Origin of the sequence: Pantoea sp. R13S299, from assembly GCF_048515925.1 — a bacterium.
In the GTDB taxonomy this organism is placed as follows: Bacteria; Pseudomonadota; Gammaproteobacteria; order Enterobacterales; family Enterobacteriaceae; genus Pantoea.
Genome location: NZ_JBLYEF010000006.1, coordinates 56901 through 114571, shown reverse-complemented (window position 1 = coordinate 114571; position 57671 = coordinate 56901). Strand labels below are relative to the sequence as shown.

Sequence of the window (57671 nt, the reverse complement as noted above, 5' to 3'; positions counted from 1 at the left end):
TGCCTTGCACCGCTCATCGTGCAGGCGTCATTAGGTTTCTCCAACGCCATTCTCGATATGGCGGCGTTGGGCTTTCTCGGTATGGGTGCGCAACCGCCAACGCCGGAGTGGGGCACCATGCTCTCCGACGTTCTGCAGTATGCGCAAAGTGCCTGGTGGGTCGTGACCTTCCCTGGATTGGTCATTCTGCTTACCGTGCTGGCATTTAACCTGATGGGCGATGGTTTGCGTGATGCCCTCGACCCGAAACTCAAGCAGTAAAGAGGCACCGAGATGGCGTTATTAAATGTAGACAAACTATCGGTGCATTTCGGCGACGATAAAGCACCGTTCCGTGCGGTTGACCGCATCAGTTATCAGGTTGAGCAGGGCCAGGTTGTCGGTATCGTGGGCGAGTCCGGCTCCGGTAAATCGGTGAGTTCACTGGCGATCATGGGGCTGATCGATTTCCCCGGCAAAGTGATGGCCGGGAAGCTGGAGTTCAACCAGCGCGACCTGCAACACATCTCCGAACGTGAGCGCCGCCAGCTGGTGGGCGCTGAAGTGGCGATGATTTTTCAGGATCCGATGACCAGCCTGAATCCCTGCTACACCGTGGGTTTCCAGATCATGGAAGCGATCAAGGTGCATCAGGGCGGCAATAAACGCACCCGACGTCAGCGGGCAATCGACCTGCTGAATCAGGTCGGTATTCCCGACCCTGCGTCACGGCTTGATGTCTATCCGCACCAGCTGTCGGGCGGTATGAGCCAGCGCGTGATGATTGCCATGGCAATCGCCTGCCGGCCAAAGCTGCTGATCGCCGATGAGCCGACCACGGCGCTCGATGTGACTATCCAGGCGCAGATCATCGAACTGCTGCTGGAGTTACAGCGACAGGAAAACATGGCGCTGATCCTGATTACGCACGATCTGGCGTTAGTGGCAGAAGCGGCGCACCACATTATCGTGATGTATGCCGGTCAGGTGGTGGAGAGCGGCAAAGCGACCGATATCTTTAAAGCGCCGCGCCATCCTTATACGCAGGCGCTGCTGCGCGCGCTGCCGGAGTTTGCGGCAGACAAAGCGCGTCTGGCCTCACTGCCGGGCGTGGTACCGGGCAAGTATGACCGCCCGGTTGGCTGTCTGCTTAATCCACGCTGCCCCTATGCGACCGATCTTTGTCGTCAGGAAGAACCTGAACTGCGCACCATTCCAGGACGCCAGTCCAAGTGTCACTATCCGCTGGACGATGCCGGGAGACCAACTTATGAGTCATGAAATCACGAAAGATCAGTTCCTGCTGCAGGCGATTGATCTGAAGAAGCACTACCCGGTAAAGAAAGGGCTGTTTGGTCAGGAGCGTCTGGTCAAAGCGCTGGATGGTGTCTCTTTTAATCTGGAGCGCGGCAAAACGCTGGCGGTCGTCGGCGAGTCAGGCTGTGGTAAATCCACGCTGGGCCGCCTGCTGACCATGATTGAAACCCCGACCGAAGGCCAGCTTTACTGGCACGGTCAGGATCTGCTGAAACACGATCCCCAGGCGCAGAAGCTGCGTCGTCAGAAAATCCAGATCGTGTTCCAGAACCCGTACGGCTCACTCAATCCGCGTAAGAAAGTAAGCCAGATTCTGGAAGAGCCACTGGTCATCAATACCCAGCTGAGCAAAGCAGAACGTCGCGAGAAAACGCTGGAGATGATGGCGAAAGTCGGTTTGAAAACCGAGCATTATGACCGTTATCCGCATATGTTCTCAGGCGGTCAGCGTCAGCGTATCGCCATCGCGCGCGGGCTGATGCTCGATCCGGACGTACTGATCGCCGATGAGCCGGTTTCGGCGCTCGATGTATCGGTGCGTGCTCAGGTACTGAACCTGATGATGGATCTGCAGCAGGATATGGGTCTCTCTTACGTCTTTATCTCGCACGATTTGTCGGTGGTGGAACACATTGCCGATGAGGTGATGGTGATGTATCTCGGCCGTTGCGTTGAGAAGGGCAGCAAAGAGGCGATTTTCGCCAACCCGCGTCATCCTTATACCCAGGCCCTGCTGTCGGCGACGCCGCGTCTTAATCCTGACGAGCGCCGTGAGCGCATTAAGCTGACCGGCGAGCTGCCAAGCCCGCTGAATCCGCCGCCGGGCTGCGCCTTTAATGCGCGCTGCCACCGACGTTTTAGCACCTGTGTGCAGTTGCAGCCGAAGCTGAAAAACTACGGCGGACAGGAGATTGCCTGTTTCGCGGTTGATCAGGATGAGAATCAGCCAGTCGGTATGGCAGAAAAAGTCAGCTGAGCCTGTTCACGATCTTAACTCCCCAGCCGAAGGCTCCTTTCTGGAGCCTTTTTTTATCTCAATTCATCGGCAAGCCGCACCGCTGGTGGCTTTACGGTCACTCCCTGTTTATTTCCTCTCTTTTTCCGTTACCACTTTTAACCTGTTTTTTTCTGGCGATATTTGCACCGGAAAAAGGTAAATGCCATCAATCCCTTACGGCAGAAATCAGCTTTTTTCTGCGCCTGCGGCAGCTGTATTTCTGTTAAATATCCCAGATGTATGAGTCAGCGTGGCCGTGCCAGTTGTTGTCAGAGCGGCATTTTCTTAAAAATTATTAAAACAGCGCTAACCAATTTAACTTAAACATCACTTATTAATTTTCAGGAGAGATGACTCTGGAGTGGCTTCCTTTCGCCCTGAGTCGATCTTTATGATTAAACAATTTTATTGAATCTGCTTTTTTTGTAATCAGGTTTTTCTGACTCAGTTTAAAGGGATGTGCTATATTCCAGGAAAATTCCCCCCTTGTTGCAGGCCACGGCCAATGAAGAATAATTACGATGATTTGCAGCGTTTTAAAGAGAAAACGCAAACGCTCGACATCGACTTTAAGGATATGTCTGGCCAGACGCAGGAAGCGGCGGAACACAGTAAATGGGCATTGATTCGCCAGCTGGCGAAAGAAGAACAACAGACACCATTCGGTAGCGGCCAGCGTATTGACCTGCCGCAACCTCAGCCGCTGCGCGGTGATGAGTTCACGGCTCCTCCGCCTGAAACACCGCCACGACCAGCCACACTCAGTGTGCAACCGGGGATGGCAGCCCGCACGTCGATTCTCGATAGCCTGTCAGGCAGCAACCTGCCAGCTGCCAGCACGACTGAACGCGGCCCTGCGTCACTTTTTCCGCCACCGCCGCCACGACAAAAAGTCGCTGAGCCTGTGGCTGTACTTCGTGCCGAGCCGATCCGGACCGCCACGGTGTCGGAACTTCAGCCTGTCATCACGCCTGCTGCACCCCATTCTGAGCCAGAACGGTTTGGCGCGCTGTTCCGCTCGCGCGATGTGACGCTGCCGAAAGAAACCTTACTCAAACCGTTACTGGAGAAGATTGCGCTATGCCGTTAGTTTGTGTGTGCTCGCCGAAGGGCGGCGTGGGAAAAACCACGCTGGCGGCGAATCTGGCCTGGAGTCTGGCGCGTTCCGGTAGCAAAGTTCTGGCGATTGATTTCGATGTGCAGAATGCCCTGCGTCTTCACTTTGGCGTGCCGCTTCATGATGGCCGTGGATTTGTGGCGCGCTCAGAAGAGCAGGCGGACTGGAGTCAGTCGATTCTCACCACCGGCGGCAATATCTTTGTCCTGCCTTATGGCGATGTCACCGAGCCACAGCGCGAACGGTTCGAAGAGAACCTGATGAAAGATCCCCACTTTATTAAGCGCGGTCTGGATACGGTGCTCAATTATCCCGGTCTGGTGATCGTGGCTGATTTTCCGCCTGGCCCAGGTCCTGCCCTTAAAGCTATGACAGCGCTGGCCGATATGCATTTAGTGGTGATGTTAGCGGATACCGCCTCTGTCTCGTTATTACCGCAGATTGAAGAGAACCGGATGACCGGTAAGCCGCTCAATAACAAGCAGGGTCACTACTTTATCCTGAACCAGTGTGACAATCGCCGGAATATCAATCGCGATGTCACCGCGTTTATGCAGCAGCGTCTGGGCGACAATTTACTGGGCGTGGTTCACCGTGATGAAAGCGTGGGTGAAGCGAATGCATCCCAGCAGTCTGTTTACGATTTCAGCCCTGCCTCAGCAGCGGCGTTTGATATTGAACTGATCGCGAAACGTGTCAGCAGCATTCTGAATATCACCGTGGGGAATGGCGAAGTTCAGGCTCCCATCCGCTCAAACCACTTTTAGTCGGCTTCCGCAGGCGACTGACTTACACAGCTCTTCTCAGGGTGAATCATGAGTAAAATCGGGTTTTACCTGCTGCTGCTGGTGCTTGCACCCGTCGCTGCGGTGATCATCATTACGCCAATGGACAGCCAGAAACAGTATATTTTTGGACTGATCAGTATCGGCATGATGTTTTTATTGGGTTTCAGCAAGAGCCGCAAAATAACGGTGGTGATGGTGATTCTCTCTGCGCTGATGTCCAGCCGCTATATCTGGTGGCGCACCACTGAGACGCTGCACTTTAATTCCGAAGTGGAGGCCCTCTTAGGGATTGGCTTATATCTGGCGGAGCTTTACGTCTGGCTGATCTTAATTCTCGGCTTCCTGCAAACCACCTGGCCATTAAAACGCACCATTGAACCGCTGCCGGACGATACCAGTCTGTGGCCGACGGTTGATATTTATGTGCCTTCCTATAATGAAAGTCTTGAGGTGGTGCGCGACACCGTGCTGGCGGCGCAGTGTATTGACTACCCGCGTGACAAACTTAAAGTCTACCTGCTGGATGATGGCAAGCGCAGCGAATTTGCCCGCTTTGCGGCGGATGTCGGGGTAGGGTACATCACCCGCGACGACAACAAACATGCCAAAGCCGGTAACCTCAACCATGCGATGAAAATCACCAAAGGTGAGCTGATTTGCATCTTTGACTGCGACCACGTGGCGACCCGCACCTTCCTGCAGGCGACGGTAGGGCCGTTCCTGAAAGATCCGAAGCTGGCGCTGTTACAGACGCCGCACTACTTCTATTCTCCCGATCCCTTTGAGCGCAACCTGCGCGCCGCGCGCCGCATTCCGAATGAAGGCTCGCTGTTTTATGGCCCGGTGCAGCAGGGTAACGACAACTGGAACGCCACCTTCTTCTGCGGCTCCTGTGCGGTGATCCGTCGTTCAGCACTGGAAGAGATTGGCGGCTTTGCCGTTGAGACCGTGACCGAAGATGCGCATACCGCTCTGAAAATGCAGCGCCTGGGCTGGGGCTCCGCCTTCCTGTCGATCCCGCTGGCTGCCGGTCTGGCGACCGAACGTCTGGGTCTGCATATCATTCAGCGTACCCGCTGGGCGCGCGGCATGACGCAGATTTTCCGCGTCGATAACCCGCTGTTTGGCCGTGGCCTGAAGTGGCAGCAGCGTCTTTGTTACCTCAACGCCATGCTGCACTTCCAGTTCGGTCTGCCGCGCGTCGCTTTCCTGACTGCGCCACTGGCTTACCTGCTGTTTAACCTGAATATTATTCACTCATCGGCGTCGCTGATTTTCGCCTACGTGCTGCCGCACCTGGTGATGTCGCTCTACGTAAACTCCCGCATGAATGGCCGTTTCCGTTACACCTTCTGGGGTGAAATTTATGAGACGGTGATGTGCTTCCATCTGGTAATCCCGACCATCCTGACCCTGCTGTCACCGAAACATGGCAAGTTCAACGTGACCGACAAAGGCGGCGTACTGGATCAGGGCTTCTTCGATTTCCACATCGTGCGTCCGCACGTGATTGTGGCGCTGCTGCTGACCATCGGCATTGTGGCGGGCGTGGTGCGTGCCGTGATGCATGACTACTTTGGCGTCGATCCCTACGTTATCGCGCTCAACGTCGGCTGGGGAATTTTCAGCCTGATCATTCTGATGGCGGCGATTGCCGTGGCGCGTGAAACCAAGCAGGTGCGTAAAACCATCCGCGTTGAAGTGCAAATTCCGGCGATTATTCACTACGCCAGTGGCATTTCATCGCGCACTCAGACCAGCAACCTGTCGATGGGCGGTGCGCAGCTCGATACACCGGATGGACGTCATGAGACGGATGAGATCGAAGAGATTGATCTGCTGCTGAAATCCGGCGCGATCACCATCCCGGTGAGCAAGATTTCCGGTGATGAGGAGAGCATCCGTCTGCGCTTTGAGGCGATGCCGCTGGCGCGCCGTCGCGAACTGGTGCGTGTGGTGCTCGCGCGTGCAGATGCCTGGATTCAGCCGGAGTATAAGCAGGATAACCCGCTGATTTCGCTAGGTACCATTATCCGTACCGTATTTGAGCTGTTCTGGCTGACCTGGAAGGGCCGCCACGATAAACGTAAAACAGTCGACCCGGTTGCCGCGGCGGCGAAAGAGGATGGCGCGGCATGAAGATCCTGACGCAAACTTTGCTGGCCAGTTCACTGACCGCAGCGTTATGGCTGACGCCCGCTGGCGCGGAAACGCCAGCTGCGATTGATAACAGCAGTGCCGCCCCGGTAAACAGTTCAGCGCCGACGCCACCTGATGCCGTTTCCACTTCGCAGCCTGCCAGCGCAGCGGCCAGTGCGCCAGTGAACAGTTCAGCGCCGACGCCAGCCGATGCCGCAGCTAGCGCGCCAGCGACAAATCAGACGCCGGCCAGCGATGCAGCGTCTGCTGCGCAGTCTGCGGCACCGATGGATAATAGTGTCACACCGACTACCGGTTCCGCTCAGGTGACGGCCCCGGCCAGCGGTGGCGAGTCTGCAACGCCGTCTGTGCCATCTGCGGCCCCGGCTACTCAGGCCGCAGAATCGGCTCCGGCCTCTGCGCCACAGAGTGCAGCACCGGATGCCACTCCGGCATCGACAACCCCTTCGTACGCCCCTGCGGGTGAAGCAACATCTGCACCTCAGGCGTCAGCGACCGGTGAGGCTTCTGCCCCGGCCGCCGCGCCAGTGACGAGCAGCGGAGCCGTGACCCAGGACAGCAGCGCGCTGTCCGCGGTGCCATTGCCGCAGGGACTGAGTAATGCCGATCCGGCGCTGGAAGCCGCCGCCAGTGCGGTGCCCTTCGCGCCAGGCCAGACGACCGCGCCGGTTGCACAACCACAGCCATCGATTGCGGCTGCCATCAATCAGCCGATCAGCAGCGTCGTTTCAGTGGCCCAGATGGGCCAGGCACGCGGCATCACGCTGACCGGCGGCCAGTTACAGTCGGGCATCACCTTTACCCTGCCCAGCGATGAAGTCATTACCAATGCGCGACTGAATCTGACGCTGCGCGTCTCCGCCGCACTGGCGGCACGCAATACTTCATTACAGCTGATGCTGAATGGTCAGCCGCTCGGCACGCTGCCGCTGGGTGCGACGGACAGCGACGTCAGTGACTATGAGCTGGATATTCCGGCGGCGATGGTGGTGTCCAGCAACAACCTGAGCTTTAAAATCAACGACGCGGACAAGTTGCTGTGCGAGAAAGAGAGCGCGCAGCAGTATCAGGTCACCATTCTGCCGAATACCGCGCTGCACCTTGAAGGGCAGCAGCTCAACATCGGCACCAGCCTGCGCAATTTCCCGCGTCCCTTCCTGGATCCTCAGCGGATGACGGCGTCCACCATCACCATGGGCTTTGCCAGTAACCTCTCTCCCGATTCGGTGAGCGCGGCGGCACTGGTCGCTTCCTGGCTCGGCATTCAGAGTGATTATCGCGGCATCCGTTTCCCGGTGGTACGCGGCGAACTGCCGGAAAACAACGGCATCCTGTTTGGTCATCCTGGCGATCGGATCGGCACCCTGACGTTCCCGGCCAGTAACGGCCCGATGCTGCAGGTGGTGGATAATCCCAATAACCCGGTTTACAAGTTGCTACTGGTGAGTGGCAACAATGACGACCAGCTGCGCCAGGCGGCGAATCGTCTGACGACGCAGCCCTTTACCACCGATGAGAGCCAGCTGCAGGTCCCCGCGCAAGCCATTGGCAACCGCAAGCCTTACGATGCGCCTCGCTGGATTAACACCGACCGCCCGGTTCGTCTGAGCGAACTGCTGCGTAAAGATCAGAGTCTTACCAGCAGCGGCATCTGGCATGATGCGCTGCGCGTGAACTTCCGCGCCGCGCCTGACCTGTTCCTGTGGGATGGCGACACGGTGCCGGTCAATCTGCACTATCGCTTCCCGTCCGAAAGCTGGATTGATGAGGACAACTCATTCCTTAACGTTATGCTAAACGGGACTTTCCTGCGCAACCTGACGGTGAACAAAGTCGGCCTGCTGGAGAGCGCGTGGCACCGTTTAGGCGGGGATGCGCGACAGGAGCAGTATCAGCTGAATCTCGAACCCTATCTGATCTATGGCGACAACCAGCTGGCGCTCTACTTCAATATCAAACCGCGGGCCGATGCGCCCTGCGGCGTGCTCCTGAACAACAACATCAAGAGCCGGATTGAAGAGGACTCGTGGATCGATCTGAGCCATACCCGCCACTTCAGCATGCTGCCAAACCTCTCTTACTTTGTCGGTGCCTCGTTCCCGTTCTCGCGGCTGGCTGACTTCGGCCAGACCACGCTGCTGCTGCCGGAAACGCCCAGCGATGCTGAGCTTTCAACGCTGCTGGATCTGGCTGCACGCGCCGGAACCGCGACCGGCGTGGCGCTGACGCAGAATCAGGTGCTGTTTGGCCTGCCCAATGGTGGGACCCATCTGGCGCGATTACAGCAGAGCGACCTGCTGGCGGTCAGCACTACAGGTAACAGCGCCTTTAATCAGGCGATGCTGGCGTCCTCACCGTATGACGCCACCAGCAGCACCTTTGGGGTGAAAGAGCCGGACACGCTGGAAAAATTACGCGGCTGGCTGACCGGCGACTGGAGCCTTCAGCAGCTGGACGCCGACCGTTACTTCTCCTCCAACGAAGCGTGGCGAGGCTTCCTCAGCTACCGCTCGCCGTGGAATCACGATCGCCTGGTGGTGATGACGGTGGCAACCAGCGACGATCAGCTGCTGCGCCTGCATAACGATTTGAGTTCGGCGCAGATTAACGCCGGCATTCGTGGCGATACCGCGATTATTACCGATGAAAACGGCATCCGCAGTTTCCGTGTCGGTGCGCAGTTCCCGAGCGGCGAAATGCCCTGGTACATGATGGTGATGTGGTATGCCAATCAGCACTCGGTGCTGCTGGCGGTGGCGGCGATGCTGTTCTCCGCGCTGGTGGGCAGTGCGGCCTGGGTGATGCTGAAGCGTCATGCATGGCGACGTCTGAACCCAAAGCAGGGCCGTGATTCCGGCAGGAAGTAAGGATAATAACAATGAAAAAAAATCTGTTGAGTGCCGGTATTCGTAAGGCATTGCTGCTGGGCAGCGCGCTGGCCCTGTCACAGCCGCTGCTGGCGGCGGAGAGCACCAATCCGGCGTTGCAGGCGCTGTTCGATCAGGCATCTTACTGGCATCAGAAAGCGCATGACGACCTGGCGAAAGCCTCACTGCAAAAGGTGCTGATGGTTGAACCCGGCAACACCCAGGCGCTCTACCTGCTGGCACTCTATTCACAGCAGGGTGGCGACACGGCCGCCGCGGCGCAGTATCGCGCCCGTCTGAGCCAGGTCTCCCCCAACGATCCGCACCTGAGCGAGCTGGATAACGCGCGCCAGATGCAGACCATTCCACAGGCGCAGCTTTCGCTGGCACGTCAGCAGGCGCGCAGCGGCAACATTCCGGCGGCGTTACAGACCTGGCGCAATACCTTCACCGGCAATGAGCCGCCACCGAGCGTCGCGGCAGAATATTATCTGACTATGGCGGGCGACCGTACGCTGCTGCCGCAGGCGGTTGAGGCGCTGCGGCAGTTTGCGGCGCAGCATCCGCAGGACACCGGCGCGCGGCTGGCGCTGGGTAAAGCGCTGACCTATCAGGAGCCGACTCGTCGCGAAGGCATTGAGGTGCTGAGTTCGCTGGCGAGTGGTAATCAGGATGCCGACCGCTCACTGCGTCAGGCGCTGCTGTGGCTCGGACCCCAGCCGTCAGATGCGGCGCTCTATCAGACCTGGCAGCAGCGTCATCCGCAGGATTCGGCGGTGATCGATTACTACCGTAAAAACGTCGGTGGCGCAGAAAAAGGGGCCGGATTCAGCGCGCTCAACAGCGGTGACGTCGGCGGTGCGCAGTCCAGCTTTGAAAAAGTGCTGGGCGCGAACCCACAGGATGCCGATGCGTTAGCGGGCATGGGCTATGTGGCCCAGCGAGCCGGACGTTATCAGGAAGCGGCAGATTATCTGCAGCGGTCTGCTCAGCTCGGCGGCGATCAGGGTTCATCGCGTCAGCAGCAGGCGGACGATGCGCGCTTTTATGCTCAACTGGCCAGTGCCCAGCAGGCGCTGAAAAGCGGCGACACGGCGCAGGCGCTGACCTTAAGCGAACCACTGGTGCAGGCTGACGGCGAAAAAGGGCTGGCCGCCAGGCTGTTCCGCGCCGACGTGCTGCGCCGCACCAATCAACCGCAGCAGGCGGAGCAGATCTACCGCACCATTCTGCAAAGTGATGCGGATAACCGCAGCGCTAAAGAAGGACTCTTCTATGTTCTGCGTCAGCAGAATCGGGGTGCCGAAGCCAATACGCTGCTGGGGGCGCTGCCGGACAGCGTACGTCAGAGTGTCACACCTCGCGCCAATGAAGCCGATGCGCTGCGTCAGCAGGCGAAGCGGCAGCTGGCAGCCGGTAACAACACCGCTGCTATCGCGACGCTGCAGCAGGGCATTCAGCGTTATCCCTCGGATGGCTGGCTGCGGCTCGATTTAGCCCGGCTCTATCGTCAGCAGGGTGACACGCTGCTGGCGGCCAACGTGATGCAACCAGTGATGCGCAATGGGGCGAGCACCAGCGAACTCTATGCCGGTGCGCTGAACGCCAGCGAAAGTGGCGGCTGGCAGCAGGCCAGCGCGTTGCTGGCGCGCATTCCTGCGAATGCGCAGACGGCGGCGATGCGTGAACTGGCGCAGCGGGTTAATTTCAATCTGCAGATGAGCACGGCCGATCAGTACCTGGCGCAGGGCGCGACGGCGGCGGCCGCCAATACCCTGAAAGCGCTCACGGTCACGCCGCCGGCCAATCCGGTTGATGCCGGAAACCTGGCGCAGAAGCTGGCGCAGGCGGGCGATCTCACCAGCGCCGTTTCAGTGGTGCGGACTAACGTGCAGCGTGGCGTGCAGGGCAATGCGGGCGATTATGCCGCGCAGATGGCGGTGCTGAATCAGGCGGGCCTCAGCACTGAAGCGCAGCGCTTCCTCAGCAACCCGGAACTGCAGGCGCGCAGTACCCCGACGCAGCTGGCGGGTATCCGCAACGGCTATCTGATTAACGAAGTGGATCGCCTGCGTCAGCAGCGTCAGTACGCGGTGGCGTATGACAAGCTGATAGGCGCGCTGCAGCAGGATCCACAGAACCGCGATCTGATGTTCGCTATGGCCCGTCTCTACCAGGACGGCAAGATGAACCGGGATGCGGGCGTGGTCTATGACTATCTGATGACCCAGGATACGCCGACGCAGGATGCGCGCGTCGGGGCCATCAACGTCGCGCTGGCGCAGAACAATGTGCAGCGTGCTAACGAGCTGAGTCGCGGCCTCAACACCACCACGCAGACGCCGGAGCGACTGCTGCTGCTGGCGCGGGTGGCGGAAGCCAACGGCGAGCATTCGCAGGCGATGGCTTATCTGCGTTCCGCGCGCGGGCAGCTGATTGGCCTGCAGGGCGCGCAGCCTGGCAGCGTGCCGACCGTGGGCGGCCTGGCGCTGGCGGATAATCCGTTTATCAACCGCAACACCTCGCCGGTGGGACGTTCACCGTCCAGCTACGGCACCGTGTTGCCGTGGCAGGCGGCACCGGCGGGCGTGGCCGCTGGCGTGACATCGCAGGGCGAACCGGCTGCGGGCAGCGAAACCGTTTTTCAGCAGTCACAGGTTCTGCACGACGTCGACACCATGATGGATTCGCTGCAGGAGAAAACCGGCACCTGGAGTCAGGGCATGGTGCAGGTGCGCGGGCGTGACGGCGAGTCGGGCCTGAGCAAACTGACCGAAGCCAAAGCGCCGCTGACCTTCTCTACCGTGCCGTTTGAAACGGCGCGCCTCGACTTTACCGCCACGCCGGTCTCACTCACGGCGGGCAGTGGCGCCGCCGATGCCTGGCGTCGTTTCGGCACCAATGCGCTGAGTCAGGGCAGAGTGGTGGCCGCAGGCGGTGCGACGGTGAATGACCTGCCGAACGCCACCACCGATTCGCAAACCGCCTCTGGCGTCGAGCTGAATCTGGCGCTGAAAGGCGACAGTTACAAAGTGGATATCGGCAGTACGCCGCTGGGCCAGGATCTGAGTACTCTGGTTGGTGACGTGCAGTGGTCACCGAAACTCACCGACTTCCTGACGCTGATCCTGACCGGTGAGCGTCGCGCGATTACCGACAGCCTGCTCTCTTACGTCGGCGCAGAAGATAAAACCAGCGGCAAACGCTGGGGACGCGTCACGAAGAATGGTGCGAACGCCCTGTTAAGCTATGACAATGGCGATGCGGGCTTCTACGCCGGTGCGGGCGCGTACAGTTATCTCGGCGAGAATGTTGCCAGCAACAACAACCTGCAGGCCACTGCCGGCGCCTATGTCCGTCCGTTCCACACTGACGATCGCGAGCTGAAAGTGGGCATGAGCGTGTCGTGGATGGATTTCTCGAAGAACCTCAGCTACTTCAGTTACGGACAGGGCGGCTACTTTAGCCCGCAGAACTACGCGTCGGTCTCTTTCCCGATAGAGTTCTCACGTAAGTTTGACGATCTCAAGGTGAATATTGGCGGGGCAGCCGGTTATCAGACCTACAGTCAGGATAAGAGCGCGTACTTCCCGTCGGATGCCAGCCTGCAGTCAGAGCTGGAATCTCTTGCCGCCAGCGGCAGCGTGAAAGACGCTTACTACTCCGGCGGCAGCAAAAACGGCATCGGCTACAACCTGCACGCCGGGGCGGACTACAAACTCAATAAAGATGTGACGATTGGCGGCCAGCTGGGTTATGACACCTTTGGTGACTACAACGAAAGCAGCGCGCAGCTCTATGTCCGTTACCTGTTCGGAGAGAAGTAATGAGTGAGCATTCGGGGGTATCGCATCCTTATCAGCCGGGCTGGTTTGACCTGGTCAGTGTGCTGATTGACGGGATGATCGCCAACGCCGGTCAGCATGATGCGGAAGCCTTTCTCTATAAGATGGGTGAATCGCTGGCGACCCGCTATCCTTTGCCAGAGTCGCGAACCGTGCAGGATCTGGAGCGCGAGGCCAACCTGCAGCTGGCGCGGTTTAACTGGGGCTTTGTGCAGCTTCAGCCGGAAGAGACGGCGCTGCTGATTGCGTATCACGCCTTACCGGCGGGCGACAATATCCACTCTCCGGCTGACTGGCAGGCCGCGTTTGGGGCGGTCATGGCCGGACTTTTTTCAGGCTGGTTACAGGGTCAGGGCGGCAGCAGACTGGTGCCGGTGACGCTTGAACTCAACGATGGCAGCACGCTGCACTATCGATATCAATAGGATCGGAAATGAAACGTAAGCCATTCTGGATGGGCTGGATCTGCTCTGTTTTACTGCTGGCCTGCAGCGCGCAGGCCAATGCCAGCGGCTGGGACACGTTTAAAAGCCGCTTTGTGACCGCGGAAGGGCGGATCACGGACACCGCCAATAACAATGTCAGTCACACCGAAGGTCAGGGTTATGGCATGTTGCTGGCGGTGGCCAACAACGATCGCGCCACCTTCGATCGGTTGTGGCAGTGGACGCGCACCCAGCTGCGTAATCCGCAGACCGATCTCTTCTACTGGCGCTATGTGCCAGGCACGGACAATCCGGTTGCCGACAAGAATAACGCCTCGGATGGCGATGTGTTACTGGCCTGGGCGTTGCAGCGCGCTGCACAGAAATGGCAGGTGGAGAGCTACCAGCAGGAGTCTGACCGTATTCAGCGCGCCATCATCAAGCTGGATGTCACGAGCTTCGGCGGCCATACCGTCCTGCTGCCGGGCGCGCAGGGCTTCAATAAAACCAGCTATGTGGTGCTTAACCCTTCCTATTTCCTGTTTCAGGCGTGGCGGGAGTTTGGCGAGCGCAGTCATCTGAAGGTCTGGGATAAGCTGATTAACGATGGCTTTGACTTGCTGGGTAAGCTGAGCTTTGGCAAAACCGGCCTGCCGCTGGACTGGGTCGCGCTGAATGCCGACGGTTCGGTTGCGCCAGCGGTGGGTTACTCAAACCGCTTTAGTTATGACGCGATTCGCGTGCCGCTGAACATCTGGTGGTATGACCCGCATAGTCTGGCGCTGGTGCCGTTTCAGCGCGTCTGGCAGGGTTACAGCCGCATGCTGACCCCCGCCTGGTTCGACGTGCTGGCGAATGCGCCTGCACCTTATCATCTTGAGGGTGGTCTGCTGGCGGTACGTGACCTGACGCTGAATGAGACCGGCTATCTGAGCGATAAGCTGGCTGCCGATCAGAACTACTTCTCTGCCAGTCTGCAGCTGCTGACCTGGCAGGCGTTTCAGGAGAAGCGCTGATAACAGACAGAACGGCGGCGCTGGCCGCTGTTCTGCTACCGACGGCGACACGATCAAAATGGGTCAGGCGCTAAGCCGCGCCTGACCCATACTTCTGCTTCCTGACGGTAATGCGTTATTCCGGATAGGGCACCCAGTCGCCGCCATTCAGCCTGATCCAGGGCTTGCCCTGATACATCATCACCACCGCACCGTCGTTTTCCGACACCACAGGCGTCTGCGGCAGCTTGTCAGTCAGCACCGACATATTCACATTTGGCGCATTAAATACCTGGCCATCCACCACGCGTGACACAATCTCTGAAACCGCCAGCAGGCTGGTCGGCGCATCAATATTGAGTGGCTGTCCCTGATGCGGGGCTTTCATGCCGACAAACTTAATCCCGACCGGTACATGCGTAATGCCCGGGCTGGGAATATCGCGCAGGCCTGACATCTGCATCTTATCGCCCTGCAGGGCGGCCCCATGCTCCGGCACCACCAGCACCATCACCCGACGGCCTGATTTCTCCAGCTGAGTGAGAAAGGCGTCGATCTGATCAAACAGCAGCTGAGCGCGCGGCTTCCACGGGGCGGTCTGGGTACTGCCCAGTTCGCGGGTGCCGTCGTGCAGCGGAATCAGATTATAGAAAGTGGCGCTGCGGGCATCACTGCTCTTGCTGCGATCGTCGAGCCAGCGCTGCATCAGCTGGGCATCGTTGAACACCGGTGTGCTGTCGAATGAGGTTACCTCCGGCGCAATACCCGTCTGCGACATCAGCGGTGCCTGAATATCCCCGCCCTCACGCAGTTCTTTAAGGTAATTACCAAACACGCCGGTGTGGTCCATCATCAGCTGCTCTTTAAAGCCCAGCTTCGCCAGATTATCGAACAGATAGCAGCGTGAATCGGTGGGTTTGTAGAGATCGCTGTGCGAGGTCTGACCGCAGCTGGCACGCAGCAGACGAATCCCCGCCGGTCCGCTGTAGCTGGTGGCAGAATTGTAGTTGGTCAGCATGATGTCGAAGTGCTGCCACAACGGATGATTACGCAGCTGAGACGCATCCATATCTGACCAGGCGAGTGAACAGATGTTGATCACCAGAATGTCGAACGGCTGCGAATCTGCAGGCAGGCTGTCTGGGAAGTGGGTGACGCGCTTGCGCTCACTCTCATAAAAACGGTTGAGCCAGGCGGTCAGGCTGGCGCTGGTGGGCGCGGCTGACTGATCGAGTCCGTCCGGCACGGCAGCGGCCTGGCTGGTGGTGGCGGCAGGCGTCTGATTCAGGACCACCTGCGGTGTGGCTCCGCGCGTCGGCAGCAGTGACATCGCCGGGCCCGCGATAGTAAGTACATTGAGCCAGATCATCATCAATGAAACCAGCACGGTGATGCGGATCCAGGGGGAAATAAACAGGTAAAGGACCAGCAGCACAAACAGGGCACCCAGCATCTGCCAGTTAATAAAGCGGTCTGCCAGATCGAGCAGGTAGGCACCAGAGAAGCCCGCCAGCTGATCGCCCTGGCTCATGATGCTGCTGAGTCCGGGCAGCCAGGTGTCATGCCAGAACAGCCCGACACCAATGGGGATTGAGACCCAGTGGCGCAGGCGATGCAGGCGTACCGTCGGCAGCGGGAACAGCAGCCAGGCGAGAAACACCAGGTTGCTCAGAGCGTGAAAGTTGAGATAGCCGTACCACAGCAGGGCGAACTTCACTAAAAAGTAGAAATTCCAGCCGCCCAGTCCGCGCCAGCAGGACCACAAACCGGAAGAGTGGGCCGCAGCGGGTTGATCATTTTTCATTAATTTTTGCATCCGTTTTTGGAGATTGACGCTGCCAGTGACCTTCAGACTTCAGCACGCGTGCAGGCAACAGGCGATTCAGCAGGCCGTTCCAGCGACGCGGCAGCCAGCGTTGCCAGAGAGGCTTTAAAATCAGCAGGATAAAAATAGCCAGCAGCGCAATCTGTACCCAATCCATCAGGTTCATCGGGATTCTTTCTCCGGCAGTAAAGAGATGGGCTGCGGTGCCGCGCGTTCAGGTGCGTCGATCGGCTTGCTGGTGGCATCGCGCAGGGATGCTGAAACTGGCGTCAGTTCCTGCAGGGCCATCGGGGTCATTTTTTTGATATTGCTGATTTCGGCCAGAATCTGGTTATCCTCAAACCAGATAATCCGGTTGGAAAACAGTTCGTCATGCGGCAGTGAAAAGATAAATTTCAGTGCCTTATCCAGATCGTTGTAGCGGCAGGAGGAGAGGAACAGAATCACCCGATCCTCCAGCACCGTCACCAGATCGCCAAAGCGGCGCGGTTTGCAGAGCGTGAGCACCTGATGAGGAGAGAGCTGCGGCACCGGACGCAGGGCGACCAGCAGACCTTTGTCATTTTCCGGCAGCAGGGTGTTACTGATTAACTGGCCGACCGACTGACAAAACGCATCCAGCCGCAGATAGCCCTTTTCATGCAGCGGCTGCAGAGAGGCGATCAACGCGTCCAGGCTGGCGGGGACGCGGCGACTGAACCGTTGCCCCTGAATCCCTTCGAGCATCGTGAGAAAGCGCGACATCGGCGCCGTGGTCGGGACGATAGTATTCACGCCGCAGGCCTGCAGCAGGCGCTCATCGCTGTAACGCAGGCTCACGCCCATCTCGCGCACCACAATTTTCAGCCCGTTTCCGCGGGCGCGGCGCAGACTGTGCACCATGTTTGCCAGCTCGCTGATCTGCTCACTGTGCGTCAGACTGAAAATCACGGTCGCCGCGTTGGCCTGCTGCGCCCGTAACCAGACCTGCTGATTATCGTCAAACAGCTGCCACTGGCGTGAAAGCGGCGGCGCGCCTTCAAGCACGCTTTTCTCGGCCAGATAATGCTGTTCGTCATTCAGGCTCAACGGCTCCTGTGTCTCTTTCAGGGCAAATAATTGCTCATCTTCACAGCCCAGACGCAGCGTGCGATCGGCAATCAATCGTTCACCGGCATACCACCAGCTTATTTGATACTGCCAGCTATCCTGCTGGAAGGTTAAATAAGCCAGCCCGTCCATCTGACGAAAATAACGCTGCAAATTATTATTCTGATTAAATTGGGTGATACCGGATGTAACAATTAGAAGCGTCATCTTTCTCTTATGCAGCAGCCGGCGCATGCGCTTTATCCAGCTGCTTAATTCCGCCTCATTTAATTTATCCCATTGCGCGCCACTGCTGTTAAAGATCACCAGTCCATTTTTACTGCCGAGCGTACGAGAAAAATCACGTTCCAGCTGTAGCAGACTTTTTTTATTTTCGGGCAGTGAAAACAGCGGAATGTGATCGGGGCCGCCTGCCGGGTCGGGTGTCAGCAGCTCGCGGGGCGACTGACCGGCGCTGATGAGCGTAACGGATTGCTGATGCGAAATAACCTGACGGATAAATGTGCGGGCATCCTGCTGACGTGCACAGGTGACCCAATAACAGCCGGGATTTTGCAGCGTAGTGACTTCAGGCTGAACCTGCAGCAGCCCCAGCGAAAAAGAATTTTTCATATTGATTTCATTATTGTTCCAGCCCAGGCTAGTTTATTATAGACAGGGCAGGTTGTAACCTGACTAATTAAAAATTACTGAATACAGGCCATTTCCCCTTTTTTGTGATCATGCTCATTCTGGAAATCACGTTCCAGAATCAATGCAAATGTTGCTGACCTGGATTTAACGCGGTTTTATTCGTGGCGAACACTCAATAATGAAAAACAAAGATGTTTATACGCCGGGCGTTGCTCACGGTGAACCTCAGGATGATATCAGTGCGCTGCGTGACGCCTTTTCTCTGCAGGCGTTCAGTTATGTTGATATTGCCCGCGAAGAGCGCCTGAAAGAGATTGTGGCTCGCTGGCCGCTGTTAGCGGAAACCGTCGCCTCGCTGCCCGGACAGTCTCACTGATGCCGCAGATTGCTCTTCAGGGCATCCGGGGTGGCGTCGGCACCACTTCTCTCTGCGCGGGCCTCGGCTGGGCGCTTGCCGCCCTGGGTGAACGGGTTCTGCTGATTGACGGTTCGCCGGTCAACCAGCTGGGTGCGCACTTCAATCTCCCCGTTCAGACTGAGCAGGGCTGGATGCAGGCGCTGTGCAGTGGCGGTGACTGGCAGCAGAGCGCGCAGCGCTATCCGCATGGGCCAGACCTGCTGCCCTATGGTCTGCTCGCGTCACCGGTCAGGGTTGAGGATGACACGCTCGCCACCCCATTGCTGAACGCGTTACCGGCGCTGAGCACACGTTACTCATGGATTATTTTCGATCTGCCCGCAGAAACTGCGCCGTGGCATGACGCGCTCTGGCCGCTGCTGGATGGTCTGCTTTGCGTCACCACACCAGACGCCAACTGCCATTTACGCCTGAGCCAGCAGCGTTTTCCCGCTGCGACCCGTTTTCTGATCAACCAGTTTAATGCCAACAGCCGCCTGCAGCAGGATTTGCATCAGCTCTGGATGGCTTCGCTGAATCCGCTGGTTCCCCTGCTGATTCACCGCGATGAGGCGCTGGCAGAAGCGCTGATGATGAAGCAGCCGGTAGGTGAATACCGGCCACACGCGCTGGTCAGCGAAGAGCTCACCACACTGGCCAACTGGCTGCTGCTGCATCTGAAAGGCGATCGCGCTTGAATCCGCTGCGCTGGCTGCTGACCGGCCCCGCCTGGCAGGCGTTGCAACGTCGCTACACGACCGCGCGTGGCAACGGTGCATCCCGTTTCGCCAGTGCGTTTAATCTCTTCTGGTGCGGGCTGATGGTGATGCTGTTCCGTGTGGAGATGCCCGGCTGGCAACGGATTATTGGTCAGCGCCGTCAGCTCTATCCGCATATTTCGCCCGAACGTCCGCAGCCGCTCGATTGTCTGCGCTATCTGATTCAGACGCTCTGGCTGCTGGTTATCCTGCCGCTGGATGACAGTGGCCATCGTGCAAACGGCTTCTCGGCGCTGATTCGCTGGCGACAGCAGGCCTACCGCTGGCTGGAAAGGCGCGCGAAACGGGCAGAGACGCAACGATTCGGCCCACGCGCTGAACGGCGGCTGAAGCGATTGCCGCCCCTGATGCGCTACGCCCTGTTTATCGGGATGGCCCTGTTCGCCTCGGTGCTGGCGCTGCTCTGCATCAGCCAGCCCTTTGACCTGATGACGCAGTTTATCTTTGTGCTGCTGCTCTGGGGCCTGGCGATGGTGGTGCGGCGCGTGCCGGGCCGCTTACCGACCATGATGCTGATTGTGCTTTCGCTGACCGTCTCCTGTCGCTATCTGTGGTGGCGCTACACCTCAACGCTGAACTGGGATGACCCGATGAGCCTGGTACTGGGTCTGCTGCTGATCGCCGCAGAAACCTACGCCTGGGTGGTCCTGGTGCTGGGCTATTTTCAGACGCTGTGGCCGCTTAACCGGCAGCCGGTTTCCATGCCTGCTGACCGTTCGCTGTGGCCATCGGTGGATCTGCTGGTGCCGACCTATAACGAGCCGCTGAGCGTGGTCAGACCGACGCTCTACGCTGCGCTCGGCGTCGACTGGCCGAAGGATCGCCTCAACATCTATCTGCTCGACGACGGCAACCGGCCGGAATTCCGCGAGTTTGCCGCCAGCATCGGCGTTAACTATGTGGTGCGTCCGTCTAACGAACATGCCAAGGCGGGCAACATCAACCACGCGCTGAAAAAGTATTGCCGCAGCGACTTTGTCTCAATCTTTGACTGCGACCATGTGCCGACGCGCTCTTTCCTGCAGATGACCATGGGCTGGTTTATCAAAGATCCCCGGCTGGCGATGCTGCAGACGCCGCATCACTTCTTTTCGCCCGATCCGTTTGAGCGAAATCTGGGGCGATTCCGTCGCACACCCAATGAGGGATCGCTGTTCTACGGGCTGGTTCAGGATGGCAACGATACCTGGGACGCCACCTTCTTCTGCGGCTCCTGCGCCATTCTGCGGCGCACTGCGCTGGAGGAGATTGGCGGCATTGCGGTCGAAACCGTGACAGAAGATGCTCATACCTCGCTGCGCCTGCATCGCCTCGGTTACACCTCTGCCTATATCCGCATTCCCCAGGCGGCCGGGCTGGCGACCGAGAGCCTGTCAGCGCATATCGGTCAGCGTATCCGCTGGGCGCGCGGCATGGTGCAGATTTTCCGTCTCGACAATCCCCTGTTCGGCAAAGGGCTGAGGTGGGTGCAGCGGCTCTGTTATGCCAACGCGATGCTGCACTTCCTCTCCGGTATTCCACGGCTGGTGTTCCTGCTGGCGCCGCTGGCGTTTCTGCTCTGCCATGCCTACATCATCTATGCCCCGGCGCTGGCGATCGCCGTCTATGTGCTGCCCCACATGCTGCATACCAGCCTGACCAACTCGCGCATTCAGGGACGCTGGCGACACTCGTTCTGGAGCGAAGTCTACGAGACCGTGCTGGCGTGGTATATCGCCCTGCCGACCACCGTCGCGCTGATCAATCCCCACAAGGGCAAGTTCAACGTGACTGCCAAAGGCGGACTGGTGGAGAAGCGGCATCTGGACTGGGTGATTACCCGGCCTTACATGATGCTGGTTCTGCTTAATCTGGCGGGCGTGGTGATGGCGTTCTGGCGGATGCAGTATGGCCCGGCTAATGAAGTGTTAACGGTGTGGGTCAGCCTGGTGTGGGTGATCTACAACATGGTGATTCTGGGCGGCGCGGTTGCGGTCTCGGTAGAGGCAAGGCAGATCCGTGAAGCGCACCGCGTGGAAATTGCGATGCCTGCGGCGATTTCGCGCGAAAACGGTCACATGCTGCCCTGTACGCTACGTGACTATTCGGACGGCGGTGTCGGTCTGGAACTGCGCGAGCCGGATGCACTGCAGGAGGATGAAAAAGTCTGGCTGCTGCTGCGTCGCGGACAGCAGGAGTTCAGTTTTCCCTGCACGGTGCAGCGCGTCTTTGGCCGCCGGGCGGGCGTGCGTCTCGAACAGCTGACCACGCGGCAGCACATTGATTTTATTCAGTGTACCTTCGCCCGCGCCGATACCTGGGCGTTGTGGCAGGACGGTTTCCCGGAGGATAAACCGGTGCAGAGTCTGGCCGATATCATGGTCCTCGGCTTTAAAGGTTATCTGCGCCTGGCGGAATATGGCCCGCCGCAGTTACGTCGGTTGTTTAACCTGCTTACCGCTGGGGTAAGCTGGCTGGCTTCGCTGTTGCCAAAAGGCATCACGCGCGCGCCCGCTTCAAAAAAATCTGCATTGAGTTGATGATATGACAACAACAGGAATAAACAGGTGGGTTGCTGCACTGCTGCTGGGCTCCGCAACGCTAAGCTGCGCCGTGGCGCAGGAGAGTGTGCCAGTCATGGCCGCCGGAGAAACGGCGGTGCAATCATTGCCCCAGGAACCCGGCGCGCCGCTGCGTAGCAGCAAGCTGAGCTTTGTGAAGCTGGCCCCGCCGCCAGGCAGCATGATGCTAAGCGGAACGCGCACCAGCGGGCAGATCGAGTTCGGCGTACGCAGTGATGAGGTGGTAACGCGTGCGCTGCTTAATCTCAGCTACCGGCCATCGCCTGCGCTGCTGCCCACGCTGTCGCAGCTGAAAGTCTATCTCAACGATGAGCTGGTGAGCCTGATTACCCTGACGCCGGAACAGATTGGCAAACAGAATCAGATGCAGCTGGCAATCGATCCCCGTTTTATCAGCGACTTTAACCGTGTGCGCTTTGAGCTGGTCGGTCACTACGCCAACATCTGTGAAAATCCGGCCAACAGCACCATCTGGCTCGATATCGGTAAAGAGAGCGGTCTGGATCTGACGCTGCAAAAACTGCCGCTGAAAAACGACCTGTCACACTTCCCTGAGCCGTTCTTTGATGCGCGCGACACGCGACCGCTAAGTCTGCCGATGGTGTTTGCTGCCCAGCCAGACATCAACCAGCAGCGCGCCGCCGCGATCCTCGCCTCCTGGTTCGGCAGCAAAGCCGCCTGGCGCGGACAGCGCTTCCCGGTGCTCTACAATCAGCTGCCGCAACAGCAGCATGCCGTGGTGTTTGCCACCAACGACGCGCGTCCGGATTTCCTGAAAGATCTGCCGCCGGTAACGAAGCCGACCGTGGAGATGGTGAGCCAGCCTGGCAGTCCCTATGAAAAAATGCTGCTGATTCTGGGACGCAACGACGACGATTTGCTGACGGCGGTGCAGGGGATTGCGCAGGGTGAGCTGCTGTTACGCGGCGACACCTCGACCATTGACCGCGTCACGCTGCTGGCACCGCGCCAGCCCTATGATGCGCCAAACTGGGTGCGCACCGATCGCCGCACCACCTTTGCTGAGCTGACGCAGTATGAAAACCAGTTACAGTCTGACGGCCTGCAGCCCAATCCGATTAGCCTGACGCTGAATCTGCCGCCCGATCTCTTCCTGGTAAGGGCGCGCGGTATCGATATGGATCTGAGCTATCGCTATACCTCGCCTGTCCAGCCGGACGGCTCGCGGCTGGCGGTGAATCTGAACAATCAGTTTATTCAGGACTACCCGCTGCTGCCAAAAAACACCGCCGGACAGCAACTGCTGCATATCCCGCTGATTCAGGGGATGCTGGACAAGAATCATGAGCTGTTGATCCCGGCGTTACGCCTGGGCGTGGTGAACCAGCTGCGCTTCGATTTTGACTATGCCAACATTTTCATTGGTGGCACCGCTGACGGACGTTGTGAAACCGTGACGCCGGTCGGCCATCATGTGGTGCTGGATGACAGTTCCAGCATCGACTTCTCTGGCTATCGCCACTACATCGAAATGCCGTCGCTGCAGACCTGGGCGAATGCAGGCTTCCCGTTCAGCCGCTATGCCGATCTGGCTCAGACGCTGGTGCTGGTGCAGCCAAAGCCGGATTCACAGCAGGTCAGCACGCTGCTGAATGCGCTGGGTAATATGGGCGCGCAGACCGGCTATCCGGCGCTGCGCATGCAGCTCACCGATGACTGGAGCACGGCGAAAAAGCAGGATGCGGATCTGCTGTTGATCGGCGACATCCCCAAAGATCTTCGGGATGACCGACGGATCTCCGCGCTGGTCGATGCGACTGCCAGCTGGCTGAAAACGCCGGTGCGGAAAGTGCCTCATTCTACGGAGCCGCTCAGCGAGGCTGAACGGGCAGCGGAAAGTACTACCGCTATCGGTTCCCGTGGCCCGCTGGCGACCGTGATTGGATTCCAGTCGCCGTTTTACGATCAGCGCAGTGTGGTGGCGCTGCTTGCCGACGGCAGCCCGCGCAGCTGGCAGCTACTCGATGAGGCGCTAGGCGACAGCGGCAAGCGCAGTGCGATCTCCGGCTCCACCGCGATTATCCGTGAGTCGGGCGTTAACAGCCTGCGCGTCGGAGAGACCTACTTTGTGGGCCATCTGCCGTGGTGGGAACGGCTCTGGGCCATGCTGGCGACGCATCCCTTCTGGCTTGCGATGTGCGCGGTGTTTGTTGTGGTGCTGTTTGCCGTACTGGTCTGGCGTCTGATGCGCCTGATTGCCAACCGCCGTCTGCTTGACGATGAAGATGAATAAGCGACCTCTGCTGCGGGCAGGTGTGCTGATCGGCGTACTGGGTGCGCTGCCGGTGCAGGCTGCGCCTGTCGCCGGGCCGCAGGTCTCGCCGGTTGACTGGCTGCTGACTCAGGTGCGCATTGGCGAATCCACCAATAAGTATGAGCTGGTGCAGCAGTCGCTCTACCGGCTGGAGAAGATGGACCCGGATAATCCCCAGGTGCTGGCGGCACGTCTGCGACTGGCGCTGCACCAGGGTGATATCACCGCAGCGCAGAAACTGCTGGATCAGCTCAACCAGCTTGCACCCGGCTCGGCGGCGGCGCGTGAGTCTGCCGCAGGCCTGCGCATGATGTCGCCAGAGGGGCGACAGCAACTGCAGCAGGCCCGTCTGCTTGCCACCTCAGGCCGTCTGGCGGAAGCGAAAAGCGCGTACGATGCGCTGTTTAACGGCGTGTTCCCCGATCCCAACATCGCCCTGGAGTACTGGCGGCTGCTGGCGCGCCTTCCTGGTCAGGAGGATGTCGTCTGGCAGCAGCTTCAGGCGCTGGAACAGCGCTATCCGGGCAACGTTGGCGTCGGGTTGCAGATTGCCCGCATGGCATTTGCCCGGCAGCAGCCAGCGCAGGCGATAGCCCAGCTGAAGCGGCTGGCGGAGAGCGGCGGCGGTCGTGATGCCGCAGCTGATCTCTGGCTGAAGCAGATTAACGATCAACCGATCAGCGACAGCAGCGTGGCGCAGATGAAAGCGTATCTCACCGTCTTCACCGAGGGCGATGCGCATCAGCAGGGCGTCGAGACGCTTTCGAAGCAGCAGACGACGCTGGCCGATCCTGCCTATCGCGAACGGATGCGGGCGCTGGCGCTGGTCGACGCAGGCAATGTGAATAACGCGATGGCGACCCTGAACCGGGCGCTAAAAGACAATCCCGATGATGCCGAATTAATGGGCGCGATGGGGCAGACTCAGGCCCGCGCGGGCCATCGTGATACCGCCATTCTCTGGCTGGAACGCGCCATCAAAGCGGGTCAGCAGAGTACGCTGATCGGTAAATGGCAGTCGCTGCTGCAGAGCAATCGCTACTGGATGGAAATTGAGCAGGGCGATAAAGCACTGGCGCAGCACGATGTTGAGGGCGCCGGACAACACTATCGCGCGGCGCAAACGTTAGACAGCAGCGACAGCTATGCCCTGATTGGCCTGGGGGATGTGGCGATGGCGCGCAAAGATACGGCGGGTGCTGAACAGTTCTGGCAGCGCGCGCGACGGCTGGATGGCACCAATATCACTGCAGTGCGTCGGCTGGCGGGGCTTTATCAGGCGGTGTCGCCTGCCCGCGAGCTGGAATTTATTAATACCTTACCCGCCGGGCAGCAGCGCGCTCTGGCTGACACGATCCGGGCGCTGCGCAGCGACAGCCTGCGCGCGGAAGCGGATGCCCTGGCGCAGCAGGCTCGCTGGCCGCAGGCGGCAGAGAAATATCGCCAGGCGCAGGCGCTGTCGCCGGATGATGTCTGGCTCAGTTACCGGCTGGCAGGCGCGCTGCGTAACAGTGGCGACGTGCAGCAGGCGCAGACGATGATGCGCGCAGTCGCACAGCAGCATCCGCAGGACGCCACTGCACTTTACGCCACTGCGCTCTGGTTCTCGGGCAACGATAACGACAGCGAGGCACTGGCCACGCTGCATCGCCTGCCCGACGCGCAGTGGAGCAGCGATATGCGCCAGCTGGCTGACCGCCTGAAGCAGAATCAGATCTTTGCCCAGGCCGATGCGCTGCGCGCCGCCGGGCAGGAGCCAGCAGCCATAACGCTGCTTGAGCAGCAGCCGGTTTCCAGCCGGCGCGACCTGACGCTGGCCGACTGGGCACTGGCTCGCGGTGACGCGCAGCCAGCGCTGACGGGCTATCAGCAGGTGCTGTCGCGCGAGCCGGAAAACGGCGATGCGGCGCTGGGACGAATCGAAGCGCTGGTTGCCCTGCAGCGCAACAGCGAAGCCCGACAGGCGCTTGAGCAACAGCCGCCGGTGCAGGCCAGTGTCAATGCGGACAGGCGTGCTGCGCTGGCGTGGCAGTCGGTGGGTGAAACCACGCGAGCTGCGGTGCTGTTTACCGGGCTGAAACAGCGCGCCGCCTCGCTGCCGCCTTCGCAGGATAAGGCGCTGGTGTTTCGCGATGCAGCCCGGCTGGAGCGAACGCAACAGCAGCCTGAACAGGCGCTGGCCGACTATCGGCAGGCGATGACGGCCAGCGGTATTGATAGCAGTGGCAACATCAGCCGTGCCACCCGCAACGATCCGCAGGATGACTGGCTGAAGCGCAGCCTGCGCAGTGATACAGCCGATCTCTATCGTCAGCAGCAGACCACGCTGACGGTGCAGCAGGACTATTCACGCAACAGCGGCACCGGTGGCATCTCTGATTTTACGGCGCATACCACCATGCTGCAGGCGGAACATCCGTTTGCTGATGGCCGCGGCTTTTTCCGTCTCGACCAGGTGGATGTCTCCGCAGGGACCTTTACCACCCGAAACGGCAACTTCGACGCGCTATTTGGCAGCTGCGATGATGCTAATTCCGGCGGCTGTAGTCGCCAGACGCATCAGCGTGACAGGGGCACGGCGCTGGCCGCTGGCTGGCATAACGCGACCTGGTCGACCGACCTCGGCACCACGCCGCTGGGATTCGAAGTCACTAACTGGACCGGCGGGATAAGCTGGAAAACCGATGTGAAGCAGCTTGGCGTCACGCTGACCGCCTCACGCAGGCCGATTGCCAGTTCGCTGCTCTCCTATGCCGGGACGCGCGATCCGGCAGTTAACGGTGGCAAAAGCTGGGGCGGCGTGGTGGCGACGGGCGGCAGCATCGGACTGAGTTACGATCAGGGCGGGGCGCATGGCGTCTGGGGCGACATCAGTGCGCATCAGATCACGGGTGAAAACGTCGCGGATAACAGCCGTGAGCGCCTGATGGGCGGCTATTATTATAAGCTGATCAACACCGACAATCGCCGTGCGACCATCGGGCTGAACAGCATGCTCTGGCACTATCAGAAGGATCTCAGTGATTACACCTTCGGCCAGGGCGGCTACTACAGTCCGCAGCAGTATCTCTCTTTTTCCGTGCCGGTCACCTGGCGGCAGCGGACGGAGAACTGGTCATTTGACCTGGGCGGCTCCGTCTCATGGTCGCATTCGAAAACCGATGCGCAGCAGCGTTATCCGGTCAATCCGGGCTTCGCGCTTGCCAGCAATCCCTCTTCCGCCAGCAGTTCCGGCGGTGGTACGGGCTACACGCTGCAGGCGGTGATTGAGCGACGGCTGACGTCGAACTGGTTTATCGGAGCCGGTGTCGATATTCAGCAGGCGAAGGATTACACCCCGAGCCACGGTCTGCTCTATGTGCGCTATGCGGCCGGAGGCTGGGAAGGGGATCTGGATATGCCGCCACAGCCGCTAACTCCTTACGCGGATTTTAAATAATCCTGACCGGGAAAAAGCCGGACTTTTCAGACGGTAAAAAAGTCAGTTTATGGGATATACTGGCGGGCATTGTACTGTCTGCTATCTGGGCTTTTTTCATCGTCAGGAGAGAATTTTTTGCGCGTAAGCCGGTCACTTACGATAAAGCAGATGGCGACAGTTTCGCTGGTTGCGGTTATCACCATCAGTATCTTTATCGTCATCCAACTGTTTCATTTTGTGCAGCAGCGCAGGATTGACTACGCCCAGCAGATGGAAAATATCGCGCACACTGTCCGTCAGCCGCTGTCGGAAGCGGTGCTGCGTGCCGATATTCCTCAGGCCGAACGCATTCTTCACTCACTGAAACCGGCCGGTATTTTATCGCGCGCCGATGTGGTGCTGCCGAATGCGTTCCAGGCACTGCATGCCGACTTCGAGGTGGAAAAACCGGTGCCGCGTCTGATCGCACGCCTGTTTGAACTGCCGGTGCAGATTACCTTGCCGCTCTATTCGGTCGAAAACACCGGGATGCCGAAGCCGCTGGCTTATCTGGTGTTGCAGGCTAACTCGACGCGCGTCTACCAGTTTATCCTCAGCACGCTCTCGACCATGATCATCACCTATCTGCTGCTGGCGCTGATCCTCTCAGTGGCGATCAGCTGGTGCATCAACCGGCTGGTGGTGCATCCGCTGCGCAATCTCTCCCGCGAGCTGCAGGAGCTGCCACCGCAGGCGATTCTGACGCATAAACTGTCGCTGCCGCAGAGCCACCGCGATGACGAAATCGGCATGCTGGTGCGCAGCTACAACCGCAATCAGCAGGTGCTGGAGTCGATACATGACGAGATGAGCCGGCTGACCACCCATTTTCCCGTCACCGATCTGCCCAATCGCACCCTGTTTCTGGCGCTGGTCGAACAGTTCATGTGTCACCCTGAACAGCCACTAGGCCTGATGGTGATCCGCGTTGAAACGTTGCAGGAAGCTAACGGCGTACTGAGTGATGAGCAGCGCGATACGCTGATGCTGACGCTGGTGGAGAAGATCCGGCATACCCTGGATGACCATACTCTGCTGGCGCAGACCGGGACCAGCGACTTTGTTCTGTTAATGAAGCGCGCCAGTACTCCGTTCCGTGCGCTGCGTCTGGCGCGCAACCTGATGATTCGCCTGAATCAGCCGGTTAATCTGCATCAGCTGCAGCTGCGTCCTAACCTCAGCATCGGTCTGGCGCTGCGCGACGATCAGCCGCTGAGCGCGAATGAGCTGCTTGACCGCGCGACCTCCGCGATGATGTCGGCCCGTCATCAGGGTAAAAATCAGATTCTGTTCTTTGACGCCGCGCTGACCGAACGCGCGCAGAAGCGTCTGACACAGGAGCATGACATCCTGCAGGGGCTGCACGATGAGCAGTTCGCCCTCTATCTGCAACCGCAGGTGGATATGCGCACCGGCGCGTTAACCGGCGCGGAAGCGCTGCTGCGGATGCGCCAGCCAGATGGCAGTTATGGGCTGACCGAAGAGTTTATTGCCAGCGCCGAAGAGATTGGCGTGATCAGCGCGATTGGCCGCTGGGTGTTTGAAGAGGCGTGCCGCATTCTGGCAGGCTGGCAGCGACAGGGCATTATGCTGCCGCTGAGTGTGAATATTTCCGCTGTGCAACTGCGGGATACCGGGGTGGTCTCCCATCTGCAATCCCTGCTGACGCGCCACCGCATCGCACCCGACACGCTGGTGCTGGAAGTGACAGAAACGGCTCAGCTTGAAAATGCGGAACAGGCGATGTCGATACTGCGGCTGTTGCAGCAGACCGGCGTCGCCGTGGCGCTGGATGACTTTGGCATGGGCTACTCCAACCTGAACTATCTGCATCAGCTGAAAGCGTTGCCGGTCAATAAGCTGAAGATGGATCGTAGCTTCGTGGCAGCGCTGCCGCATGACGACACCATGGTCCGCATCGTGGCGGCCATCGCCGAGATTATCCATCTGGAAGTGATTGCCGAAGGGGTGGAAACCGCGGAGCAGCGCGACTGGCTGCTGGCGCGCGGCATCGCTATCGGACAGGGCTATCTGTACGCGGAAGCCCTGCCTCTGACCCGATTTAATCAGGACTGGATTGAAAACTCCTCACTGCCGCAATAATTGCCTGATTCATTGATTTTGCGAGAATTTTAGTTACAAAACCCCTTGCTGAAGCGTTTCAGTTCAGAAATACGATCCCAGGGTTTCCTGGGCGTTTGTCACCCTGTATTAATCACGTAAACAGAGTGTTATTTTCGGGTTACTGTCAGGGGCTGCCTGTGTTGCCTGACAGTCACAATAACGAATCCGACAACATCACCTCACGGCGTTAGTGGACACCTGTTTATGAAAACCTCACTTTTTAAAAGCCTTTATTTCCAGGTGCTGATGGCGATTGGCATCGGCGTTTTGTTAGGCCATTTTTACCCAGAAATAGGGACTCAGATGAAGCCTCTGGGAGATGCCTTTGTTAAGTTAATCAAGATGATTATCGCCCCGGTCATTTTCTGTACCGTGGTGACCGGCATCGCTGGCATGGAAAGCATGAAAGCGGTAGGACGGACCGGCGCGGTTGCGCTGCTCTATTTTGAAATTGTCAGCACCATCGCGCTGATTATCGGCCTGATCGTGGTGAACGTGGTACAGCCAGGTGCCGGGATGAACGTTGATCCTGCCACGCTGGATGCCAAAGCCGTGGCGATGTACGCCCAGCAGGCAGAACAGCAGGGTATTGTCGCTTTCCTGCTGGATATTATCCCCAACAGCGTGATTGGTGCCTTTGCCAGCGGCAACATTCTGCAGGTACTGCTGTTTGCCATTCTGTTTGGTTTTGCTCTGCATCGTCTGGGTAACACCGGCACGCTGATTTTCAACGTGATTGAAAATTTCTCAAAAGTGATTTTCGGCATCATCAACATGATCATGCGTCTGGCTCCGATCGGGGCATTTGGCGCAATGGCCTTCACTATCGGTAAGTATGGCGTGGGTTCACTGGTGCAACTCGGCCAGCTGATTATCTGCTTCTACATCACCTGTATTCTGTTTGTGGTGATTGTGCTGGGGCTGATTGCGCGTCTGTTCGCCGGATTCAGCATCTTTAAGTTCATCGCCTATATCAAAGAAGAGCTGCTGATTGTGCTGGGGACGTCCTCTTCCGAGTCTGCGCTGCCGCGCATGCTGGATAAGATGGAGAAGCTGGGCTGTAAGAAATCGGTGGTCGGGCTGGTGATTCCCACTGGTTACTCCTTTAACCTCGACGGCACCTCGATTTACCTGACCATGGCAGCGGTATTTATCGCTCAGGCGACCAACGCCCACATGGATATCTTCCATCAGATTACGCTGCTGGTGGTGCTGCTGCTCTCTTCCAAGGGTGCGGCGGGGGTAACCGGAAGCGGATTCATCGTGCTGGCGGCGACGCTCTCTGCGGTGGGACATCTGCCGGTGGCGGGTCTGGCGCTGATTCTCGGTATTGACCGCTTTATGTCCGAAGCCCGTGCGCTGACTAACCTGATCGGTAACGGTGTGGCGACGGTGGTGGTGGCGAAGTGGGTTGACCAGCTGGATCATAAACAGCTGACCGATACGCTGGCAGGCCGGAATAAGGAGAATAAAGCGTCTGAATCTTCAATTTAATCATTGAATTTCACTTAAATCTCCACAAATGCCCGCTGTCGCTTGCCCTGACAGCGGGCATTTGCATAATAAACCCCACTTGTTTTTTTTGACGTTTTTCACTTCGTTACGCGACATCCTGCGCTTCCTGTGGTCAAACACTTTGTTGTTGGATAACAGCGCGATTCGGCGCCAGCCGATTCGTTAATAACAGCGGCAATATGCGCCAGTGATAACGATATTTGAATTATTTGAGTAGGGGTTCACATGCAGGGCACCAGAATTCGGCTTTTGGTTGGTGGATTAGTGCTGGCAGGCAGCTTTGGTCTCCAGGCAGAGACGCTGCAACCGGATCCGGCCTGGCAGGAAGGCAAGCTGGATAATGGATTTAATTGGCAGTTACTGGCCACACCGCAACGTCCCAGCGATCGCATTGAACTGCGACTGGTGGTGAATACCGGTTCGCTGGTGGAAAGTGCGCAACAGACCGGCTTCAGTCATCTGCTGCCGCGCCTGGCGATGGTGCATAATACCGCGCTCGATAACAATCAGCAGCGCGCGCTATGGCAACAGGCGATGGATCCTCAGCATCCGCTGCCGCCCGTCATCACCTCCTATGATTCCACCCAATATAATCTGAGTCTGCCGAATAACCGCCCCGAGCTGTTGAAAGAAGCGCTGAACTGGCTGGCGGCCACGGCGGGCAATATGGCGATCACGGAGCAGGTGGTTAACACCGCGCTGGCCGCCTCCGATCCGGTGGCGACCTGGCCGAAAGATTCCCAGGATGTCTGGTGGCGTTACCGCCTGAAAGGCTCCGCGCTGCTGGCGCACGATCCCGCTGCACAACCGCGTGCGCCGGTCGATTTAACTCAGCTCAACGATTTTTATCATCAGTGGTACACCCCGGATGCGATGACGCTCTACGTGGTAGGGAATGTCGACAGCCGCAACCTCTCTGAGCAGATCAACAAAACCTTCTCGGCCTTAACCGGCAAACGCGAAACGCCTGCGCCACTGCCGACGCTGTCGCCGCTGCCGCATGAGCCGGTGAATCTTGTCAGCAGCAACATGACGCAGGATCGTCTCTCGCTGGTGTGGGATACGCCGTGGCAGCCGATTCGTGACTCCCAGAATCTGCAGCGTTACTGGCAGGGCGACCTGGCCCGTGAAGCGCTGTTCTGGCATGTCCAGCGTGCGCTCAGCGACAGCAAGGCGCAGGGCATCCAGGTCGGATTTGATTGCCGCGTGCTTTATCAGCGTGCGCAGTGCTCGATCAACATGGATGGACGCAACGAAAATCTGGCGCAGAACATGAACCTGGTGGCGCGTGAGCTGGCGAACGTGCGTGATAAAGGCATTCCGCAGGAGGAGTTTGATGCGCTGATGGCGCAGAAGCTGCTGGAGCTGAACAAGCTATTTACCACTTATGCCCGCACCGATACCGATGTGCTGATGAGCCAGCGCCTGCGATCTCAGCAGAACGCCGTGGTCGATATTGCACCTGAGCAGTATCAGAAACTGCGTCAGACGTTCCTGGCCGGCCTGACCCGTGAACAGCTGAACCAGGAGCTGCGCCAGCAGCTGACGCAGGAACTGATGATGGTTCTGATTCAGCCGGAAGGCGAAGCGGAAACCAACGTGAAGAGCCTGCAAAATAGCTGGGAAAAAGTGATGTCACCGCCAGCGGCACCGGCGACCAGCAATGAAGCCAGTCCACCGGATAGCAACGTCAAAGACGTTCCGCCAGCCGCTTAACGTCAGGTTTTTGCCCTGAGCCACTCGGTCACTAACATCGGCCAGCTGGCGAGGGGCAAATCTGCCACGCCACGGATACCAAATCCGTGCCCGCCTTTCTGATAGAAATGCACCTCAGCCGGAACCTTATGCTCACGCAGCGCGCCAAAAAACGCCATGCTGTGATTCACGGAGACATCATCATCGTCGGCGGCGTGGATCAACAGCGTCGGCGGTACCAGCGGATGAACACGCGTTTCCATTGAATAGGCTTCAATAGTTTTCTGATCCGGCCACGCACCCAGCAGTCGGGTTCTGGCACCTTCATGGGCAATGCCATCACGCATGCTGATCAGCGGATAGACCAGTACCATCGCATCCGGACGCGGCGAGAAGTTCTCTGCGCCATCCTGCACCGGATAGAGTTTCTCTGCGAAACGCGTTCCCAGACTGGCTGCCACGTGGCCACCCGCCGAAAAGCCCATCATCACGATGTATTTACCGTTCAGACCACGCTGTGCCCGATCACGCAGGACGCGAACCGCACGCTGCGCATCGGCCAGCGGCGCATCAGGGCCTTCGTGATGCCCGTCATAGGGCAGGCGATAGGTCATGACCGCCAGCGTGTAACCCATCGACGTAAAGAAGGTCGCCAGAGCGCTGCCTTCACGATCGATCATCACGCGCTGATAACCACCGCCCGGTGCGACCAGCAGGGTAATCCCGTTTGATTCGACCGGATGCCAGATCGCCATCTCCGGGCAACGAACGCCGGTCGCTGCGCGATCGTAAGGTTCATACTCTTTTGCCATATCGACGATCTGCGGCTCTGCGCGTGAATCGCTGGCGCCTGGCGCATCACCGTGTGGCCAGATATTAATAATTTCTGTGTGCATAAATAGATCCTGATGCGGGGAATATTTTAATTGTTTTGTTCGCGGCCGGAGAGAACAGCGTCCTGCTGTCTTTTGATTAAAAGATGGTCTTTTTTCAGGCAATCGTCCATCCGAAAAGGGCGAATCTGACCAGATTCGGACTATGCCTGGTGGTGGATCTGTTTGTATAACTGATTAATTTTAATAAACAAATTATAAGAGAGGTTGAAGAGGATTGCCGCACGACGCGCGTTATTAACCACTAATTTACAGCTTAAGGTAAATGGCTGGCACGGCCCGCTTTATTAGCCGCAATTTACCGGATATCGCGCTGTCTGCTGTTAAGACGACATAATGATTTTAGCGCCAGGGCGACACCCGCTTCGCTTCAGGGGCTTAAGTGCCAGTCTCATTTGGGAGTGATCAGCGCCGGGCAGTTTCCTGTTGGTTGATGAGGTTTAACATAAGATCAGCCGTTCATTCACAACGGTAAGATGCATTCCATGTTTAATACCGATCTCTCTACCAGACAAACCTTTGGTCGCCTGTGGCCGATGATCTCTCCCTTCAGACTGGGACTGCTGGCCGCGGGTGTTGCTCTGATCGTCAACGCGGCCATAGACCCGTTTATGCTGACGTTACTGAAGACGCTGCTGGACGATGTTATTGGCAGGAAAAATCCCGGTATTCTGGTCTGGATGCCGCTGGTGATTATCGGGCTGATTCTGATCCGCGGCGTCAGCGGTTATATCTCCAGTTACTGCATCTCCTGGGTGTCAGGCAAAGTGGTGATGGCCCTGCGCTGTCGCCTGTTCCGTCATCTGATGGGCATGCCGGTGGCGTTTTTCGATCAGCAATCTACCGGCACGCTGCTTTCCCGCATCAGCTACGACTGCGAACAGGTTGCTTCATCCTCGTCAGGTTCGCTGGTGACGGTGGTGCGTGAAGGGGCCTCCATTCTTGGTCTGTTTGTGCTGATGTTCTACTACAGCTGGCAGCTTTCCCTGATCCTGCTGGTGCTGGCACCGATTGTGTCGCTGGCGATCCGCATCGTCTCCCGGCGCTTTCGCAGCATCAGCAAAAATATGCAGAACACCATGGGGCAGGTGACTTCTCATGCTGAGCAGATGCTGAAAGGGCATAAAGAGGTGCTGATGTTCGGCGGCCAGCAGGTCGAGACCTCCCGCTTCGAACAGGTCAGCAACAAAATGCGTCGTCAGGGGATGAAAATGGTCTCGGCGACCTCGCTCTCCGATCCGATTATTCAGCTGCTCGCCTCCTCGGCACTCGCCTTTGTGCTCTATGCGGCCAGTTTCCCCTCGGTGATGGCCACGCTGACCGCAGGCTCCATCAGTGCGGTGTTTTCCGCCATGCTGATGCTGATGCGTCCGCTAAAATCACTGACCAACGTCAATGCCCAGTTCCAGCGCGGCATGGCCGCCTGTCAGACGCTGTTCGCCATCCTGGATACGGAACAGGAGAAAGATGACGGCACCCGGGTCATTGAGCGTGCCACCGGCAATATTGAATTTCGCGATGTCACCTTTACCTATCCGGGCGCGGAAACGCCTGCGCTGCAGCATATCAATCTGACGATTCCCGCCGGTAAAACGGTGGCGCTGGTGGGCCGTTCCGGTTCGGGGAAATCGACCCTCGCCAGCCTGCTGACGCGTTTTTACGACATCGACAGCGGCGAAATTCTGCTGGATGGGCATGACCTGCGTAATTACACCCTGGCCTCGCTGCGCGAGCAGGTCGCGCTGGTCTCTCAGCATGTTCACCTGTTCAACGACACGGTCGCCAACAACATTGCCTATGCCCGCACCGACGTCTTCAGCCGTGAGGCGATCGAAAAGGCGGCGCAGATGGCCCATGCCATGGAATTCATTAATAAAATGGATAACGGGCTGGATACGGTGATTGGGGAAAATGGAGTGCTGTTGTCGGGTGGACAGCGCCAGCGCATCGCGATTGCCCGCGCCCTGCTGCGCGACAGTCCGATCCTGATCCTCGACGAAGCGACCTCAGCTCTGGACACCGAATCTGAACGCGCCATTCAGTCTGCGCTGGAGACGCTGCAGCAGGACCGCACCACGCTGATCATCGCTCACCGGCTCTCAACCATTGAAAAGGCCGATGAAATTCTGCTGGTAGAAGATGGGAAGATTGTGGAGCGCGGCTCGCATCAGCAACTGCTGCAAAAGAACGGCGCTTATGCGCGGCTCTATCAGATGCAGTTCAGTCAGCCGCTTTGTGGGTAAGAGGTATGAATGCCAAAAGCTAAAAAATGCGCCTCTGGGCGCATTTTTCGTCATCTATATTCTCAGATAGATCTTCACGACGCTAACTGCTGCAGCATCAGTCTGGCATTGCCTCTGCCGGAATAATCGCGCCGCGATGCTGAATCACGGTGCTGGCAGTCAGGTGTCCGCGCTGCGCGGCGGCCTCAGCTGAGGCACCCGTCAGACGGCGCGCCAGATACCCGGCACTGAATGAATCACCGGCGGCAGTGGTATCGATCACCTTCTCTTTCGCCAGACGTACCGCAGGCACGTCAATCAGCGGCGCATCGCCGGTGACCACCAGACAGGAATCGGCACCGCGCTTAATCACGATTTCGCTGGCTCCCGCCTGACGGGTTCGCGCGATAACCGCTTCCAGCGGCTCTTCACCCCACAGCAGATGCTCATCATCCAGTGTCAGGAAGGCGATATCGGTACAGTTCAGCATGGCGCGATACGCAGACTGCGCACTGGCGCGATCGGCCCAAAGCCGGGGACGGTAATTGTTATCAAAAATCACCTTGCCACCATTAGCCCGGCACTGGGTCAGCAGCCCCATCAGCTTCTCACGGCTGGCAGACGGCAGAATCGCCAGACTGATGCCGCTAAGGTAGAGATAATCGTAGTGGGATAGCTGTTCCGCTATCTCCGCAGATTGCGGGCTATCGAGCCAGTAACGCGCAGCGGCGTCGCTGCGCCAGTACCAGAAAGTACGCTCGCCATCGGCATCCGTTTCAATCACATACAGGCCAGGCATCTTATTATCAAGGCGCTGAATCAGGTCCGTATTCACCTTCTCCTGCTGCCAGGCGGCGATCATCTGCTCGCTGAACGAATCCGTTCCCAGCGCAGTGACATAATCGACCCGCAACTGCTGCTCATCAACCTGGCGGGCAAGGTAAACCGCCGTATTAAGCGTATCGCCGCCAAAGCCCCGTTTAATGTTCTCACCTTTCTCGGACAGCTCAATCATGCATTCGCCGATAATGGCGATTTTCTTCTGCGTCATGGTTTAAGACCTGTAGTGAAATATCGCCCTAGTTTCGCGTCTGGTATGGCAGTCGTCAAATGATTTTAAAACGCCGTTTTAATTTAACTTAAGGTCAGAAATAGCCCCAATCTGGCGGATAAGAGCGGCTAACATCGGCCTGTTCAGCCGATTATATTAGCGGAACGGCTGGTAAAATCGCCGTTTCATATCGCCAGGTCGTTCATCTCTCTATCACAGGCACATTTGATAATCGTTGCAGCCACCCGTTTTGGAGGGCTTGTTACCAACCAGGAAAATAGCATAGTGATGGAGAGTATTAGCCAATGGCTGCCGTCTTCAACCGACCTTAATCTCCACACGGAAACTCCGCTCTTCTGGCAACAATGTCATCGACGCTATCGGTTTCAGCCGATCTATCGGGTGACAGGTCGATTGCTCGCCATTGAACTGCTGACCGCCGTTTATCATCCCATGGCGCCGGAACGCAATCTCTCGCCTGAAGCCTGGTTTGGCGGACTCGACATCGCTCAGCGCCTGAATGTCGTGTATGAGCAGCTTGAACTGCTCGCCGAGTGGAGCGCATTTTTTAAGCGCCATGATGTGGTCGCCTCGGTCAACATCGACGGTCCCTCACTGCTCGCCATTCAGCACCGACCCGCTATCCGTCGCCTCATTGCCGGCCTGCCCTGGATACGCTTTGAACTCACCGAGCATCATGCGCTGCCGCAGGAGGAGAAAGTGGCGAAAATACCTGAACTCGGGCCGTTGTGGCTGGATGACTTCGGCTCAGGTATGGCGAATTTCTCGGCGTTGACCGAACTGAAATATGATTACATCAAGCTGTCGCGCGACCTGTTTACTATGCTGGGTACAACCGATGAAGGACGCAGCCTCTTTTCGATGTTGCTGGCGCTGATCAATCGCTACTGCAACGGCGTCATTGTTGAAGGCGTAGAGACAGAAGCGCAGTGGCAACAGGTCAAAGCGTCGCCCGCTATTGCTGCGCAGGGCTACTACTTTTCGCGTCCGCTCCCCTTTTCTGAATTGAATCATCTTACTATCCAGTTTCCCTGATGCCGTTGCCCGTGGTCTCGACTATCTTTAACGCAGACCGTGAATGTGCAAGGAGAAAGCGTAATGTCGCGTACCGGGAAAATAGTCAGCTGGGTAGCAGGAATTCTGGTGTTGTTGATCGTGGTGATTATCGTCGTCATCGCGACCTTTGACTGGAATCGCCTGAAGCCCACCATCAATCAAAAAGTCTCAACCGAGTTAAACCGTCCCTTTGCGATACGCGGGGATCTGGGCATCGACTGGGCACGAAATCGCGACGAGGCAGGCTGGCGGCGCTGGGTGCCGTGGCCGCAGATCCATGCGGAAGACATCATGCTGGGTAATCCGCCTGACATTTCTGACGTCACCATGGTGCATCTGCAGCGTGTCGACGCCACTCTGTCACCGCTGTCGCTGCTGCATAAAGAACTCTTCATCCCGTGGATTAAGCTGCAGCGCCCTGATGCGCGACTGATCCAGACCGCCGATAAAAAGAACAACTGGACCTTTACCCTTGCTGATAGCGGCAAGGATGATAAGAATGCCGCGCCATCGGCCTGGTCCTTCCGTCTGGATAATATTCTGTTCGATCAGGGCCAGATTCGTTATCGCGACGCCATTAATCGCGCTGATGTCACGGTGCAGGTCAATCCGCTGGGTAAACCGGTGCCGTATACGCAGATTGCCGGAGGCGATGACCAGCAGAAGGGCGCAGGCGACTTCGTCTTTGGCTGGAAGGCCAGCGGCACCTATAACAACGAGAAACTCACTGGCGACGGTAAGATTGGCGGCATGCTGTCGCTGCGCAGCCAGAACACGCCGTTCCCGATTCAGGCCGATGTGCACAACGGCAGCACGCGCGTTCAGGTGACCGGCGGTCTGCAGGATCCGATGAACCTCGGCGGGCTGAATGTGCGACTGCGCTTCTCGGGCGACACGCTGGCGAACCTCTATGGGCTGACCGGCGTCCTGCTGCCTGACACACCGCCTTATGAAACTGACGGCCATCTGATTGCCAAATTCAATGGCGAAAAGGGCGCGGTTTACCGCTATGAGAAATTCAACGGCCACATTGGCGACAGCGATATTCATGGCTCGCTGATTTATAGCCAGGTCAAACCCCGCCCGACACTTAGCGGCGAAATGACCTCTGAGCAGCTGCGCATGGCCGATCTGGGGCCGCTGATTGGCGTGGACTCTGGTAAAGGCAGCGAAAAAACGGCGCAGGCCAAAGCCCGTCGCGGTGAGAAATCGAATCAGCCTGCCGACCGCGTGCTGCCACACGATAAATTCGAGACCAAAAACTGGGATGTGATGGATGCCGACGTGAAGTTCAGCGGCAAACGGATCGAACACAGCAATTCACTGCCGTTAAGCGATCTCTATACTCACTTACAGATGAAAAACGGCGATCTGCTGCTGGACCCGCTGCGCTTTGGTGTGGCAGGCGGCAATCTCAACAGCACTATCCGGCTGGAGGGCGATCACTCGCCGATGCGCGGTCGGGTTGACCTTCATGTCCGTAAGCTGCAGCTGCGTCAGCTCTTCCCGACGGTGGAGGCGATGAAAAACAGTCGTGGCCAGCTCAATGGCGATGCCAGCTTTACCGGCACCGGTAACTCCGTGGCCGACCTGCTGGCAACCAGTAACGGGCAACTTAAGCTACTGATGAATGATGGCCTGATCAGCCGCAGCCTGATGGAAATTGCCGGGCTCAACGTCGGTAACTACGTGGTGGGCAAACTGTTTGGCGATGACCAGGTGCGCATCAACTGCGCCGCGACCGATCTTAAACTGCAGAACGGTGTGGCGACGCCAAACCTGTTCGTGTTTGATACCGAGAACGCGATTATCAATGTGTCCGGTAACGCGAACTTCGCCAGTGAGCGGCTGGATCTCTCAGTGAATCCGGAGAGTAAAGGCATCCGCATCGTGACGCTGCGTTCCCCGCTTTACGTGCGCGGCACCTTCAAAAATCCTGATGCGGGCGTGAAAGCGGGACCCCTGCTGGCGCGTGGTGCGGCTTCCGTGGCGCTGGGCGCGGTAGTAGGTCCGGCGGCGGCGCTGCTGGCACTGATCTCCCCAAGTGATAACGAAGACAACCAGTGCAGCACCGTCCTTCAGCAGATGAAGCAGAAGAAGTAATTAGTTGCGGTAGAGCACTTTGATAATGTGATAACCAAAGCCGGTCTTTACCGGCCCGTAAGGCGTCAGCAGCGGGCAGGTAAAGACCGCTTTATCGAAGGCTGGCACCATCTGTCCCTGACGGAATTCGCCCAGATCGCCGCCATTCCGGCCGGATGGACAGGTTGAGTGCTTCTTTGCCAGTTGCTGGAAATTGCCGCCTTTCGCCAGTTTTGCCAGAATCTCTTTTGCCAGCGCTTCCTCTTTGACGAGGATGTGTAAAGCCGCCGCGGTTTTCGCCATGTTGGTATCTCTGTTGTGTATAATTGCCGCCCAGTATAAACCCCTTTCTTTTGATTCAATCAGGCGATTTCTCCTATGCGTTTAAACCCCAGCCAACAACGTGCCGTCGAATTTGTTACCGGTCCCTGTCTGGTGCTGGCGGGCGCGGGATCGGGCAAAACCCGCGTGATTACCAATAAAATCGCCCACCTTATTCGTGAATGCGGCTATCAGGCGCGCCATATCGCTGCGGTGACCTTTACCAATAAGGCCTCGCGCGAAATGAAAGAGCGAGTGGCGCAGACGCTGGGCCGCAAAGAGGCGCGTGGCCTGCTGATCTCGACCTTCCATACGCTGGGACTGGAGATCATTAAACGCGAAACCGCGGCGCTGGGCATGAAGTCCAACTTCTCGCTGTTCGACGATCAGGATCAGCTCGCCCTGCTGAAAGAGCTGACCAAAGAGTGGCTGGAAGAGGATAAGACGCTGCTACAGCAACTCATCTCCACTATCTCAAACTGGAAAAATGATCTGATCGATCCGCAGGGCGCCGCCGCGCTGGCGCGCTCGCAGCAGGATAATATTTTTGCCCACTGCTACGCCCTCTACAGCCAGCATCTGAAGTCGTGCAACGTGCTCGATTTCGACGACCTGATCCTGCTGCCGACGCTGCTGCTGCAGCGTAATCAGGAGGTGCGCGAACGCTGGCAGCAGCGTATTCGCTATCTGCTGGTGGATGAGTATCAGGACACCAACACCAGCCAGTATGAGCTGGTTAAGCTGCTGGTTGGCGCACGGGCGCGCTTCACGGTGGTCGGCGACGATGATCAGTCCATCTACTCCTGGCGTGGCGCGCGGCCGCAGAATCTGGTGCTGCTGAATCAGGATTTCCCGGCGCTGGAGGTGGTGAAGCTGGAGCAGAACTACCGCTCTTCGCAACGCATCCTGAAAGCGGCGAATATCCTGATTGCCAATAACCCGCACGTGTTTGAGAAACGGCTGTTTTCGGAACTGGGGCAGGGCAGCGAGCTGAAAGTGCTGACCGCTAACAGCGAAGAGCACGAAGCAGAGCGGGTGACTGGCGAACTGATCGCGCATCACTTTATCAACAAAACGCAGTACAAAGATTACGCGATTCTCTATCGCGGCAACCATCAGTCACGGACCTTCGAAAAGTTTCTGATGCAGAACCGCATCCCTTATCGCATCTCTGGCGGCACCTCGTTCTTCTCCCGGCCGGAGATCAAGGATCTGCTCGCCTATCTGCGCGTGCTGACCAATCCTGAGGATGACAGCGCGTTTCTGCGCATCGTCAATACGCCGCGCCGCGAGATTGGCCCGGCCACGCTGCAGAAGCTCGGTGAGTGGGCCAACCTGCGCAGCAAGAGCCTGTTCAACGCCAGTTTCGATGTCGGCCTGGGGCAGACGCTGAGCGGCCGTGGTCTGGAGCATCTGCAGCGCTTCACCCACTGGCTGAATGAGATTATCCAGCTGACCGAACGGGAGCCGGTGAACGCGGTGCGTGACCTGATTCGCGGCATCGACTACGAAAGCTGGCTGTTCGAAACCTCCGGCAGTCCGAAAGCCGCCGAAATGCGGATGAAGAACGTCAACACGCTGTTTCAGTGGATGACTGAAATGCTGGAAGGCAGCGATATCGATGAGCCGATGACGCTGGCGCAGGTGGTGACGCGCTTTACCCTGCGCGACATGATGGAGCGCGGTGAAAGCGATGAAGAGCTGGATCAGGTGCAACTAATGACGCTGCACGCCTCTAAAGGGCTGGAGTTCCCCTATGTCTTCCTGGTGGGCATGGAAGAGGGACTGTTGCCGCATCAGAGCAGCATCGATGAGAACAACATCGAAGAGGAGCGTCGCCTGGCCTACGTGGGGATCACAAGGGCGCAGAAAGAGCTGACCTTTACCCTGTGTCGCGAACGGCGGCAATATGGCGAATTAGTCCGGCCGGAACCGAGCCGTTTTCTGCTGGAGCTGCCGCAGGACGATCTGCAATGGGAAACCGAGCGCAAAGTGGTCAGTGCGGAAGAACGGATGAAAACCGGGCAGAGCCGGGTCGCAGGTCTGAGAGCGATGCTGGATAAGGCGAAAAAGAGTTAAACCCGTGTAGGAGGCGAAGGAGATTCGCCTCACGCGCGTGCCATTACGACAGGGTTAACAACCAGTGGACGTAAGACTGATAGTGGCTTTCCTGCTCCAGCAGTTCGCTGCGCAGCGGATGCGCCTCCAGCCAGCCTGCGGGCAGGGTCAGATGCAGGGCATCGTCGTCTGCCTGAAGCCGCACAGCAGGAAGCGTGTCGTCGCGACGGCGGGTAGAGAAAATAATCGCCAGCCGCAGCAGACGGCACATCCGTTCCGCCAGACGCGGCGGCAGGGCATTTTGCTGCGTCAGTAACGCCAGGTCGATGCTGCCGCTCTGGTTTTGCAGTAAACAGGCCAGCAGCTTCTTCTGCGCCGGTGTGAAGCCGGGAAGGTCGAGGTGACGCACCAGATACGCCGCGTGCTGCGGCGCATGACGGAAGTCGACGCTCAGGCCGATTTCATGGATCGCACAGGCGCTGAGCAGCAGCTCACGACAGCGCTGATCCAGCTTCCACGGCGTGGAAACCTGACGGAAAAAACTTTCTGCCAGCTGACGCACGCGGTCTGCCTGTTCGACATCGATGCTGAAACGACGCTGGACGTTGTGCAGCGTGCGGGTCCGGATATCGCGGTCAATGGGCAGATGCAGCATGCCGTAGACCAGTCCTTCACGCAGAGCACCGCCCGCCAGCGTCATGCTATCGATGCTGAGCTCCTGGAAGATGGCGATCAGGATCGACAGGCCGCTGGGGAACACCAGTGCCCGTTCCAGCGTCAGCCCTTCGATTTCCAGCTCTTCCAGTTTGCCGCACTGAATGGCGCGCTGTTTCAGCTGCTGCAGTTTATTCAGCGTGATGCGCTCATCCATGCCCTGCGCCACCATGATCTCCTGCAGAGCCTGAACCGTGCCGGATGCCCCGACACAGGCCTGCCAGCCCTGCTCACGCAGTTGCGCGGCAACGGGCTGGATCATCTCACGCGCCGCCAGCTCGGCCTGGTCAAAGTTCTCTTTTGCCAGGTGACGATCGCTGAAGAAGCGCTCCAGCCAGGTCACACAGCCCATCGACAGGCTGAACAACACCGAGGCGTGCGAACCATCGCCGGTCGCCAGTTCGGTGCTGCCGCCGCCGATATCGACCACTAAACGCTGGTCGGAACCGCCGGTGGTGTGGGCCACACCCTGATAAATCAGGCGCGCCTCTTCTTCACCGCTGATGACGTTGATGGTACAGCCGAGAATCTGTTGAGCCGTGTCGAGGAAGGTCTGCGCATTGGCAGCCAGACGCAGCGTGGCAGTCGCCACCACGCGGATCTGATCGGGGGGAATATCCTGCAGTTGTTCAGAGAACAGTCTGAGGCATTGCCAGCCACGCGACATCGCATCAGCTGACAACAGGTTATTTTTATCCAGACCGGCAGCAAGGCGAACCTTGCGCTTAATTTTTGCGACGGTCTGAATACTGCCAGAGACCTCGCGCACCACCAACATATGAAAGCTGTTAGACCCTAAATCAATCGCTGCATAAAGTGACGATGCGCTTAGCATGGTGCCCTAACCTGAACGTTTACGGTTGTTATTGCGTGGAGCACCGCGACGATTGGCGTTATTTCCCCCGCGACGCGGGCCACTGCCGGTACGGCTGCGCTGCAGACGCTTAGGCGGCGGCAAATCGGTTAACAACGCTTCACTGCTGTACTTGCTGACCGGAATGCTGTGGCCAATGTACTCTTCAATCGACGGCAGGTTCAGCGCGTACTCTTCACAGGCCAGGCTGATAGAGTGTCCGCTGGCACCCGCACGACCGGTACGGCCAATACGGTGAACGTAATCTTCACAGTCGTCTGGCAGATCGTAGTTGAATACGTGAGTCACAGCCGGGATGTGCAGACCACGAGCCGCAACATCGGTCGCGACCAGAATATCCACATCGCCTTTGGTGAAGTCATCCAGAATGCGCAGGCGCTTCTTCTGAGCCACATCGCCGGTCAGCAGGCCAACACGGTGTCCGTCCGCAGCCAGGTGGCCCCAGACATCTTCACAGCGGTGCTTGGTGTTAGCGAAGATAATGGCGCGATCGGGCCACTCTTCTTCCAGCAGGGTCTGCAGCAGGCGCATTTTCTCTTCGTTAGACGGATAGAAAAGCTCTTCCTGAATGCGATGGCCGGTTTTCTGCTCCGGTTCCACTTCCACATATTCAGCACTGTTCATGTGCTCAAACGCCAGTTCACGGACGCGGTAGGAGAGGGTAGCTGAGAACAGCATGCTCAGACGCTGGGTTGCCGGCGGCATACGACGGAACAGCCAGCGGATATCTTTAATAAAGCCGAGATCGAACATGCGATCGGCTTCGTCCAGCACCATGACCTGAATGGCACCGAGATTAACGTGATTCTGCTTCGCGTAGTCGATCAGGCGACCGGTGGTGGCCACCAGAATATCAACGCCCTGCTCCAGCACTTTCAGCTGTTTGTCATATCCGTCTCCGCCATAGGCGAGACCCAGTTTCAGGCCGGTTGAGGCGGTAAGGGGTTCTGCATCTGCATGAATCTGCACAGCAAGTTCACGCGTCGGCGCAAGAATTAATGCCCGTGGCTGGTTAACCTGACGACCTTCCGCCGCAGGATGAGAGAGAAGATGATGAAACGTTGACGTCAGAAACGCCATCGTTTTGCCGGTACCGGTTTGCGCCTGGCCTGCAACATCACGCCCTGAAAGCGTAAAAGGCAGAGCTAACGCCTGAATCGGCGTGCAGTATTGAAAGCCTTTAGTATCAAGGGCTTCCACCACTTTTGGGTGCAGGGCGAAGTCGGAAAACTTCTGTTCAGTTAAGTGTGTTTTGCTCATAGTGTGGTAGAATATCAGCTTACTATCGCTTTACGAAAGCGTATCCGATGAAATAAAGTCAACCAACATTGGTATATTTTACGCCAATTCGCCAGGCATAATCTTGTGGAGTAAAACATGAGCAGCGATAAAATCGTTCATCTGACTGATGACAGTTTCGACACCGACGTGCTGAAAGCCGACGGCGTTACACTGGTAGATTTCTGGGCTGAATGGTGTGGTCCTTGCAAAATGATCGCGCCAATCCTTGATGAAGTTGCAGAAGAGTATGATGGCAAGCTGACCATCGCTAAGCTGAATATTGATGATAACCCAGGCACGGCACCGAAGTATGGCATTCGTGGTATCCCGACGCTGCTGCTGTTTAAAAATGGCGAAGTCGCCGCGACCAAAGTGGGCGCGCTGTCTAAAGGCCAGCTGAAAGAGTTCCTGAACGCCAATCTGGCGTAATTCAGGACTGAACGTCTGGCAGTGGTGAATTTATCTCCTGCTGCTGGACGTTCACTTTCAGGCATGCTAAGTTACCAACACTGCATTACGAACTTACCTTGTAGTTAGCATCTAAAGTTTTCCCTTGTTGAACCCTGTCGCCCTGTACCTTATAAAGATAGAACGGTTCAGCAATCTTACGGTTAGCTCCAACTCTGGCATTACATTCGGACATCTCCCTGCATACCGATCGCCATTCCATACGATGATCGTCGGGAAGAGCCGAAAAGAGCCATTAACGGCATGGATTAGTTGCCATACCACTCACGACAAACATTCCGAGTATTACCCCGAGTTTAAGAACCCATCACTATGAATCTTACCGAATTAAAGAATACGCCGGTTGCTGAGCTGATTACTCTCGGCGAAAATATGGGACTGGAAAACCAGGCTCGTATGCGCAAGCAGGACATTATCTTTTCAATCCTGAAGCAGCACGCAAAAAGCGGCGAAGACATCTTCGGTGATGGCGTGCTGGAGATCCTTCAGGATGGATTTGGATTCCTCCGTTCCGGAGACAGCTCCTACCTCGCCGGTCCTGATGATATCTACGTTTCCCCCAGCCAGATTCGCCGCTTCAACCTCCGCACAGGTGACACCATCTCTGGCAAAATCCGTCCACCAAAAGAAGGTGAACGTTATTTTGCGCTGCTGAAAGTTAACGAAGTTAACTACGACAAGCCGGAAAACGCGCGTAACAAGATTCTGTTCGAAAACCTCACGCCGCTGCACGCAAATAAACGTCTGCGTATGGAGCGGGGTAATGGCTCAACGGAAGATTTAACTGCACGCGTACTCGATCTGGCTTCGCCAATCGGTCGTGGTCAGCGTGGTCTGATCGTAGCACCGCCGAAAGCCGGTAAAACCATGCTTCTGCAGAACATCGCGCAGAGCCTGGCGTATAACTACCCGGATTGCGTGCTGATGGTGCTGCTGATCGATGAGCGCCCGGAAGAAGTGACCGAGATGCAGCGTCTGGTGAAAGGCGAAGTTATCGCCTCAACCTTCGATGAGCCAGCTTCACGCCACGTTCAGGTTGCTGAAATGGTGATCGAGAAGGCCAAGCGTCTGGTTGAACATAAGAAAGATGTCATCATCCTGCTCGACTCAATCACACGTCTGGCACGTGCCTACAACACCGTGGTTCCTGCTTCAGGTAAAGTCCTGACCGGTGGTGTGGATGCCAACGCCCTGCATCGTCCAAAGCGTTTCTTTGGTGCTGCACGTAACGTGGAAGAGGGCGGTAGCCTGACCATCATCGCGACCGCGCTGGTTGATACCGGTTCGAAGATGGATGAAGTGATTTACGAAGAGTTTAAAGGTACCGGTAACATGGAACTGCATCTCGCCCGTAAAATTGCTGAAAAACGTGTCTTCCCGGCGATTGATTACAACCGCTCTGGTACACGTAAAGAAGAGCTGCTGACTTCCCAGGAAGAGCTGCAGAAGATGTGGATCCTGCGTAAGATTATTCACCCAATGGGCGAAATCGACGCAATGGAATTCCTCATCAACAAGCTGGCGATGACCAAAACCAATGATGAATTCTTCGACATGATGAAGCGTTCATAATCCGATACTGCCAGGCCGGACCACAGATCCGGCTTTTTTAGTCCAGATGCGCAGAAAATCGACCATACGCCACGTCTCAACGTGGCGTTTTTCATTTGTGAGCTATAGGATTGAACACTGGCAGGAGCATTTATAATGACTGTGGTAGTGATGGCGAATTTTTGACCGTTCGTCTGTCTCTTTATGCAGAATTCGGAATCCGATACAGCGATAAGCGCAATTTTTCGCGTATTGTTGTGCGGGATGTTAGCTGAGAGCGTTTAACGTGAATTTACTCACTATGAGTACTGAGCTTGGTTTAATTTTTCTCTTTTCCCTGGCTTTCCTCTTTTTTGCTCGAAAAGCAGCTAAAAAAATTGGTTTAGTTGATAAGCCTAACTCACGTAAACGCCATCATGGCGCGATTCCGTTGGTGGGCGGCATCTCTGTGTTCGCAGGTATCTGCTTCACGTTTGCCATTACCAACTATTACCTGCCACACGCGCTGCTCTATCTGGGCTGCGCCGGTGTTCTGGTGCTGGTTGGCGCACTGGATGACCGCTTCGATATCAGCGTTAAATTCCGCGCGGTCGTGCAGGCCATTGTCGCCCTGGTGATGATGTTTGGCGCAAAACTCTATCTGCTCAGCCTGGGCTTCATCGTCGGCCCCTTTGAGCTTATCGTCGGACCCTTCGGTTATGTGCTGACCCTGTTTGCCGTCTGGGCCGCAATCAACGCCTTTAATATGGTGGATGGGATCGACGGTCTGCTGGGCGGACTCTCCTCAGTCACCTTTGCCGCTATGGGCATCATCCTCTACTTCGACGGCCAGACCAGCCTTGCGATGTGGTGTTTTGCGATGATTGCCGCCACGCTGCCTTATATCCTGCTTAACCTCGGCTTCCTGGGTCGCCGCTTCAAAGTCTTTATGGGCGATGCCGGCAGCACCATGATCGGTTTCACCATTATCTGGATTCTGCTGGAAACGACGCAGGGTCTGAGCCATCCCATTACGCCTGTTACCGCCCTGTGGCTTATCGCCATTCCGCTGATGGATATGGTGGCGATTATGTATCGTCGCCTGCGTAAAGGCATGAGCCCGTTCTCGGCCGACCGCCAGCACATCCACCATCTGATTATGCGTGCCGGCTTTACCTCGCGTCAGGCCTTTGTGCTGATCACTGTTGCGGCGGCCATCCTCGCCGGTATCGGTGTGCTGGGTGAATATCTGGCGTTCATCCCGGAGTGGGTGATGCTGCTGCTGTTCCTGGGCGCGTTTATGGTTTACGGCTACTGCCTGAAACATGCGTGGCGCGTGGCGCGACGCGTGCGGCGCATCAAGCGTCGTCTGAGCCATTACCGCGAAGCAAAAAACAAATGAACCCGATGCTGATTAAAGGATAACCCTGCCATGCCTTCTGACGTTGTGGACAACGAACTGGATATTCGCGGCCTGAGCTGCCGTTTATGGCGTGGCAAGCGCTGGATTGTCGGGCTGGCGCTGCTGTTTGCTCTGGTCGCCTGGCTGGTCACGCTGCTGCTGAAACAGGTCTGGAGCACCACGGCGATCACCGATCGTCCGACGGTGAACATGCTGGGTTCTTACTATGCGCAGCAGCAGTTCCTGAACAATCTGGATGTGCGCAACAATGCCCTGACCCTGGCTGCGCCGTCACCGACGGTAATGGATCAGGTCTATCAGGAGTTCACCATGCAACTCGCCTCGTGGGATACGCGTCGTGAGTTCTGGCAGCAGACGGATTACTTCAAAAGTCGTAAAACCGGCAATGCGCATAACGATGCCGCGCTGCTCGACGATATGATCGGCAATATCCTGTTCACGCCCGCTGACGCGGCACATAACCTGCCCGATAACATCAAACTCAAGGCCGAAACCGCCGGCGACGCCAACAATCTGCTGCGTCAGTACATCGCCTACGCCAGTGAGCGCGCCGCGCGTCATCTCAACGATGAGTTAAAAGGGGCCTGGCGGGCACGTAGCGACCAGTTACAGGCGCAGGTGAAGCGTCAGGAAGATGTGGCTAACGCGGTATTCGAGCGTCAGCAGCACCGGCTGGAGCAGGCGCTGAAGATCGCCAGCCAGCAGGGCATCAATGAGAAGCAGACGCGTGAAGTGGGTGAAAACCTGGCGGACAGCGATCTGTTCCTTCTGGGCCAGCCAGTTTTACAGGGGCAGCTCGATACCCTGCGCGCCACCGGTCCGAGCTTTGATATCAGCTATGATCAGAACAGAGCAATGCTGACCACGCTGCAGACCGGGCCAAAACTGAACAGCAAGTTCCAGACCTACCGTTATCTGCGTACGCCGGAAGAGCCGGTATCACGTGACAGTCCGCGACGTCTGTTCATGATGATTATGTGGGGTGCCGTTGGGGCATTAACAGGCGCGGGAGTGGCGCTGGCACGTCGTCCGCGTCTGATGTCAGACACGCATGAGTGAGAGAAACAGTGTGAAAGTTCTGACGGTATTTGGTACTCGCCCCGAAGCGATTAAAATGGCGCCGCTGGTTCAGGCGCTATCGCAGGATCCCGCTTTTGAGTCGCGGCTGTGCGTCACCGCACAGCATCGCGAAATGCTCGATCAGGTGCTGCGTCTGTTCAAGCTGGAACCGGACTACGATCTCAATATTATGCGTCCTGAGCAGGGGCTGACCGAGATTACCTGCCGCATTTTAGAGGGGATGAAAACCGTCCTGCTCGACTTCAGACCGGACATCGTGCTGGTGCATGGCGATACCACCACGACGCTGGCGGCGAGCCTGGCGGCTTTCTATCAGCAAATTCCAGTGGGGCATGTGGAGGCCGGTCTGCGTACCGGCGATCTCGCCTCGCCGTGGCCGGAAGAGGGTAACCGCAAGCTTACCGGCCATCTTGCCCGTCTGCATTTCACGCCCACCTCGCAGTCGCGGCAGAACCTGTTGCAGGAAAATCTGCCCGACTCGCGCATCATTGTGACGGGTAATACGGTCATCGATGCGCTGCTGTGGGTTCGCGACAGGGTGCTGGATGACAGCAATCTGAACGCACAGCTGGCGGCGCGCTATCCGTTTCTCGAACCGGATAAGAAACTGGTGCTGGTCACCGGTCACCGCCGTGAAAGCTTTGGCGGCGGTTTTGAACGTATCTGCAGCGCGCTGGCGCAGATTGCCCGCCAGCATCCTGAGGCGCAGATTGTCTATCCGGTACACCTTAACCCCAATGTCAGCGAGCCGGTTAACCGGATACTCAGCGGCATTGAGAATATCATCCTGATTGAACCGCAGGAGTATCTGCCTTTTGTCTGGCTGATGAACCGCGCCTGGCTGATCCTTACTGATTCCGGCGGCATTCAGGAGGAAGCGCCTTCGCTGGGTAAACCGGTGCTGGTGATGCGTGATACCACCGAACGGCCCGAAGCGGTCGATGCCGGTACCGTCAAACTGGTCGGGACGGATATCGCCAGAATCGTGGCCAGTGTCAGCGAATTACTGAGCGATGACGAGGCCTGGCAGGCGATGAGCCACGCCCATAATCCGTATGGCGATGGCAAAGCCTGTGGTCGAATTTTACAAGCCTTAAAAGATAACAGAGCCGAATTATGAGTTTTGAAACCATCTCCGTGATTGGACTGGGATACATTGGGCTGCCGACGGCAGCCGTTTTTGCCTCAAAGGGAAAAAAAGTGGTGGGCGTGGATATCAACGCGCGCGCCGTTGAAACCATCAATCGTGGCGCGATTCACATCGTGGAACCCGATTTAGATCAGGTCGTGCATGCGGCCGTTACGCGTGGCGACCTGCGCGCCACCACTCAGCCTGAACCCGCCGACGCCTTTTTGATCGCCGTACCGACCCCGTTTAAAGATGAACATCAGCCCGACCTGCGCTTTGTGAAAGCCGCGGCGGAGTCGATCGCGCCGGTTCTGAAAAAGGGCGACCTGGTGATTCTGGAGTCGACCTCACCCGTGGGCAGCACCGAACAGATGGCCGACTGGCTGGCTGCGGCGCGTCCCGACCTGCGCTTTCCGCAGCACGGTGAGACGCCCGATATTTTTGTCTCTTACTGCCCGGAGCGCGTGCTGCCAGGCCAGGTGATGGTTGAGCTGATCAACAATGACCGGGTGATTGGCGGCATGACGCCCGCCTGTTCCGCGCGCGCCAGCGAACTCTATCGGCTGTTTTTAAAAGGCGAATGCGTTGAAACCAACGCCCGCACCGCCGAAATGTGCAAGCTGACAGAAAACAGCTTCCGTGACGTGAATATCGCCTTTGCCAATGAGCTGTCGCTGATTTGTGCCGATCAGGGCATTAACGTCTGGGAACTGATTGCGCTGGCGAATCGCCATCCGCGCGTCAACATTCTGCAGCCGGGTCCAGGCGTCGGGGGGCACTGTATCGCCGTCGATCCCTGGTTTATCGTGGCGCAGAATCCTGAATTAGCCCGCCTGATCCGCACCGCGCGCGAGGTGAATGACGCCAAGCCGCGGTGGGTGCTGGACCAGGTGAAAACCGCGCTGGCGGACTGTCTGACGCAGACCGGCAAGCGCGCCAGCGATATCACCATCGCCTGCTTTGGCCTGGCCTTTAAACCGAATATCGATGACCTGCGCGAAAGCCCGGCCGTCGGCGTGGCACAGAAAATTGCTGAGTGGCACAGCGGCAAGACCTGGGTAGTTGAACCCCATATTGAGCAGCTTGCGGAATCGCTGGCGGATAAAGCTGAGCTGGTCTCCTGCGAGCAGGCGCTGGCCCAGGCCGATATTCTGGTGATGCTGGTCGATCACCGCGCCTTCCGTGCCATTGATGCGGCCGACGTTCAGCAGAACTGGATTGTCGACACCAAAGGTGTGTGGCGATGAAGCGCTTTCTGATCACGGGCGGTGCCGGTTTTATCGGCTCGGCTCTGGTGCGCTTTCTGATCGCAGAAACCGAACATCAGGTCGTGGTGGTCGATAAACTCAGCTACGCCGGAAATCTGGCGTCGCTCGCCAGCGTGGCCGATTCGCCTCGCTTCTGTTTTGAGCAGGTCGACATCTGTGATCGTGCGGCGCTTGATCAGGTGTTTGCCCGTCATCAGCCAGACTGCGTGATGCATCTTGCGGCTGAAAGCCATGTTGATCGCTCGATTGACGGGCCGGTGGCCTTTATCGAGACCAATATTGTCGGGACCTGGCAGCTGCTGGAAGCCGCGCGTTTTTACTGGCAAAACCTGGATGACGCGCGCAAGACGGCCTTTCTATTCCACCATATCTCGACCGATGAAGTCTTTGGCGACCTGCATGACAGCCAGGCTTATTTCACCGAAACCACCCCTTATGCGCCAAGCAGTCCTTACGCTGCCAGCAAGGCCAGCAGCGACCATTTAGTGCGGGCCTGGCTGCGAACTTACGGTCTGCCCACGCTGGTCACCAACTGTTCAAATAACTACGGCCCCTGCCATTTCCCTGAGAAGCTGATCCCGCTGACCATCATCAATGCGCTGGCCGGTAAAGCCCTGCCGGTGTACGGCAACGGACAGCAGATTCGTGACTGGCTCTACGTTGAAGATCACGCCCGCGCACTCTATCAGGTTGTCAGTCAGGGTAAGCCAGGCGAAACCTATAATATTGGCGGCCATAACGAGCGTCGCAATATCGAGGTGGTCGAAACCCTCTGCAGCCTGCTTGAAGAGCTGGCCGCAGAGCAGAAACCTGCCGGGCTGGCGCATTACCGCGACCTGATTACCTATGTCACTGACCGGCCCGGTCACGATCAGCGCTACGCCATCGATGCCAGTAAAATTGCGCATGAACTTGGCTGGGTGCCGCAGGAAACCTTTGAAAGCGGCATGCGTAAAACCGTGGCATGGTATCTGGCTAATCCCACCTGGTGGCAGGCCATTCTGGATGGCCGCTATCAGGGCGAACGCCTCGGCTTATCGCAATAAATCCGTATAAGGAGCAGCGATGAAAGGCATCATTTTAGCGGGAGGATCGGGCACGCGGTTACACCCGATAACCCGGGCAGTATCAAAGCAACTTCTGCCGGTCTACGACAAACCGATGATCTACTATCCGCTCTCCGTGCTGATGCTGGCAGGGATTCGCGACATTCTGTTGATCACCACGCCGGACGATCGGGCGCAGTTTGAACGTCTGCTGGGTGATGGCAGTGAATTTGGTATTCGCCTCAGCTATGCGGTGCAGCCCAGTCCCGATGGACTGGCGCAGGCGTTTATCATCGGCGAATCCTTTATCGGCGATGACAATTGCTGCCTGGTGCTGGGTGACAATCTCTATTTTGGTCAGGGCTTCAGCCCCAAGCTGCGAAAAGTCGTCGAACAGAATCGTGGCGCAACGGTGTTCGGCTATCAGGTTATGGACCCGGAACGTTTCGGTGTGGTGGAGTTTGACGATAACTTTAAGGCGATCTCGATTGAAGAGAAGCCACAGCAGCCGAAATCGCGCTGGGCGGTCACCGGACTCTATTTCTATGACAATCAGGTTATCGAATTCGCGAAGCAGGTTAAGCCGTCATCGCGGGGCGAGCTGGAAATCACCGCCATTAACCAGATGTATCTGGAGCGCGGAGAGCTGACAGTCGAACTGCTGGGACGCGGCTTTGCCTGGCTGGATACCGGCACACACGACAGCCTGGTGGAAGCCAGCATGTTTGTGCAGACGGTGGAAAAACGTCAGGGCTTTAAAATTGCCTGCCTGGAAGAGATCGCCTGGCGTAACAGCTGGCTCAGTGATGACCAGCTGCGGACCGCCGGTGAAGCGCTGACAAAAACCGGCTACGGCCAATACCTGCTGGATTTATTACATGCCCGTCCACGTCAGTATTAATCCCCTTAGCTGGGAAAGCGCATTCTTCGGTATTGAGACCGTGCGGCTGGAGCCGCAGGGCGACAAGCCACTGGAGCAGGCGCTGCGTCATCCTTGTGCGCTGATGCAGATGAAAGTCGCGGCCAGCGAGACGGCGCTGATTGATACGCTGCAGCAGCATCAGTTCCAGCTGGCAGAAGGCGAGGCGGACCTGACGCTGGCGGTTAACGAGACCGAACGGCAGGCGGGGATTCGCATTGCGCGCGAAGCTCAAATTACGCAGCTGCGTGATGCAGCGTCTCAGCTCTTCAGCCAGAGTCGTTTTCGCGCGCCCTGGTATGCACCAGACGCCAGCAGCCGTTTTTATGCGCAGTGGATTGAGAATGCGGTGCGCGGAACGTTTGACGATCAGTGCCTGGTGGCCAGTGACGCCACGGGTCAGCTGCAGGGTTTTGTTTCGCTGCGCGCGGTGGACGGCGATGCCCGTATTGGTCTGCTGGGCGTGCTGCCTGACGCGCAGGGCCAGGGACTGGGTCAGCGACTGCTGTTGGCGGCGGCGGACTGGGCGCGGGTAAGACAGCTGTCTCAGCTTCGGGTTGCTACCCAGCTCAGTAATCTCACGGCGATGCGCCTCTATTTACGCAGCGGTGCCCGGCTCGACAGCACCGCCTACTGGTTTTACAGGAAAGGTCATGATTCCATTTAATGCGCCCCCGATCGTGGGCACAGAAATCGAGTATATGCAGTCGGCGATGAACAGCGGCAAGCTGTGCGGTGACGGTGGATTTACCCGTCGCTGTCAGCAGTGGATGGAGCAGCGTTTTGGCAGCAAAAAAGTGCTGCTCACGCCCTCCTGTACCGCTTCGCTGGAGATGGCAGCGCTGCTAATCGATCTGCAGCCCGGCGATGAAGTGATCATGCCGAGCTACACCTTTGTCTCGACCGCCAACGCCTTTGTGCTGCGCGGCGCGCGCATCGTATTTGTCGATGTGCGCCCGGATACCATGAACATTGATGAAACGCTGATCGAAGCGGCCATCACTGAAAAAACCCGCGCCATTGTGCCGGTGCATTACGCAGGCGTGGCCTGTGAAATGGATACCATTATGGCGCTGGCGGCAAAGCATAAGCTGTTTGTGATTGAAGATGCGGCGCAGGGCGTGATGTCACGCTACAAAGGTCGCGCGCTGGGCACCATCGGTCACATTGGCTGCTTCAGTTTCCACGAGACCAAGAACTACACCGCCGGTGGTGAAGGTGGTGCGACGCTCATCAACGACGCCAGCCTGGTCGAGCGCGCCGAGATCGTGCGGGAGAAAGGCACCAACCGCAGCCAGTTCTTCCGGGGACAGGTCGATAAATATACCTGGCGCGATATGGGGTCGAGCTACCTGATGGCCGATCTGCAGGCGGCCTATCTCTGGGCGCAGCTGGAAGTCGCTGAACGCATCAACCAGCAGCGGTTACACATCTGGCAACGCTATTATGATGCACTCCAGCCGCTGGCGGCTCAGGGTCGCATCAGCCTGCCGGTGATCCCCGCCAGCTGTGAACACAATGCACACATGTTTTACATCAAACTGCGCGATCAGGACGATCGCCAGGCGCTGATCAACTGGATGAAAGAAGCCGAGATACTGACGGTGTTCCACTATATTCCGCTGCACAGTTCGCCTGCTGGTGAGCGTTTCTCGCAGTTTGTCGGCGACGACCGCTATACCACGCAGGAAAGTGAACGTCTGCTGCGCCTGCCGCTGTTCTATAACCTGTCCGATAATAATCAGAGCACGGTTATCAGCTCACTGCTGAGCTTCTTTTCCTGATGTCATTAGCCAGAGCCTCAGTGTGGACCGCATCGTCCACGCTGGTAAAAATTGTGGCCGGTCTGCTGGTGGTCAAACTGCTGGCGGTGAGCTTCGGACCCGAGGGTGTCGGCCAGGCGGGGAACTTCCGTCAGCTGATCACCGTGCTGGGTGTGCTGGCGGGTGCGGGCATCTTTAATGGCGTCACCACCTATGTGGCGCAGTATCAGCAGCAGCCCGGACAATTGCGGGCAATGGTGGGCACAGCATCGACCATGGTGCTGGGCTTCTCCAGCGTGCTGGCGCTGCTGTTTCTGCTGGCGGCGGCACCCATCAGCACCGCGCTGTTTGGTCATGACCGCTATCAGGGCGTCATCCGCGTCGTCGCCTTTCTTCAGCTCGGCATTGCCTGGGCCAACTTTACCCTGGCGCTGCTGAAGGGCTATCGTGACGCGCGTGGGAATGCGCTGGCACTGATTCTTGGCAGCCTGATTGGCGTGGCCGGCTATCTGCTCTGCTGGTGGCTGGGTGGCTATCAGGGCGCACTGATTGGCCTCGCGCTGGTACCGGCTTTGCTGCTGCTGCCTGCGCTACTGATGCTGAAACGCCGCGCACCGCTGCCGCTGAGCTGGCTGCGCCCGCAATGGCACCCAGAGCTGGCGCGTAATCTGGCTAAATATACCCTGATGGCGCTGATCACAGCCGTGACCCTGCCGGTCGCCTGGGTGTTGATGCGTAACCTGCTGGCAGAGCAGGAAGGCTGGGCGCAGGTCGGATTGTGGCAGGGCGTCACCAGCATTTCCGATGCCTATCTGCAGTTTATCACCGCGACGTTTAGCGTCTGGCTGCTGCCGACCCTGGCGCGGCTCGATAACAAACGCGACATCGCGCGCGAGATTGGCCGGGCGCTGCGCTTTGTCCTGCCCGCCGTGGCCGTAGCCAGCTTTGGTGTCTGGGTGCTGCGCGATTTCGCCATCAGCCTGCTGTTCTCTGAGGCTTTTCGCGGAATGCGGGATCTCTTTATCTGGCAGCTGTGCGGCGATGTTTTTAAGGTCGGTGCCTATGTTTTCGGATATCTGGTTATCGCCAAAGCCTCGCTGCGCTTTTATGTTCTGACTGAGATCAGCCAGTTTCTGTTGCTGACCCTGTTCTCACGCTGGTTGATCCCGTTACATGGCGCGACGGGTGCGGCGCAGGCCTATATGTTTACCTATATGGCTTACTTTGCCCTGTGTTGTGGCGCTTTTATTGTTTACTGCCGGAAAAAATGACTTTAATTCACGTTTTGGGATCGGACATTCCCCACCACAATCTTACGGTGCTGCGCTTTTTCAACGACGTACTGAGCGTTGAGCAGCCCATGGCTTCGCCACGCCATTTTATGGTGGTGACGCAGCAGCCAGAAAGCCTGGCTCCGTTCAGTGCATTGCAGATCGAGTGCTTTACCAGCAAGAAAGCGCTGGCGCAGGCGGTTTTGCAGCGGGCCAGGAATCGTCAGCAGCGGTTTTTCTGTCACGGTCAGTTTAACCCGTGGATCTGGCTGGCATTACTCAGCGGTAAGCTGCGTCGTTCTCAGCTCTTCTGGCATGTCTGGGGCGCCGATCTCTATGAAGATTCGCGCAGCCTGAA

The 57671-nt window shown here is 57.7% G+C and carries 42 protein-coding genes (2 of these 42 cut by a window edge); 34 read left to right on the top strand and 8 right to left on the bottom strand.

The genetic code is table 11. The features are described 5' to 3' along the window. From dppC to ACN1CO_RS20905, 10 genes are all read left to right on the top strand, one after another. A protein-coding gene (dppC, locus tag ACN1CO_RS20950) for a dipeptide ABC transporter permease DppC (RefSeq protein ID WP_013359639.1) crosses the window boundary here: on the top strand, window positions 1-261 show its 3' portion. The gene continues 642 nt to the left of window position 1, outside the view; 261 of the gene's 903 nt are visible here — the last part of the coding sequence; the start codon falls outside the window, past its left edge; its stop codon occupies window positions 259-261. 12 nt (window positions 262-273) lie between these two features. Further along, window positions 274-1260: a dipeptide ABC transporter ATP-binding protein gene (dppD, locus tag ACN1CO_RS20945; RefSeq protein WP_419140534.1), complete on the top strand. Its 987-nt coding sequence runs from the start codon at window positions 274-276 to the stop codon at window positions 1258-1260. After that, window positions 1250-2272, top strand: coding sequence for a dipeptide ABC transporter ATP-binding subunit DppF (dppF, locus tag ACN1CO_RS20940; protein ID WP_419140533.1), 1023 nt, complete (start codon window positions 1250-1252; stop codon window positions 2270-2272). The genes dppD and dppF overlap by 11 nt, the downstream gene beginning before the upstream one ends. A gap of 526 nt (window positions 2273-2798) precedes the next feature. Beyond that, window positions 2799-3383 carry a cellulose biosynthesis protein BcsO gene (gene bcsO, locus ACN1CO_RS20935; protein ID WP_419140532.1) on the top strand — a complete coding sequence of 195 codons (585 nt, stop codon included), beginning with the start codon at window positions 2799-2801 and terminating at the stop codon, window positions 3381-3383. Then, window positions 3374-4177 (top strand): cellulose biosynthesis protein BcsQ, encoded by an 804-nt coding sequence (gene bcsQ, locus ACN1CO_RS20930; protein WP_419140531.1) that lies wholly within the window; start codon window positions 3374-3376, stop codon window positions 4175-4177. Before bcsO ends, bcsQ (ACN1CO_RS20930) begins: the two co-directional genes overlap by 10 nt. 48 nt (window positions 4178-4225) lie before the next feature. Beyond that, the gene (gene bcsA / locus ACN1CO_RS20925; RefSeq protein WP_419140530.1) at window positions 4226-6337 is read left to right on the top strand and encodes a UDP-forming cellulose synthase catalytic subunit; all 2112 of its coding nucleotides are present in this window, start codon (window positions 4226-4228) and stop codon (window positions 6335-6337) included. Then, window positions 6334-9225 (top strand): cellulose biosynthesis cyclic di-GMP-binding regulatory protein BcsB, encoded by a 2892-nt coding sequence (bcsB, locus tag ACN1CO_RS20920; protein WP_419140529.1) that lies wholly within the window; start codon window positions 6334-6336, stop codon window positions 9223-9225. Before bcsA (ACN1CO_RS20925) ends, bcsB (ACN1CO_RS20920) begins: the two co-directional genes overlap by 4 nt. A gap of 11 nt (window positions 9226-9236) precedes the next feature. Further along, the gene (locus tag ACN1CO_RS20915) at window positions 9237-13052 is read left to right on the top strand and encodes a cellulose synthase subunit BcsC-related outer membrane protein (protein ID WP_419140528.1); all 3816 of its coding nucleotides are present in this window, start codon (window positions 9237-9239) and stop codon (window positions 13050-13052) included. Beyond that, complete coding sequence (gene bcsD, locus ACN1CO_RS20910) at window positions 13052-13495, top strand: cellulose biosynthesis protein BcsD (protein WP_419140527.1); 444 nt, start codon at window positions 13052-13054, stop codon at window positions 13493-13495. Before ACN1CO_RS20915 ends, bcsD begins: the two co-directional genes overlap by 1 nt. An 8-nt stretch (window positions 13496-13503) precedes the next feature. Further along, window positions 13504-14511: a glycosyl hydrolase family 8 gene (locus tag ACN1CO_RS20905; protein ID WP_419140526.1), complete on the top strand. Its 1008-nt coding sequence runs from the start codon at window positions 13504-13506 to the stop codon at window positions 14509-14511. Between the two features lie 115 nt (window positions 14512-14626). Here the strand turns inward: ACN1CO_RS20905 and bcsG are convergent, their stop codons facing one another. The 3 genes from bcsG to bcsE are packed head-to-tail and all read right to left on the bottom strand — an operon-like array spanning window position 14627 to window position 18016. Beyond that, window positions 14627-16294 carry a cellulose biosynthesis protein BcsG gene (bcsG, locus tag ACN1CO_RS20900; RefSeq protein ID WP_419140525.1) on the bottom strand — a complete coding sequence of 556 codons (1668 nt, stop codon included), beginning with the start codon at window positions 16292-16294 and terminating at the stop codon, window positions 14627-14629. Beyond that, complete coding sequence (bcsF, locus tag ACN1CO_RS20895) at window positions 16284-16481, bottom strand: cellulose biosynthesis protein BcsF (protein WP_419140524.1); 198 nt, start codon at window positions 16479-16481, stop codon at window positions 16284-16286. The genes bcsG and bcsF overlap by 11 nt, the downstream gene beginning before the upstream one ends. After that, window positions 16478-18016 carry a cellulose biosynthesis protein BcsE gene (gene bcsE / locus ACN1CO_RS20890; protein ID WP_419140523.1) on the bottom strand — a complete coding sequence of 513 codons (1539 nt, stop codon included), beginning with the start codon at window positions 18014-18016 and terminating at the stop codon, window positions 16478-16480. Before bcsE ends, bcsF begins: the two co-directional genes overlap by 4 nt. 199 nt (window positions 18017-18215) lie before the next feature. On the opposite strand from bcsE, the gene bcsR reads away from it, so the two are divergent. From bcsR to ACN1CO_RS20850, 8 genes are all read left to right on the top strand, one after another. Further along, window positions 18216-18413 carry a cellulose biosynthesis protein BcsR gene (bcsR, locus tag ACN1CO_RS20885; protein ID WP_419140522.1) on the top strand — a complete coding sequence of 66 codons (198 nt, stop codon included), beginning with the start codon at window positions 18216-18218 and terminating at the stop codon, window positions 18411-18413. Continuing rightward, window positions 18413-19132, top strand: a complete 720-nt coding sequence (bcsQ, locus tag ACN1CO_RS20880) for a cellulose biosynthesis protein BcsQ (protein WP_419140521.1) — start codon at window positions 18413-18415, stop codon at window positions 19130-19132. Before bcsR ends, bcsQ (ACN1CO_RS20880) begins: the two co-directional genes overlap by 1 nt. After that, window positions 19129-21732, top strand: a complete 2604-nt coding sequence (bcsA, locus tag ACN1CO_RS20875; protein WP_419140520.1) for a UDP-forming cellulose synthase catalytic subunit — start codon at window positions 19129-19131, stop codon at window positions 21730-21732. The genes bcsQ (ACN1CO_RS20880) and bcsA (ACN1CO_RS20875) overlap by 4 nt, the downstream gene beginning before the upstream one ends. Window positions 21733-21736: 4 nt before the next feature. Continuing rightward, window positions 21737-24028: a cellulose biosynthesis cyclic di-GMP-binding regulatory protein BcsB gene (bcsB, locus tag ACN1CO_RS20870; protein WP_419140519.1), complete on the top strand. Its 2292-nt coding sequence runs from the start codon at window positions 21737-21739 to the stop codon at window positions 24026-24028. Further along, entirely contained in the window at window positions 24021-27488 is a 3468-nt protein-coding gene (gene bcsC, locus ACN1CO_RS20865; protein WP_419140518.1) for a cellulose synthase complex outer membrane protein BcsC, read from the top strand. Before bcsB (ACN1CO_RS20870) ends, bcsC begins: the two co-directional genes overlap by 8 nt. Window positions 27489-27605: 117 nt before the next feature. Next, complete coding sequence (gene hmsP, locus ACN1CO_RS20860) at window positions 27606-29612, top strand: biofilm formation regulator HmsP (RefSeq protein ID WP_419140517.1); 2007 nt, start codon at window positions 27606-27608, stop codon at window positions 29610-29612. A 225-nt stretch (window positions 29613-29837) separates the two neighbouring features. Beyond that, the gene (locus ACN1CO_RS20855; RefSeq protein ID WP_419140516.1) at window positions 29838-31127 is read left to right on the top strand and encodes a dicarboxylate/amino acid:cation symporter; all 1290 of its coding nucleotides are present in this window, start codon (window positions 29838-29840) and stop codon (window positions 31125-31127) included. A gap of 246 nt (window positions 31128-31373) precedes the next feature. Next, entirely contained in the window at window positions 31374-32864 is a 1491-nt protein-coding gene (locus ACN1CO_RS20850) for a M16 family metallopeptidase (protein WP_419140515.1), read from the top strand. 2 nt (window positions 32865-32866) lie between these two features. Here the strand turns inward: ACN1CO_RS20850 and ACN1CO_RS20845 are convergent, their stop codons facing one another. Beyond that, the gene (locus tag ACN1CO_RS20845; RefSeq protein WP_013359660.1) at window positions 32867-33739 is read right to left on the bottom strand and encodes an alpha/beta hydrolase; all 873 of its coding nucleotides are present in this window, start codon (window positions 33737-33739) and stop codon (window positions 32867-32869) included. A gap of 482 nt (window positions 33740-34221) precedes the next feature. On the opposite strand from ACN1CO_RS20845, the gene msbA reads away from it, so the two are divergent. After that, entirely contained in the window at window positions 34222-35979 is a 1758-nt protein-coding gene (gene msbA, locus ACN1CO_RS20840; protein WP_419140514.1) for a lipid A ABC transporter ATP-binding protein/permease MsbA, read from the top strand. 97 nt (window positions 35980-36076) lie between these two features. On the opposite strand, the gene ACN1CO_RS20835 is transcribed toward msbA, so the two are convergent. Then, window positions 36077-37009, bottom strand: a complete 933-nt coding sequence (locus ACN1CO_RS20835; RefSeq protein ID WP_419140513.1) for a sugar kinase — start codon at window positions 37007-37009, stop codon at window positions 36077-36079. Between the two features lie 282 nt (window positions 37010-37291). On the opposite strand from ACN1CO_RS20835, the gene pdeH reads away from it, so the two are divergent. Both pdeH and ACN1CO_RS20825 read left to right on the top strand, forming a co-directional pair. Next, window positions 37292-38065, top strand: a complete 774-nt coding sequence (gene pdeH, locus ACN1CO_RS20830) for a cyclic-guanylate-specific phosphodiesterase (protein WP_419140626.1) — start codon at window positions 37292-37294, stop codon at window positions 38063-38065. A 63-nt stretch (window positions 38066-38128) separates the two neighbouring features. Next, window positions 38129-40189, top strand: a complete 2061-nt coding sequence (locus ACN1CO_RS20825; protein WP_419140512.1) for an AsmA family protein — start codon at window positions 38129-38131, stop codon at window positions 40187-40189. Here the strand turns inward: ACN1CO_RS20825 and ppiC are convergent, their stop codons facing one another. Further along, window positions 40190-40471, bottom strand: coding sequence for a peptidylprolyl isomerase PpiC (gene ppiC / locus ACN1CO_RS20820; RefSeq protein ID WP_010257386.1), 282 nt, complete (start codon window positions 40469-40471; stop codon window positions 40190-40192). It abuts the gene before it with no gap. 75 nt (window positions 40472-40546) lie between these two features. Between ppiC and rep the strand changes: the two genes are divergently transcribed. Beyond that, window positions 40547-42568, top strand: coding sequence for a DNA helicase Rep (gene rep / locus ACN1CO_RS20815; protein ID WP_419140511.1), 2022 nt, complete (start codon window positions 40547-40549; stop codon window positions 42566-42568). Window positions 42569-42611: 43 nt separating this feature from the next. Here the strand turns inward: rep and gppA are convergent, their stop codons facing one another. Beyond that, complete coding sequence (gene gppA / locus ACN1CO_RS20810; protein ID WP_419140510.1) at window positions 42612-44096, bottom strand: guanosine-5'-triphosphate,3'-diphosphate diphosphatase; 1485 nt, start codon at window positions 44094-44096, stop codon at window positions 42612-42614. A 6-nt stretch (window positions 44097-44102) separates the two neighbouring features. Further along, a complete protein-coding gene (rhlB, locus tag ACN1CO_RS20805; RefSeq protein ID WP_090966423.1) occupies window positions 44103-45395 on the bottom strand; it encodes an ATP-dependent RNA helicase RhlB in 1293 nt (430 codons plus the stop codon). A gap of 117 nt (window positions 45396-45512) precedes the next feature. Here rhlB and trxA point away from each other — a divergent pair, with 117 nt between their 5' ends. The 12 genes from trxA to ACN1CO_RS20745 all read left to right on the top strand — a co-directional run. Further along, window positions 45513-45845, top strand: coding sequence for a thioredoxin TrxA (trxA, locus tag ACN1CO_RS20800; protein WP_003851963.1), 333 nt, complete (start codon window positions 45513-45515; stop codon window positions 45843-45845). Window positions 45846-46196: 351 nt separating this feature from the next. After that, complete coding sequence (gene rho / locus ACN1CO_RS20795; protein ID WP_003851960.1) at window positions 46197-47456, top strand: transcription termination factor Rho; 1260 nt, start codon at window positions 46197-46199, stop codon at window positions 47454-47456. Between the two features lie 280 nt (window positions 47457-47736). Beyond that, window positions 47737-48816, top strand: coding sequence for a UDP-N-acetylglucosamine--undecaprenyl-phosphate N-acetylglucosaminephosphotransferase (gene wecA, locus ACN1CO_RS20790; protein ID WP_419140509.1), 1080 nt, complete (start codon window positions 47737-47739; stop codon window positions 48814-48816). Window positions 48817-48846: 30 nt separating this feature from the next. Continuing rightward, on the top strand, window positions 48847-49896 hold the full coding sequence (gene wzzE / locus ACN1CO_RS20785) for an ECA polysaccharide chain length modulation protein (protein WP_419140508.1): 1050 nt from the start codon (window positions 48847-48849) through the stop codon (window positions 49894-49896). 10 nt (window positions 49897-49906) lie between these two features. Next, window positions 49907-51037 (top strand): non-hydrolyzing UDP-N-acetylglucosamine 2-epimerase, encoded by a 1131-nt coding sequence (gene wecB, locus ACN1CO_RS20780; RefSeq protein ID WP_419140625.1) that lies wholly within the window; start codon window positions 49907-49909, stop codon window positions 51035-51037. Beyond that, window positions 51034-52293, top strand: coding sequence for a UDP-N-acetyl-D-mannosamine dehydrogenase (wecC, locus tag ACN1CO_RS20775; protein WP_419140507.1), 1260 nt, complete (start codon window positions 51034-51036; stop codon window positions 52291-52293). Before wecB ends, wecC begins: the two co-directional genes overlap by 4 nt. Then, complete coding sequence (gene rffG, locus ACN1CO_RS20770; protein WP_419140506.1) at window positions 52290-53360, top strand: dTDP-glucose 4,6-dehydratase; 1071 nt, start codon at window positions 52290-52292, stop codon at window positions 53358-53360. The genes wecC and rffG overlap by 4 nt, the downstream gene beginning before the upstream one ends. 19 nt (window positions 53361-53379) lie before the next feature. Next, window positions 53380-54261 (top strand): glucose-1-phosphate thymidylyltransferase RfbA, encoded by an 882-nt coding sequence (gene rfbA, locus ACN1CO_RS20765; RefSeq protein ID WP_419140505.1) that lies wholly within the window; start codon window positions 53380-53382, stop codon window positions 54259-54261. After that, entirely contained in the window at window positions 54239-54946 is a 708-nt protein-coding gene (rffC, locus tag ACN1CO_RS20760) for a dTDP-4-amino-4,6-dideoxy-D-galactose acyltransferase (protein ID WP_419140504.1), read from the top strand. Before rfbA ends, rffC begins: the two co-directional genes overlap by 23 nt. Next, window positions 54933-56063: a dTDP-4-amino-4,6-dideoxygalactose transaminase gene (gene rffA, locus ACN1CO_RS20755; RefSeq protein WP_419140503.1), complete on the top strand. Its 1131-nt coding sequence runs from the start codon at window positions 54933-54935 to the stop codon at window positions 56061-56063. Before rffC ends, rffA begins: the two co-directional genes overlap by 14 nt. Continuing rightward, window positions 56063-57313: a lipid III flippase WzxE gene (gene wzxE, locus ACN1CO_RS20750; RefSeq protein ID WP_419140502.1), complete on the top strand. Its 1251-nt coding sequence runs from the start codon at window positions 56063-56065 to the stop codon at window positions 57311-57313. The genes rffA and wzxE overlap by 1 nt, the downstream gene beginning before the upstream one ends. Next, a protein-coding gene (locus tag ACN1CO_RS20745) for a TDP-N-acetylfucosamine:lipid II N-acetylfucosaminyltransferase (RefSeq protein ID WP_419140501.1) crosses the window boundary here: on the top strand, window positions 57310-57671 show its beginning. 706 nt of this gene lie beyond the right edge of the window; only the first 362 of its 1068 coding nucleotides appear in the window; it begins with the start codon at window positions 57310-57312; the stop codon falls past the right edge of the window. The genes wzxE and ACN1CO_RS20745 overlap by 4 nt, the downstream gene beginning before the upstream one ends.

Excerpts from the sequence above, each read along its gene's own strand:
- rffG (WP_419140506.1), top strand. The coding sequence starts at position 52,290 with ATGAAGCGCTTTCTGATCACGGGCGGTGCCGGTTTTATCGGCTCGGCT.
- rffA (WP_419140503.1), top strand. The coding sequence starts at position 54,933 with ATGATTCCATTTAATGCGCCCCCGATCGTGGGCACAGAAATCGAGTAT.
- bcsD (WP_419140527.1), top strand. The coding sequence starts at position 13,052 with ATGAGTGAGCATTCGGGGGTATCGCATCCTTATCAGCCGGGCTGGTTT.
- bcsE (WP_419140523.1), bottom strand. The coding sequence starts at position 18,016 with ATGAAAAATTCTTTTTCGCTGGGGCTGCTGCAGGTTCAGCCTGAAGTC.
- bcsO (WP_419140532.1), top strand. The coding sequence starts at position 2,799 with ATGAAGAATAATTACGATGATTTGCAGCGTTTTAAAGAGAAAACGCAA.
- ACN1CO_RS20825 (WP_419140512.1), top strand. The coding sequence starts at position 38,129 with ATGTCGCGTACCGGGAAAATAGTCAGCTGGGTAGCAGGAATTCTGGTG.
- wzzE (WP_419140508.1), top strand. The coding sequence starts at position 48,847 with ATGCCTTCTGACGTTGTGGACAACGAACTGGATATTCGCGGCCTGAGC.
- ACN1CO_RS20915 (WP_419140528.1), top strand. The coding sequence starts at position 9,237 with ATGAAAAAAAATCTGTTGAGTGCCGGTATTCGTAAGGCATTGCTGCTG.
- bcsB (WP_419140529.1), top strand. The coding sequence starts at position 6,334 with ATGAAGATCCTGACGCAAACTTTGCTGGCCAGTTCACTGACCGCAGCG.
- rhlB (WP_090966423.1), bottom strand. The coding sequence starts at position 45,395 with ATGAGCAAAACACACTTAACTGAACAGAAGTTTTCCGACTTCGCCCTG.
- ppiC (WP_010257386.1), bottom strand. The coding sequence starts at position 40,471 with ATGGCGAAAACCGCGGCGGCTTTACACATCCTCGTCAAAGAGGAAGCG.
- bcsQ (WP_419140531.1), top strand. The coding sequence starts at position 3,374 with ATGCCGTTAGTTTGTGTGTGCTCGCCGAAGGGCGGCGTGGGAAAAACC.
- bcsA (WP_419140530.1), top strand. The coding sequence starts at position 4,226 with ATGAGTAAAATCGGGTTTTACCTGCTGCTGCTGGTGCTTGCACCCGTC.
- wzxE (WP_419140502.1), top strand. The coding sequence starts at position 56,063 with ATGTCATTAGCCAGAGCCTCAGTGTGGACCGCATCGTCCACGCTGGTA.
- ACN1CO_RS20845 (WP_013359660.1), bottom strand. The coding sequence starts at position 33,739 with ATGCACACAGAAATTATTAATATCTGGCCACACGGTGATGCGCCAGGC.
- bcsQ (WP_419140521.1), top strand. The coding sequence starts at position 18,413 with ATGCCGCAGATTGCTCTTCAGGGCATCCGGGGTGGCGTCGGCACCACT.
- ACN1CO_RS20855 (WP_419140516.1), top strand. The coding sequence starts at position 29,838 with ATGAAAACCTCACTTTTTAAAAGCCTTTATTTCCAGGTGCTGATGGCG.
- msbA (WP_419140514.1), top strand. The coding sequence starts at position 34,222 with ATGTTTAATACCGATCTCTCTACCAGACAAACCTTTGGTCGCCTGTGG.
- dppF (WP_419140533.1), top strand. The coding sequence starts at position 1,250 with ATGAGTCATGAAATCACGAAAGATCAGTTCCTGCTGCAGGCGATTGAT.
- wecC (WP_419140507.1), top strand. The coding sequence starts at position 51,034 with ATGAGTTTTGAAACCATCTCCGTGATTGGACTGGGATACATTGGGCTG.
- rffC (WP_419140504.1), top strand. The coding sequence starts at position 54,239 with ATGCCCGTCCACGTCAGTATTAATCCCCTTAGCTGGGAAAGCGCATTC.
- ACN1CO_RS20850 (WP_419140515.1), top strand. The coding sequence starts at position 31,374 with ATGCAGGGCACCAGAATTCGGCTTTTGGTTGGTGGATTAGTGCTGGCA.
- dppD (WP_419140534.1), top strand. The coding sequence starts at position 274 with ATGGCGTTATTAAATGTAGACAAACTATCGGTGCATTTCGGCGACGAT.
- wecA (WP_419140509.1), top strand. The coding sequence starts at position 47,737 with ATGAGTACTGAGCTTGGTTTAATTTTTCTCTTTTCCCTGGCTTTCCTC.
- rho (WP_003851960.1), top strand. The coding sequence starts at position 46,197 with ATGAATCTTACCGAATTAAAGAATACGCCGGTTGCTGAGCTGATTACT.
- bcsB (WP_419140519.1), top strand. The coding sequence starts at position 21,737 with ATGACAACAACAGGAATAAACAGGTGGGTTGCTGCACTGCTGCTGGGC.
- ACN1CO_RS20835 (WP_419140513.1), bottom strand. The coding sequence starts at position 37,009 with ATGACGCAGAAGAAAATCGCCATTATCGGCGAATGCATGATTGAGCTG.
- trxA (WP_003851963.1), top strand. The coding sequence starts at position 45,513 with ATGAGCAGCGATAAAATCGTTCATCTGACTGATGACAGTTTCGACACC.
- bcsR (WP_419140522.1), top strand. The coding sequence starts at position 18,216 with ATGAAAAACAAAGATGTTTATACGCCGGGCGTTGCTCACGGTGAACCT.
- bcsG (WP_419140525.1), bottom strand. The coding sequence starts at position 16,294 with ATGAAAAATGATCAACCCGCTGCGGCCCACTCTTCCGGTTTGTGGTCC.
- bcsF (WP_419140524.1), bottom strand. The coding sequence starts at position 16,481 with ATGAACCTGATGGATTGGGTACAGATTGCGCTGCTGGCTATTTTTATC.
- ACN1CO_RS20905 (WP_419140526.1), top strand. The coding sequence starts at position 13,504 with ATGAAACGTAAGCCATTCTGGATGGGCTGGATCTGCTCTGTTTTACTG.
- bcsC (WP_419140518.1), top strand. The coding sequence starts at position 24,021 with ATGAATAAGCGACCTCTGCTGCGGGCAGGTGTGCTGATCGGCGTACTG.
- gppA (WP_419140510.1), bottom strand. The coding sequence starts at position 44,096 with ATGCTAAGCGCATCGTCACTTTATGCAGCGATTGATTTAGGGTCTAAC.
- rfbA (WP_419140505.1), top strand. The coding sequence starts at position 53,380 with ATGAAAGGCATCATTTTAGCGGGAGGATCGGGCACGCGGTTACACCCG.
- rep (WP_419140511.1), top strand. The coding sequence starts at position 40,547 with ATGCGTTTAAACCCCAGCCAACAACGTGCCGTCGAATTTGTTACCGGT.